This window comes from Cyanobium sp. Cruz CV13-4-11 (genome assembly GCF_024346055.1).
GTDB lineage: Bacteria > Cyanobacteriota > Cyanobacteriia > PCC-6307 > Cyanobiaceae > Cyanobium.
Window position 1 is genome coordinate 165115 of the sequence record NZ_JAGQCH010000002.1, and the last position, 48266, is coordinate 213380.

Sequence of the window (48266 nt, forward strand, 5' to 3'; positions counted from 1 at the left end):
GCTGCGCTACGCCGACTTCGAGCCTTGGTACCAGAAGGCCGAGGAGATGTATCACGTGCACGGCCAGCGGGGAGAGGATCCCACCGAGCCGCCCTGCAGCGGCCCCTATCCCCATCCGCCGGTGGCCCATGAACCGCGCATGCAGAAGCTGGTGGACGACCTGCGCTCCGCCGGGCTGCACCCGTTTCATGCCCCCAGCGGCGTCCAGCTCGATGAGGCCCACATGGCCTTCAGCCGTTGCCGCAAATGCAACTGCTGCGATGGTTTCCCCTGCCTGGTGCACGCCAAGTCGGACGCCGAGGTGCTGGGCATGCGGCCGGCCCTGGCGGCGCCGAATGTGTCGCTGCTGACGCGGGCCCAGGTGAAGCGGTTGGTCACCGATGAATCCGGGCGCACGGTGAAGGCGGTGGACCTGGAACGGGACGGCGAACCGCTGACGGTGAGTGGTGATGTGGTGGTGGTGAGCTGTGGCGCCGCCAACAGCGCCCGGCTGCTGCTGATCTCGGCCAACGACAAGCATCCCCGCGGCCTGGCCAACGGCTCGGACCAGGTGGGCCGCCACTACATGTTCCACAACAGCAAGGCGATGGTGGCCCTGGCCCATGAGCCCAACCACACCGTCTTCCAGAAAACGGTCTGCGTCAACGACTGGTACCTCGGGGATGCCGACTTCGACTACCCGATGGGCAACATCCAGATGACGGGCAAGACCCGCGGAACGATCATGAAGGGCTATGCCCCGCTGGAAACCTTCCTGATGCCGGGCTGGAGCATGGACAAGATCGCCGAGCACGCGCTCGACTTCTGGATCTCCAGCGAAGATCTCCCCGATCCGAACAACCGCGTGACCGTGACCGGCTCCGGCCAGATCCAGCTCAGCTACACCCCCAACAACCTCACCGCCTCGGCGCGCCTGGTCAGCCGCCTGGAGGGCCTGCTGGATCGCCTCTATCTGCGCAACCACCTGGTGGAGCGCCAGATCTACATCGCCAACAGCATGGGCATCGCCGCCGTGGGCCACCAGGCCGGCACCTGCCGCTTCGGCAGCGATCCGGCCAGCTCGGTGCTGGATCTCAACTGCAAGGCCCACGAACTCGACAACCTGTACGTCGTCGATACCAGCTTCATGCCCACGATCGGCGCCGTGAACCCCTCCCTCACCGCCATCGCCAATGCCCTGCGGGTGGGCACCCACCTGGTGGAGCGGCTGCAGGGCTGAGGGTGGCCATGGGCACGCCGGAGGAAACGTCGGAGCGGCGGGTGCTGGTGGCCCTTGGCACCGCCTGGGCCCTGGCGGCCGGCTGGTTCCTGTTCTGGCCGGTGCCCACCGAGGTGATCGGCCGGGGGGTGGTGATCGTGCCCGGCGGTGCCACGGTGATCGATGCCCGGGCCGAGGGCCAGATCCTCAGCCTGCCGGTGCGGGTGGGCCAACAGGTGAGCCGGGGCCAGACCCTGCTGCGCCTTTACCTGCCCACCCTGGAGCAGCAGCTGCGCCGTCAGGAGAAGGATCTGGCGGAGCTGATCCGCATCAACGCCGATCTCGATCGGCGCGACCGGGCACGACTGGCCTCGGCCCGGCGGCTGCGGGACACGGCCCTGGCCCAGCTGCAGGGCAACCGCGAACGCCTCGATGCCCTGCGTCGCGTCTACGACCAGAAGGTGGCCGATTTCCGCCATCTCGCCCGCCGCGAGGTGGTGGCCCCCCTGGCCGGCGAGGTGGTGGCCAGTGAAGACCGGGCCATCCAGCTCGACAACAGCGTCGCCGACCTCGGCATCCGGCAGCGGGAGGCGATCGATGCCTGGGAGACGGTGAAGCTGGGCATCGACACCGAATCCCAGCGGCGGCGCTTTGCCATCAATGACGCCCGCCGCGCCGTGCGGGTCACCCAGACCCGCCTGGGCTTCGACGGCAGCCTCAGCGCCACCCGGGACGGGCGGCTGCTGGATCTGCAGGTGGTGCGCGGTCAGACGGTGAAAGCGGGCCAGCGCCTCGGCACCCTGGGAGGGCCCGAGGCGGGCCAGACCCTGCAGGCCGTGGCCTACTTCGCCCCAGCCGATGCGCGTCGCCTGCGCCCCGGCCTGGCCATGGAGGTGGTGCCGGACTGGAACGAGCGGGGCCGCTTCGGTGGCATCCGCGGTCGTGTCGTCAACGTCACCCTGCTGCCTGCCACCCGCGAAGACGTGAACACCACCATGGGCAACCCCCAGCTGGCGGAGGCCCTGGTGCGCCACGGACCGGTGCTGCGCACCGAGATCGCCCTGCAGCCCACGGGCAACGCCCCCGGCTTCGATGGCTACCGCTGGACCCTCAGCCGCGGCAGCAGCGTCTTTCCGATCCGCGAGGGGCTGACCCTCAAGGCCCACGGTTATGTGGAGTGGCGCCCACCGGTCAGCTATCTGCTGCCGATGCTGCGCGACCTCACCGGCAGCTACCGCACCCTGCGCCAGCAGGAGCGCCAGGACCAGCCGCCCCTGCGCCAGCGAGACGCCTTGCCATGACACGCGAGCTCCCCTGGCTGGTGCTGGAGGCGGCCCTGCTGGTGGTGCTGCTGCACGCCAACGCTCCGGAGGTGTGGTTCTGGTTCGCGGCCCTGCTGGTGCTGCTGCTGTGGCGCTCCTTCGCCTGGCGCCAGCGCCGCTGGCAGCGGCTGCAGGAGCGACAGGGCGACGCTCAGGAGCCGCCCAGCACCAGCGGCAGCGCCACCGGCTGATCGGGCCGGTCCGGCACCGGCAGCAGTTCACGCAGCAGCTGGGCATAGCTGACATTGGCCAGGGTGGTGGATTCGGCCACCCCCTCCATGGCGCCGGTGAGGGTGGCCACGGTGGTGGCCACGTCGCTGTAGTCGGCCAGTCCGAGCTGGTAACGGGCCCGCACATCCCGGAAGGCCTCCCGGGAGGCGCTGTACGAAGCGCGGGCCGCCACGATCTGGCGCAGGGCGGCCCGATGGTCGTAAAAGGCGGCCTCAAGGCGCTGGCGGATGGCGTTGCGCTCGCGGGCCAGGCTCTGGTCGGTGCGGGCGGCGGCGGTGCGGCTGGCGGCCACGGCGCCGGCGGTGACGCCACCATCGAAGAAGCGCCAATGCAGCTGCAGGCCCGCGGCCCAGTCGGAGCGCTGGTTGAGCAGCTGGGGGATGAGGGCCGAGCTGCAGCAGCCCTCCAGCTCGATCACCGGCTGTGTGATCAGCCCCTGGCCGTAGCCACCGGTGGCCACCAGCCGCAGGCTGGGCAGCAGTTCGGCGGCGCGGCGATCGGCCTGGCGCAGCAGGGCGTCGCGGGCGGCCTGCAGGGCCCGCAGCTGGGGGTTGTCGCGCCAGCCGCGCACGATCGTCTGCTCCAGATCGAGGGGCCAGGGGGGCTGCAGCCGCACCGTCTCGCTGGCCCGCAGGCTGATGTCGAAGGGCACGTTGATCAGGTTGCTGAGCTGGCGCTGACGGCTGAGCTGCAGGGCCTCGGCCTGCTCAAGGCGATAGAGGCTCTGCTGCAGGGCGGCCTCGGCCCGGAGCCGATCCAGCCGCGGCACCAGACCCGCCTGCTGGAGCGCCGCCACCTGGTCGCGCACCACCGTGTCGCTGTCGGCAACGGCCCGGCGGATGCGCTGCAGCTGGTCGGCGAGCTGCAGCCCGTAGTAGGCGACGCTCACATCCAGCTGCAGCTGGCGCAACCGGTCGGCGTAGCGCTGGCGGGAGGCCTTGAGGCCGTCGTCGGCCTCGGCGATGCTGGCGGTGCGGTTAGGGCTGATCAGCTCCCAGCCCAGTTCCATCCGGGCGGCGGCCGCACCGACGTTGGTCTGCACCACATTCCAGCCCTGGGGCCTGACCAGAAACGGGGAGTCCGCCGGATAGATGCCGTCATTGGCGGCCCAGACCTGGCTGTAGGAGCGCTGCTGGCGGAAGCCACCGGCCAGGTTGAGGCCCAGCTCCGGCCACCAGCGTCCCCGGGCCGACCCGGCCAGGTCCTGCTGCTCCCGCACACCGAGAACGGCGGCGGCCAGATCCGGATCGTTGCGCACGGCCACCGCCAGGGCCTCGGCCAGGCTGAGCCGCTGGCGCCGCTCGATGCGCACCGCCTCGGGCGCCTGGGGCAGGGCCGTCGCGGCAGGGGCCGGCAGGTCGGGCGCCTCTGTCGGGCCGGAGTTGTCTGCCTCCGCCGCACCCGGCAGCAGGCTGCGGTCGAGCCGTTCGAGATCCTGCTGGAACCCCTGGAGGCTGCGCAGCAGCGCCGGGGAGGGGGGCGGCAGTCGGCGCGGCTGGGGCGCCGGAACGGGGGTCTGGGCCCGGACCTGGGCCATCGCTGCCAGCACGGCCAGCGCCAGGGCCGGGGCCAGCCAGCGGTGGGCGTGGCGCCGGATCATGGCTGCCGGGGGCCCGGGGCTGGCGCCGCGTCCTTGGTGGAGGAGGCCTGCATCAGGTCGTGGAGGCCCAGGCTGGTGCGGGCCAGGCAACCGATCGAGAAGCAGATGGCGGCGCTGCCGAACAGGCCCAGCTGCGCTTCCCGGGTTTCGCCCTCGAGGCGGGTCATGGCCAGCAGCACCACCCCGGCGGCCAACCAGGGCAGGGTGACAACCATCCCAAGCTGGGAACGGGTCATCGCCATCAACGCAGACCCAGCTCCTGGCGCAGCTGCAACTCCAGCTGGCGCACGGCGTTGAAACGCGCCATGGCCCACGAGAGCTTGCAGACACAGCCGATCGAGAAGCAGATCGCCGCGTTGCCGAACAGGCCCCAGGCGTGGCTGTGCAGGTTGAAATCCTCGGCCAGCAAGAGCCGCAGCGCCAGGATCACCAGCAGGCTGGCCACCACCCAGGGGCCGTACACCCAGCCGACGAAGAACTGATCAACGAACAGCCGTCGCGGCGGCGGAGCCATGACACCGGTAGCCAGGATGCCAAGTCTGCCTGCGGCCCCCGGCGATACAAGCTGCCACAGCCGCAGGTCTAGCTGGCCCCTCAGGAGCTGCGCCGCCTGATGGCCAGCAGCAGCTTCTCAAACACCTCCGGCAAGGGGGCCTCGCACACCAGCCGCTCGCCACTGATCGGGTGGTCGAGGGCCAGCCGCACCGCGTGCAGGGCCTGGCCGCCCAGGGCCACCGGAAGCTTGCGGCAGCGGCCGTAGGTGGCATCCCCCACGATCGGATGGCCGGTGTGGGCGCAGTGCACCCGGATCTGGTGGGTGCGGCCCGTGTCGAGCTTGAAGCGCAGCAGGGCGTAATCGCCCAGGGGTTCGACCAGGCGCCAGTGGGTGCAGGCATGGCGGCCGGTGCTGTCGGAGACCACGGCGTACTTCTTGCGATCGACCGGATGGCGGCCGATGGCCGCCACGATCGTGCCGCTGTCGGCCGCTGGCTGGCCATGCACCACCGCCAGGTACTCCCGCGAGGCGATGCGCTTCTGGATCTGCACCTGCAGCTTCACCAGCGCCTCCTGGCTCTTGGCCACCACGATGCAACCGGTGGTGTCCTTGTCGAGGCGGTGCACGATGCCGGGCCGCATCTCACCGCCGATGCCGGGCAGGTCGGGGCAATGGTGCAGCAGGGCGTTCACCAGGGTGCCGTCCTTGTTGCCGGGGGCCGGGTGCACCGTGAGCCCGGCGGGCTTGTTGAGCACGATCAGGTGCTCGTCTTCGTAGAGCACATCCAACGGGATGTCCTGGGGCACCAAGTAGGGCAGGGGCTCCGGCGGCGGCATCCACAGTTCGACGGTGTCGTCGGTGCGCAGGGGCGTCTTGGCCCGGCCCGTGACGCCGTTCACCCGCACGTAGCCCGCCTCAATGAACTTCTGGATGCGGGCCCGGCTCTGCTCGGGCCGCTGGGACACCAGCCAGCGGTCGAGCCGCATCGGCAGCGGCTTCAGGTAGTGGAGCTTCAGCAGCTCCCCTTCACCTTCGCCGAAGCGGGCCATCAGCTGGGGGGCGCCGCCTGGGGAGGCAACTCCAGGGAGATCGGCCCCAGCAGCGAGCGGCGGAAATCATCCAGCAGGCGCTGGGCCATGCGGGCCGTGTCGCCGCTGGTGTGGCGGGCCGCACTCGCTGTCAGCCAGGCGGCGGGGTCCGAAACCCCGGGGGAGATCGCCACCCCATAACGCCGCTCCAGCAGCCCGGGGGCCACCCCGGCGGCTGCCACCGACTCCAGCTGGGGCAGTAGCCGCAGAAAGGCCAGGGCCACGGCCTCGCCGTCGTAGGAGGCCTGGCCGATGTCGTCACAGAGGGCCAAGCGCAACCCGGCCAGCTGGTCATCGAGACGCGGGGGCAAGACGCCGGGGGCATCGAGCAGATCCAGGTCCTGGCCCAGCCGCACCCAGCGCAGGCTGCGGGTAACGCCGGCCCGGCGGGCGCTCTCCACCACCTTCTGGCGCACCAGCCGGTTGATCAGCGCCGACTTGCCGACGTTGGGGAAGCCCAGCATCAGGGCCCGCACGGGGCGCGGCTTCATGCCGCGGCCGGCCCGGCGGGCGTTGAGCGACTCCCCGGCCCGGATCGCCGCCTGCTGCAATTGCTTGACGCCGGTGCCCACCTTGGCGTCGCACCACCACGGCACCTCCCCCCGCTCGCGGAACCAGCCGTCCCAGGCCAGGCGGGCCGCGGCGCTGACCATGTCGCGGCGGTTGATCACCAGCAGATGCTGCTTGCCCCGGATCCAGCGCTGCAGGCGCGGGTGCCCGGTGGCCAGGGGGATACGGGCATCACGCACCTCGATCACCAGATCCACCTTCTCCAGGTTGGCGCTGAGGGCCTTCTCCGCCTTGGCGATGTGGCCGGGATACCACTGGATCGGTGGGGCGGCCGTGCTGAGGCGGACTGTGTCGCCGACGTCCGGCATCAGGGCACCACCAGCACCGGACAGGGCGCCAGCTGCAGCACCCGGGCGGCGGTGCTCTGGTGGTCGCCCTCCAGGGTGATGCCCCGGGTGCCCATGACGATCACGTCGGCATTGATTTCATCGGCCACGTCACCGATCACGAAGGCCGGCTTTCCCTCCCGCTCCAGCACCTCGCAGGCCACACCGGCCTGGGTGAAGCTGGCCCGGGCCTGCTCCAGCAGCCGGGCCACATCGGCTGGATCGTGCATCACCCCTTCTTCGGCCTCCACCACCGAGAGGAGCACGATGCGACTGCCATGGCGCTGGGCGAGCTGCAGCGCCACGGCCGCCGTTTCCATCGTCTGGCGGCTCTGGTCGATGGGGAACAGGACGGTGTCGAACATGGCAGAAGGCCCAGCTTCCTTGTCCTAGCGCCGACCGTTGCGGCCGCCCGGGATGGGAGGTGGGAAGAACCGAATCGTGCCGGTGGCAAGGCGGGAGGGGCCGGGGGCTAATCTCCGTGCGCCTTCCCTTACACGTAACCATGGCGAAGCGATCCCTCTCCAGTCTCAACGCCGATGATCTCCGCGGCAAGCGGGTTCTGGTCAGGGTCGACTTCAACGTGCCCCTCGACGACGCCGGCGCCATCACGGACGACACCCGCATCCGGGCCGCCCTGCCCACCGTGCGCCACCTCATCGACCACGGCGCCCGGGTGCTGCTGGCCGCCCACTTCGGCCGGCCCAAGGGCCAGGTGAATGAGGCCATGCGCCTCACACCGGTGGCGGCCCGCCTCAGCGAGCTGCTGGGCAAACCCGTGACCAAGACCGACAGCTGCATCGGCCCCGACGCCGAGGCCAAGGTGGCCGCCATGGCCGATGGCGATGTGGTGCTGCTCGAGAACGTGCGCTTCTTCGCTGAGGAAGAGAAGAACGACGCCGGCTTCGCCGAAAAGCTGGCCGACCTGGCCGATGTTTATGTGAACGACGCCTTCGGCGCCGCTCACCGGGCCCACGCCTCCACAGAGGGCGTCACCAAGTATCTGAGCCCCAGCGTGGCCGGTTTCCTGATGGAGAAGGAGCTGCAGTACCTGCAGGGGGCGATTGATGAGCCCAAGCGTCCCCTGGCCGCCATCGTCGGTGGCTCCAAGGTGAGCAGCAAGATCGGCGTGCTCGAGTCGCTGATCGACAAGTGCGACAAGGTGCTGATCGGCGGCGGCATGATCTTCACCTTCTATAAAGCGCGCGGCCTGGCGGTGGGCAAGTCCCTGGTGGAGGAGGACAAGCTGGAACTGGCCAAGGAACTCGAAGCCAAGGCGGCCGCCAAGGGCGTCCAGCTGCTGCTGCCCACCGATGTGGTGCTGGCCGACAACTTCGCCCCCGACGCCAACAGCCAGACCACGGCGATCGACGCCATCCCCGACGGCTGGATGGGCCTGGACATCGGCCCCGATTCGGTCAAGGCCTTCCAGGCTGCCCTGGCCGACTGTCAGACCGTGATCTGGAACGGCCCCATGGGCGTGTTCGAGTTCGACGCCTTCGCCGCCGGCACCAACGCCATCGCCCACACCCTGGCCGAGCTCAGCGCCAAGGGCTGCTGCACGATCATCGGCGGCGGTGACTCCGTGGCCGCCGTGGAGAAGGTGGGTGTGGCCGACAGGATGAGCCACATCTCCACCGGCGGCGGCGCCAGCCTGGAGCTCCTGGAAGGCAAGGTGCTGCCGGGCGTGGCCGCCCTCGACGAGGCCTGAGGCGGGCGCCCCCCTGGGGTTGGCGACGGGCCTAGATCGTCGCCTTCGCTGCCCTGGCGGAGGAGCCCGTCCTGTCCTGACGTGGGGGCAGGCCGAAGCGGGCCCTGAGGGCCTGGGCCTCGGATCGGATCTCGGCCTGGAACCGCTCTCGGGCCTGCTTCTCCTGCCGCTCACAGGTCTGGAAGGCCTCCCAGGTGCTGGCAGCCGCAATGCAGCGATCGGCCTCCTGAAGGATGGCGATACGGGCCGCGTGGCTGCGGCGCTCCAGGTCGCGACGCGCCTGGAACATCTCCTGGCGCTGCTCTAGACGGAAGCGTCGCAGGCCCTCCCCGGGAGCCTGGCTCTGGGCCAGGACCGAAGCAGGCAGGGCGACCAGGACCAGCGGCAGCAACACCTCGGACAGGCCGCGATGGCGTGGCTTCATGACGGCGGCGGAATGGTTTGGGACAAGCTTGGGATGAAAACCTGTCCCAACGGCAACCGGCCAAGCCGAAGCCATGACCGGATGTGACCGGCCTCAGAGAGTCCCGGGGTTGCCGGGGCGGCCCTCACCCCATTTCCCTTTGCGGTCACCCTTGCTCCATTGGGGCAGGGGAATGCCGTTGCGCTCCAGCAGTGCTTTCATGGCGGCCCGATGCTGCTCACGCTGGCGCTGGGTGGCGTCACGCTGGGCTTTCATGCAGGCCCACAGGGCATCGCTGCTGCCCGCGGCGGACAGGCAGCGCTCGCCGCTCTGCAGGATGGCGATGCGGGCCTGGTGATCACTGATCGCCAGGCGCTTCTGCTCGGGAAAGATCTTCTGCATCTGGGCAGGCGTGGGCCGTCCAGCCTCGGAGGGGCCGCTCTGGGCCAGGGCGACACCGGTGGAGCCGATGACCGCGGCCAGGACGGCAATCCGCAGGGGTTGAAGCAGGTGGGAGGGCATGGGAGGAATTGTCTTGAACATTTCCATCGTGACCGGCAGGTGTGACGGCAATCGGACTGGCTGAGGTCCAGCTGTGACCGGATGCGACTGATGGCATCTCACTCGCCCGGCAGGGGCCAGGCCCTCAGGGCCACGGCGAAACGTCCCAGCGGCGGCTCGGCGCTGGCTGGCGCCTCCAGGCGGCGCAGATCACCGCCATGGTCGCGGGCCACCTTGGCGGCGATGGCCAGGCCCAGGCCGCAGTGCCCCTCACCGCCGCGGGCCTGGTCGAGCCGCTGGAAGGGGGTCATGGCCTTCTGCCACTGCGCCGGGGCGATGCCCTCGCCAGAGTCCCAGACCTGGATCTCGAAGCCGCTCTCCACGGGTCCGTCCTCGCCGTTGGCAGACGCCGCCCCGTCCGCCGGGCCCAGGGGCCGCAGCACCAGCCGCAGGGGCGGCCGGCCATAGGTGAGGGCGTTATCGAGCAGGTTGCCCACCGCCCGCGCCAGCGCGATCGGCCGCACCCGCCGCACCAGGGGCTCCAGATCCAGCTCCAGGGGCACCTCGCCCACCGATGCCGCCGACTCCGCCACCAGGGCATCGAGCGGCACCAGCACGGGACTTTCCCCGGCTTCGGCCCCGGCGAAGATCATGAACTGGCGGATGATCCGCTCGATCGAGCGGATGTCGGCCTGGGCCCGCTCCAGCGCCTGGGGCGCCATCGGCCCCTCAGCGGCGAGGGCCAGGCGCAGGCGCAGCCGGGTCAGGGGGCTGCGCAGGTCGTGGGCGATGCCCGCCAGCATCGTGGTGCGCTCCCGGCCGGAGTCCTCCAGCCGCAGCAGCATGGCGTTGAAGCGGGCCATCAGCTGCCGCACCGCCGGGGCGCCCTGGTCCGGCAGGGCCTCGGGCAGGGCTTCGAGGCCCACGTCGGCCAGGGCCACCTGCAGGCGGGTCAGGGGGCGCTGGATCTCCAGCGTCAGGAACAGCAGCAGGGCCCCGAGCGCCCCCAGGCCGATGGACAGGGAGAGCAGCAACGGATCGGGCGGCCAACCGCGCGGTGAGGGCAGGGAGACGAACAGCCACACCGGCTCGAGCGGTGAGGCCATTTCCACCCATACCCCCCGCCGGGGGGAGAAGGCGGGCTGCACCGCCGGACAACGGCCCAGCCGGCGGCACAGCTCCGCCTGCAACCGCTGGGTCTGCCAGCGCAACCGCCGATCCCCCCGGCCCACCCTGGCCGGTGTCGCCGCCGATTCCGGCCGGCGACCCACCACCAGTTGCATGCCGCTGATCTGGCCGAGCACCTCCGGGCTGAAGCGCTCCAGGGCCACCTCCCCCAGCACCAGGTTCGACGCCACCTCCGAGCCCGTCTGGATCAGCTGCTGCTGGGCCAGGCGGCGGCCCAGCAGCAGCTGCAGCAGCAGCAGGCTGAGGGCGGCCGCACCGGTGCCCGCCAGCAGGTACGCCAGCGTGCGCCCCAGGGACGGCCGCCAGGGGCGCTCAGGACTGGCGGGGCTTGCCATCGGGGACGAACACGTAGCCGTAGCCCCAGACCGTCTGCACATAGCGAGGCCGGGCTGGCTCCGGTTCGATCAGCCGCCGCAGCCGCGACACCTGCACGTCCATGCTGCGGCTGTCGGTGTCGCTGCCGGGGCCCCGGGCCAGTTCGATCAACCGCTCCCGGGACAGGGGCCGGTGGGGGTGCTGCACGAAAGCCGCCAGCAGGGCGAACTCACCGCCGGTGATCGTCAGGGCTTCCCCCTGGCGCTCCAGGGTGCGGGCCGCCAGATCCACCTCCAGGTCGCCGAAGCCGATCCGGGCCCCGTCGGGCTGGGGCAATCCACCGGGGAGGCTGCCGCGACGCCGCAGCACCGCTTCGATCCGGGCGGTCAGCTCCCGGGGCAGGAAGGGTTTGGCCAGGTAGTCATCGGCCCCCTGCTCCAGGCCGATGATCCGGTCCACCGCATCGGCCCGGGCCGTGAGCATCAGCACCGGCAGGTCGTCGTCCCCGTCCCGCAGACGCCGCAGCAGGCTGAGGCCGTCATCGCCGGGCAGCATCAGGTCGAGCACCAGCAGATCAGGGCGCTGGCCCTCGAGCCGGGCCATCAGCTGGGCGCCATCGCCCATGCAGCGGACCTCGTAGCCCTGGTCCCCCAAGTAGGTGGACAGGAGATGGCGCAGATCCGGGTCGTCATCCACCACCCAGATCCGATGCGGTCGGCCCATGGTTCAGGGCTCGAGCGATTGGCGATCGGCAACGACGCGCACCCGCTTGGTGGCGCTGACGATGCCGTCGGGGTGCACCAACAGCACCGCCCAGGTCTGGGAACCGGGGGACAGGGGGGCCTGCACGGTCTTGAACAGTCCGCCGCCGCCGAGGGCACCGAGCTCCATGCTCGGGCTGGTCATCGTGGCCTGCTGCTGGGGGGTGATCGCCGCAATGCCCCCCGCCGCGAGGGCGCCGTCGAGGGGATCGTCGAAAATCACGTCGACGTCGTAGCGCTGGCCGGTCAGCACGGCGTCGGGGATCAGCAGGCTCACCGGCAGCGGCTTGTCGCCGCTGCGCAGCAGCGACCGCTCCCGCAGCACCGTCTGGCCATTGATGCGGGTGCCATCGCTCTGCAGGGACAGCTGTTGCTCCGCCTCCAGCCGGTAGGTGGTGCCGCCCTGGCGCCGGGTGCCGTCCACCCGGAGGGTCACCGTGGGCTGGCCGTTGCGCATCTGGGTGCCGCTGCGCAGCTGCCAGCGGGCATCGGGAAACTGCTGGCGCAGCAGACGGCGTCGGGTCTCCAGCTGGGCGGGATCCAGCCCGGGGCCGGCCTGAAGCAACGCGGCCAGGGCGGTGTCGGAGCTGCTGTTGAGGGCGCTTTCGAGGGCCTGGAGCTGGGCAGGGGAAGGGGGAGCCGCCAGGGCGGGGGCCACGCCAACGCCGACCAGCGCCATGGTGGCCAGGAGGGTACCGAGCAGCTGCGGCGACCGAACCGGGGACAGGGGGGCGTTCAGCGGGCGGTACGGGGCCATGGAGAGGGAGGGAACCGGGGCGGCGGTGAGCGGACCGGAATCGGCTTTTAAGTTAGGCGCGCTTGTCCCACCCGCCCATGCCGACCCTGTTGATCGCCGCCAGCGGCACGGGTGGCCACCTGTTCCCCGCCCTGGCGGTGGCCGAAGCCCTGCCCGCCGACTGGCAGGTGCACTGGGTGGGGGTACCGAATCGGCTCGAGACCGAGCTGGTCCCCAGCCGTTACCCGCTGCACATGGTGCGGGCCGGCGGCCTGCAGGGCCGGGGGCTGCGCAAGCTCTGGAACCTGCTGCAGCTGCTGCTGGCCGTGCTGCCGATGCGGCGCCTGATCCGGCGGGAGGGGGTGAGCGTGGTGTTCAGCACCGGGGGGTACATCGCCGCGCCGGCGATCCTGGCCGCCCGCTGGTGCGGGGTGCCGGTGGTGCTGCATGAGAGCAACGCCATCCCCGGGCGGGTGACCCGGCTGCTGGGCCCCCTGTGCACGCGGGTGGCGGTGGGGCTTCCCCAGGCGGCCGAGCGGCTGCCCCGCTGCCGGCCCCTGGTCTGCGGCACCCCGGTGCGGCGGGACTTTCTCACCCCCACCCCCCTGCCGGAGTGGGTGCCCGGAGGCGACGGTCCCCTGCTGCTGGTGATGGGGGGCAGCCAGGGGGCCCTGCGCCTCAACCGCATGGTGCGGCCCCTGCTGCCGCCGCTGGCGGCCAGCGGCTGCCGCGTCGTGCACCTCACCGGCAGCCAGGATCCCGAGGCCGGAGCGCTGCGCCTCGACGGGGTGGTGGAGCGGGCCTTCAGCGATGAGCTGCCGGGCCTGCTGCAGCACTGCGATCTGGCCATCAGCCGGGCCGGCGCCGGCAGCCTCAGCGAACTGGCGGTGTGCGGCACTCCGGCGATCCTGGTGCCCTTCCCGGCGGCCGCCGACCGGCATCAGGACGCCAATGCCGCCGCCGCCGCCAGCCTGGGGGCCGCGGTGATCGTCTGGCAGCACGAGCCCGGCGAGCCCGCCCTGGAGCGGACCGTGTGGCGGTTGCTGGGGCCGCGCCTGCGGGGCACCGCCGCTGGGGCCGATCCCCTGGAGCCGATGCGGGACGGCATGGCCTCCCTGGCGGTGCGGGATGCCGACCGGCGGCTGGTGCAGGTGCTGGAGCAGCTCATCAGCCGCGCCTGATCTGCTCCAGGGCGACCAGCAGCCGCCGGTTGCCGGCCCTGTCCTGCAGGGCGATCCGCAGCCAGTTCTCCCCCAGGCCCTCGAAGGAGCGGCAGTCGCGCACCAGGATCCGGTGCCGGCGTTCCAGCGCCAGCCGCAGCGACTGGAGCGAGTCGGCCCCAGGGGTGCTCCGCACCAGCAGGTAGTTGGCGGCCGAGGGCAGGGGCTCCAGTCCGGGCACCGCCGCCAGGCGGGCCGTCAGCCAGGGGCCCTCCCCGGCCACCCAGTGCTGCACCCGCCGCTGCCAGCGCCGCAGGCCGGCCTGGTCGGCCATCAGGCCCTGCCCCACCGCCGCCGCCAGGCCGTTGACGGGCCAGGGGTCGCGCCAGGCGGCCCAGCGGGCCAGCCGCTCGGCACTGCCCAGGGCGTAACCGAGCCGCAGGCCGGCGATCGAGAACAGCTTGGTGAGGCTGCGGATCACCACCAGGTTGGGATGGGCCGCCAGCAGCGGCACCAGCGACTGCTCCTCGCCGGCCGGCACCAGCGGCAGGAACGCCTCATCCATGATCACCAGGGCGAACCGCTCCAGCAGGGGCTCCAGCGAGGCCCGGCTCCAGAGCTGGCCGGTGGGGTTGTGGGGATTGGTGAGCCAGAGCACGGCGGCGCCGGACCCGGCGGCGGCGACGGCGGCGACGGCCAGGGGCCAGGGGCCCGGTCCGGCCCCCGACCAGTCGAGCGGCAGCGGCAGGAGGCGCCAGGCGCCGCCCCAGCAGTCCAGGGCCCGGCGGTAGTCGGCGAAGCCCGGCGCCGGCAGCAAGCTCAGGCCAGCGGCAGCGGCGTCCCGGGCCGCCCAGGTGAACAGCTCGGCGGCCCCGTTGCCGGGCAGGACCCGGGCCGGATCCAGCCCGTGCCAGGCGGCGATGGAGTCGCACAGCGCGGTGTAGTCCCGGTCGGGATAGTCGCGCAGATCGCTGCCGAGCGCCCGCCGCAGCAGCTGCCGCAGCCGCGGTGGCGGGCCGAAGGGCACCAGGGAGGCGCTGGCATCCAGCAGCTGGTCCGGACGGCAGCCGAGGCGTCGGGCGGCCGCCTGGAGGTTGCCCCCATGGAGATCCGGCGGTTCAGGAGGCCCCGTCACCGGGTGGGGAGCTGGCACCGGCTCCTGGGAACATTCAGGCGGTTGTAACACGGATGGGCGGCGGGGCTGCTGCAATGGGGGGACCATTCGGTGCGCCGCACTCCCCCGTGCCCCCTTCCCCCCTCCAGCCGGTGATCGGCGCGATCGGTGCGGTGCTGCTGGGCAAGGAGCACGAGGTGCGGCTGGCCCTGGCCTGCCTGCTGGCCCGCGGCCACCTGCTGATCGAGGATCTGCCCGGCATGGGCAAGACCACCCTGGCGGAGGCCCTGGCCCGCAGCTTCGGGCTCGGCTTCAAGCGGGTGAGCTTCACCAGCGACCTGCTGCCGGCGGATCTCACGGGTCTGAACGTGTTCGACCCCGCCGCCGCCAGCTTCCGCTTCCAGCCCGGCCCCCTGTTCAGCCAGGTGCTGCTGGCCGATGAGATCAACCGGGCCAGCCCCCGCACCCAGAGCGCCCTGCTGGAGGCGATGGCCGCCGGCAGGGTGAGCGTGGACGGCACCAGCCATCCCCTGCCCCGGCCCTTTCTGGTGATCGCCACGCAGAACGGCCTCGACCAGGGGGGCACCTCGGCCCTGCCCGAATCCCAGCTCGACCGGTTCCTGATGCGCCTCAGCCTGGGCTACCCCCCCGCCAGGCGGAGCGGGCCCTGCTGCAGGGCGAGGGCCTGCGGCCCGACGGCCTCAGCGGCGCCTTCGGCCCCGAGGACCTGCTGGCGCTGCAGGAGCGCTGCGACCGGCAGCACTGCAGCCCCGCCCTGCTCGACTACGTGCTCGACCTGCTGGAGCGCAGCCGCCGCCAGCCGGCCCAGGGCCATCCCCTCTCCCCCCGTGCCGGTCTGGCCCTGGTGGCCGCCGCCCGCGCCTGGTCGCTGCTGGAGGGTCGCGACCATGTGATTCCGGACGACGTCCAGGCGGTGCTGGCCCCCGTCTGCGAACACCGCATGGACGGCGGCCAGCGCGGCGGCGGCGAGGGGGAGCTGAGCCAGCGGCTTCAGGCGGGTGTCGATGGACTTCGGTAGGCCCCAGCAGGGGGAGCAGGTGCGCCTGCGGATGCGCAACCTGTACATCCTGCCGACGCGCTTCGGCTGGCTCTGGCTGGCGGGCACCGTGCTGCTGCAGGTGATCGGCGTCCAGATGCAAAGCAACGGCACGTTGTTGCTGAGTTTCCTGATGCTCAGCCTGTTCCTGCTCACCCTGCACCTCACCCACTTCAACCTGCAGGGCGTGGAACTGGGCTGCGGCACGCCGGCAGCGGGTTTCGCCGGGGCCCCGGTCCCCTATCCGATCCGACTCCGCTGCCCGGGCCGCAGCGAGGGGGTGCGCCTGCGGCTGGGGGGGGAGGCCTCGGGTCCGCCGCTGTCGCTGGCGGCGGGGGAGCATGAGCTGGCCGTGGCCTGGACGCCGCCGGGCCGGGGCTGGCACAAACCCGGCCTGCTGCGGATCCAGACCACGGCACCCCTGGGGCTGTTCTGCTGCTGGTCGCGCTGGTCCCCGGCAACGGCCCAGTTGATCTACCCGGCCCGGCGGGCCGGACCGGTGCGGCTGCTGGCCGCCGGGTCGGCACCGCTGGTCGGCGAGCCGGCCCTGGCCAGCCGCCAGGACGGCAGCGACGACTGGCGCGACCTGGCCCCCCATCGCCCCCAGGACAGCCCCAGCCGACTGGCCTGGAAGCTGCTGGCCCAGGGGCGGGGCGAGTACGCCAAGCGCTTCCTGGATCGCCCGGAAGCGGCCCCCCTGCTGGCCCCGGAACCTGGGGTGCCCCTGGAGGCGGCGCTCGAACACCTCAGTGAGCGCATCTGGAGCTGGCACGGCCGGGGCCTCAGCTATGGCCTGGAGCTGAACGGCCAGTCCATCGCGCCCGGCCGGGGGGTGCTCCACCGGGACCGGTGCCTGGCGGCCCTGGCCTGCTGCCGATGAGCCGCGCCGCCGCCCCCCTGCAGTGGCTCACCATGGGGTTGCTGGCGCTGGGGCTGCTGGGCCTGTCGCCGGCCCTGTCCCTGAGCCTGCTGGCCTTCGGCCTGGCGGTGCTGACGGCCCTGAAGCTGCGCGAGGCCCGCACCCTGGAGGAACGGCGGATGGTGGCCCTGCTGCAGCTGGTCTGCGCCGGTCTGCTGGCGGCCCTGCGCCCCGAACTGGCCCCGAGCCTGCTGCAGGGCCTGGCCATCCTGATGGCCCTGGCCGGGCTGCTGGCCCTGGAACTGGGGGCGGGGCCCGACTGGCAAGCCCTGATGCGCCGCAGCCTGCAGGTGCTGCTGGCGGCGCTGCCGATCGCCCTGGTGCTGTTCCTGCTGCTGCCCCGGCTGATGCCGTTCAGCAACTTCGGTGCGGGCCAGGGCATGGGGGCGATGACCGGCCTCAGCGACAGCATGGAGCCGGGCTCCATCGCCAGGCTCGCCGTCAGCCGCCAGGCTGCGGCCCGCGTCGCCTTCCCCCTCGGCGGCGAGCCCCCGCCCCTGGAGCAGCGCTACTGGCGGGTGCTGGTGCATGAACGCTTCGATGGCCGCCGCTGGCGCAGCACGGCCCCCCAGTTCGCCAGGCCTCCCGCCGGCCAGCCCGCCCCGCCGGCGCCGCCGCCCGCCGCCCCGGGGGAAGGGATTCAGCTCTGGCTGATTGAGCCCAGCGGCCTGGCGGCGGTGCCCTGGAGCGGAGCCGGCCGGCCCCTGTCCGCCGACCTGACCCTGCAGCGCAGCGGCGAACTGCTGAACCGGGCCCCGGGCAGCCAGCGGCGGGTCTACGCCCTCACCCTGACGGGGGATCCGGGTGACTGGCGCACCCAATCGCCCGGCCCCCTCGATCTGGTGCTGCCCCGGGGCGAGAACCCACGGCTGGAAGCCCTGGCCGCCCCATGGGGGCGCCTCAGCAGCGACCGGGAGCGACTGAACGCCGCCGCCGGCTGGTTCCGCGCCCAGCCCTTCCGCTACACGCTCGAGCCCGGGGCCCTGCCCCGCCAGGCCCCCCTCGACCACTTCCTGTTCGAGAGCCGGCTGGGCTTCTGCGGCCACTACGCCAGCGCCTTCACCACCCTGATGCGGGCGGCGGGGGTGCCGGCGCGGGTGGTGAGCGGCTACCGCGGCGGCCAGTGGGTGCAGCCGGTGGGCGGCACCGGCTACGTGGACCTGCGCCAGGCCGACGCCCACGCCTGGAGCGAGGTGTGGCTGGACGGGGAGGGCTGGCGGCGCGTCGATCCCACCGCCTGGGCGCAGGGGGACCCCCTGGCGCGCTCAGGGGCAACGGGCGCCGGCAGCCGTGCCGGCGGCGGCCCGCTGGACTGGATCCAGCAACAGTGGTGGGGCCTCGACATCGCCTGGGCCCGCTGGTGGCTCGGCTACGACAGCGAGCAGCAGCAGGCCCTGGTGGCCCGGCTGCTGGGCGAGCAGCGCCACCTGCTGGGGGTGGTGGTGCTGCTGGCGGTGGCCGTCAGCCTGGCCGCCAGCCTGGGGGGCCTGGGCTGGCTGGGCCGGCGCCGCGGGGGGGATCCCCTGCGACTGGAGCTGGAGCGCACCCTGCGGGCCATCGCCCGGCAGGGCATGGTGCCCGCGGCGGGGGAAACCCTGGGCGGCTTCGCCCGGCGGCTGGGCCAGCGCTGGCCGGCCCTGAGCGCTCCCCTGGAGGCGTTCGTGGCGGCTTACCAGCAGCAACGCTTCGCCGGCGCCCCCAGCCGGACGGGACGCCGAGCGGCCCACCGGCTGGGACGGGTGCTGCGCCGTTCCCTCCGAACCGGCATCCCGTCGCAGGAAGCGGTACAACGGGAGCACCCCTGAACAGGCCACCATGACCAGCGTGCATGGGTCTGCCCAAAGCCTTTCCTGGGCCGGCCTGGGCCACCTCAGGGGTCTGCTGGTCACCGGATCGGCGCTGATGACCCTGCTGCTGGCTCAGGCTCCTGCTCAGGCCAGCAGCGACGGCGACCTGATCCGGCTGCTGAATCAGCGCAACTGCCCCCGCTGCAAACTCCAGGACGCCGACCTGGTCCATGCCGACCTGCGGGATGCGGATCTGCGCGGTGCCAAGCTCCAGCGCGCCAACCTGGGCCAGGCCCGACTGGATGGGGCGAGCCTCCAAGGGGCTGACCTGCGCTTCACCAGCCTCCAGGGCGCCTCCCTGCGGGGCGCCGATCTGCGCGGGGCCAACCTAGAGGGCACCGACCTGCGCCAGAGCGATCTCAGCGGCGCCCAGCTCGATCCCGGTGGGCTGGCCCGCAGCCACTGGCAGGACGCCCGGGGCGTGGCACCCACGGTGCTGAGCTATCCCGAACTGCACAACGCCGGGGTCACCGCCGCCCTGGAGGGCCGCCATCCCCAGGCGGAACAGCTGTTTTCCGAGGCGATCCGCCTGCAGCCGGAGGCGGCGATCAGCTGGGTGGCCCGGGGCCTCAGCCGCACCGAACAGGGCAAGACCGAACTGGCCGCCGCCGACCTGAACTACGCCGCCGTCCTCTATGGCCAGGCCGGCGAGGAGGCCCAGGCGAAGCAACTCACCGAGGTGGCCACCGCCCTGCTGAAACCCGGCAAGAAAACCAACCAGGGCAGCGGCATGGGCGGCCAGATGCTCTCCGGAGCCGCCTCGTTCGCCTCGGCCGTGGCCCCTCTGGCCATGAAGTTCCTGCTGCCGCTGGCCTTCTGAACCGGAGCGTGGCCCTGGGTCAGGGGGTCATCGACGGCTGGGGAGAACCACCGAGGAAGGCACGGGAAGCCGGGGTGGAGGGCTGATAGCCATAGCCGAAGGTGCCGCCCTCGGTGTCATTGATGATGCGTGGCGTCACCATGATCACCAGCTCCCGCTTCTCGCGGTTGTTGGAGGAGGCGCGGAAGAACTGCCCGATGATCGGAATGTCTCCCAGGATCGGCCATTTGGAGACCACGGCCCGGTCGAAATCGGAGATCACGCCTGTGAGAATCAGGGTCTGGCCATCACGGACGCGCAGCACACCCGTATCCAGGCGGCGGATCCGCAGGATGCTGATCGGGGGGCACTGGGCACCGGCGCCGACCTCCCTTTCCACCGCCGAGATGCTGGGGGAGAGCGAGAAGGTGACGAAGCCGTTGTCATCGATCTTCTGGACGCGGGCCCCCAGCACCAGACCCGCCGTCGACAGTTCGCTGATGGTGCAGCTCACCGTGGCCGATGTGCCGGTCACGTTGGAGGTGACGTTGGTAGGCACATTGATCCCCACCCGCACGACACCTTCGTTGCCGCGCTTGCGGCCGATGGGGGCATCGATGTTGTCGAAGGAGGAGGAGAAGAGGCTGGAACCAGAGGCGCCGCCACTGCCGCCACTGCCGCCGCTGGAATCGTCACGCAGGATTGAGGGGTCCTCCTGAAGGATCAGGGTGGGACTGGCGAGCACCTTGGAATTGTCGGCGAGGATGCGAGCCTGGAAGAAATCGAAGAAGTTGTTATTGGGATAGAGGGGTTGACCCGTCGTCGGGTTGACGGCGGCGCCTGGATTGGTCTGGCCGCTGAAGCCATTAGCACCTCCAAAAGGCTGCCCGGGTAACAGCGGAGAGTCCAGAGTCCTTTGAACAGAGGCGCCACCGAGAACGCCACCGAAGTTGGCCGCCAGGGTGCCGTTGTCGTTGACGATGAAGTTATTGCCCCAGCGGAAGGCGAAGCTGTTGTAGAGCTCTGTGTCATTGGACAGATTCACATCCAGGATCTTCACCGACAGAGCCACCTGCCGCTGGCGCAGATCCAGTTGCTTGAGGTACTGCTCGGCGATGGACACCAACCGCGGTGCGCCCACCAGGGTGATGGTGCCCAGCCGGGTGTCGGTGGTGGCCCGCAGGCCGATCAGGGGGCCGTTGCTGGCCCCGAAAGACTCCACCGTGGTGGTAGTGCTGGAAGAGGTGGTGGAGGCGGTAGGGCTACCAGCAGGCGCAGCCGTGGCGGCGACCCCCTCGGACACCGCCGTGGTGATCGTGTTGGTCTTGGTGACCTGGGCCCCCAGGTTGGCCAGGTAGTCGGCGGCGGAGTTGGCCGGCACCTGGTTCAGCCGGTACACCTTCGAGAGCTGGGCGCCGAAGCTCTTCCCAAGCACGTTGGGGCCGGCGAAGATCGTGTTGCCATCGCGCTTGCCCTGCAGTCCGGCGGCCAGGAGGGCCGAGTTGATCGCCCGGCCATAGCTTTCGCGGCGGAAGGAGATCGAGATGGGCCGCATCCCCGCCGCAGGCGTTGTCGCTGCGCCGGCGGCACCGGCAGTTGTTGATTCATCGACATAGACGAACCCATAACCACCCAGCTGGCTGAGGGCCATCAACACATCCTTGGCAGGGGCGTTGCGCAGGGTCATGGTGACCGGTGGCCCGCTGACGCTCACATAGCTGGGGTTGCTGATCGTCATGGTGCCCACGGCCATGTCACCCAGCGGCGGGGCCACGGCGCGGGGCTGCAGGGGTGGGATGAAACCGGGCTGGGGCACCCGGCCCGGGGTGTTGACGTTGGGGGTGAGGGTCTGAAGGGTGCTCAGCGCCGGGGCGTTGAAGGTGAGGATCAGGCTGCGGCCGTCGGCGCTCACCACGGGCCGGCCGACCGGGAAGCCGGGGGTGGGAGAAATCTTCAGTTCGAAGAGATTGCCCGAACCCTCGAAGCTGATGCTCTGCAGGCCCGCCTCGGGGAGGGAGAGCTGCACCGGGCCGCGACGCAGGGTCATCGGCACGGCCGTCTGCAACCGTCCCATCCAGGTGGCTCCCTGGGTGGTCTGCTGGAGGACGGGCGAAGGGCCGGTGCCTTCGATCATCACCTCCACGGAATCAGGCAATCGCCGCAGCTTGATGTCGAGGGCGCCGCTCACCTGGGCGATGTCGGAGTGCCGTGCGCTGGCACCCCTCTGCGCTGGGGAGGGAACGGCGGCCGCCAGGGCAGCGAGGCCCGTCAGCTCCTGCAGGGCCAAGAGGCCAACGGATGCGGAAAGAACGTGCCGCCACTGACGTTTTGCCACGTTCCTTCTATCACCGAATCGGACGAATGGTATCCGCGATTGTGGCAAACAGCCAGTTGCCGGATCCGGTTGCATCGGCATGGTCAGTTGGGAGTTGGGGGGGGGCTGGAGCCGGGGCTGGGGCCGCCGCCGCTGCCGCCGCAGGGGGCTTGGCCGGGGCTGGGGAGCGGCTGTACAGACCAAGGGTGAGCTTCATCACCACGTCATTGCTGACCTTGGGCTGGCCCGGCTGGGCCGGTCCCGCATCGGGGAGGGTGAGGTTGAGGTCGCTTTGCACCACCAGCACGTTGAGGGCTTCGAGGCGCCGCAGAAAGGCCAGCAGAGAAGGGAACGAACCCCGGGCCGACACCAGCAGCTTGCGCTGGGTGAGACCCTGCAGGGCGAGCGGATCGGCCGGCGGGGCACCGGCTGCGGGGGGGGTGCCCGCTGGTGGGGCTGCCGCGGGTGGCGCCGCAGGCGTGGCCCCTGGGGCGGGGGCCGCCTGGGTGGGCTCGAACAGGGTCAGCTGAACGGCCGAAGCCCCGGCCTCACGGTCGAGCATGGCCACAAAAGTGGAGAGGTCGCCGTTGCCCGTGATCAGCCGTTCGATCTTGGCCTTGCTGGCCATGGCGGCCTCGGTGTTTTCCTGGGTGACCACTAGCTGCCCGCGCATCAGGGCCACCTGGTCACGCAGCTGCTCCAGCTCCTGGAGTCGCTGGCTGTCACGCTGCAAGGCGGCCCATAGGGGCAACAGACCGGCCAGGACGACGAGAAGACCGAGCCCGCCGAGAACCACTGCCGGCAGGGTCAGCCAGATCAGGCGCAGGGTGGAAACGGGGAGCCTGGAGGACCCCTGCTGGAGATTCGTCATGGGATGAGGCCCTCCGCCTGCAGAAGTTGAAGCCGGCGCGCCATGCCTTCCGATCCAAGCTGCCGCATGACGGCCAGCTGACGGGCGGGAGGCAGGGTGGCGAAGGGTCCGGCCAACTCGAAGCTGACGGCGTCGGAGGCCACCGGTCCGGTCTGCCCGGGGACCGGGGGGGCCGCGGGGACACGCTCCAGCTTGATGAGGGTCACCCCTTTGGACTGCATCAGGGGAGAGCGGCCCAGCTCCAGCTGCAGGGCGTTGATGCGGGCAAAGGCCTCGGGATCCAGAGCCTGCCCCTTGAGAACCAGGTTCTGGCCCTGGACTGCCGCGCTCTGGAGCTGAATCCGTTCAGGGGTGCGCAACTGCAGCTCGGCGAGGAGCGCCGAGGAGGTGCGCAGGGTGGTGAGGCCTTCCGTCAGGCTGCGGTTGGTGGCGGTGAGCTGGTCAAGTTTTGCCCTGCTGGCCGCCATGTCGGTCTGCAGCTGGGTCGACTCGGCTTCAAAGCGGGTCAGCTGGGCGGTCTGATTCTTGACGTATTCGTAGCGGAGGAACACCAGGGCCGTGCAGGCCACGGACACCCCCAGGACGACCGCCCCGATCAGGGCGCCCCGCAAGAACAGGGGCCGCCGATCCAGCAGGGCGGAGACCATGCTCTCCTGGCCGAGTTCCTTGCGCCTCTCCCGCAGCAGATCGAGGGGTGCCTTCATCAGCCCCGCTCCGCCATGGCCAGGCCCTGCAGAACGAGGGATCCGTAGGGCTCAGGGGTGAGGATCTCGGCCCGCACCCCCAAAGCGTCCTGAAGATTGTCCTGGCTGGGCAGCGGGGCGCTGAGCAGCAGCCGCAGGCGGCGGACGGCCGGATCCCGGCGACGGTAAAAGGCCACGCAGCGATTCACTTCCCGCACAAGGTCGCCATCCTCCTCCGGCAGGGGCCAGTCGAAGACCGGCTCCGCACCACGCAATAGGAGCAGGCGCCCCCCTGCCGGCAGCGGATGGATCAGCAGGGTGAGCTCATCGGCTGGTGCCTGCTCCAGCAGGGCGTTCACGGCGGCCAGCCGGCAGGACTGGGGGGAGGCCAGCCGTTCAAGCTGGGCACCGGCCAGGTTGAAGACCTCGATCCAGTCGTCCACCAACGCCCTGGAGGCTACGGCCAGCAGCATGCGGGGGGTGGCGCCCGCCAGGGGCTGCAGGTCGATGGTCGCCTCGGCCAGGGGCACCCCGAAACTGAGGGTCGGGTCGATCGTGCGCAGCGCTTCAATCGGGTCGTCGGGGATGGCCTCAAGGGGCCAGTCGATGACGCGCCACTCCACGGCCCTCTCAGGGAGAGAGGCCAGGACAACGGCATCAACCAGGCCTTCCCGCACGAGCAGATCGCCGATCAGGTCACCCAGGGGCTCCTTCTCCAGCGGCTGACCATCCAGGCAGGTGAGCGGCGGCAACGGCACATCGATGCTCACTGGCTCAGGGCCGCCGCCCCTGAGCACCTGGCCCATCATGGCGTCGTCTTGAAGCTCCAGCAGCAATTGACGCGGAAAGAGCTGCGCGCGGATCGGTAGCAGACGATCATCCAGATCATCCTTCAAGCCGATCAGGCCAGAAAAAACCAAGGCTCTGATCCGATGCTTGTAAAAGCTAACGAGTTATGGAAACCAAGGCACTCCCGAACCTACAACTTCAGAAAGCGTCCGGCAGCCGTGGCGATCGAGCTGGCGTGTCAATCCTTCCAGAATCGATGGCACAAGTGCAGGGCCTTCGTAAATCCAACCCGTGTAGATCTGGATCAGCGAGGCTCCTGCACTGATCCGCTCCCAGGCGGACTCGGCCGAGTCGATGCCACCGACACCGATCAGCGGCAGAGCCGGACCTGCGGTGGCCCGCAACCGGCGCAGCACCTCCACGGCCCGCCGGCGCAGGGGCCGTCCGCTCAACCCTCCGGTTTCCTCGGCAAGGGTCACACCCGTGGCCTCCAAGCGGCGTCCTTCAAGGCCAAGTCGGTGAACCGACGTGTTCACGGCGATCACGCCGGCCAGACCCTCCTCATAGGCGAGTCTGGCAATGGTATCGATGGCATCATCTTCGAGATCGGGGGCGATCTTCACCAACAGGGGCGGACAGGCCGGCAGGCGCCGCAGACGCTCCACCAGCCGCCTGAGCTGGGCCTCCTCCTGAAGGTCGCGCAGCCCCGGAGTGTTGGGCGAGCTGACGTTGACCACCGCGTAATCGGCCAGGGGGGCCAGAAACTCCAGGGAGGCGGCGTAATCGTCGGGGGCCATCTCCAGCGACACGGCCTTTGATTTGCCGAGGTTGATGCCGAGCACCGCTGGCCGCTGCCCCGGCGGGGGCAGTTCCTGGCGTTCCAGGGTCCGGCGCACCCCCCTGGCCCCGTCGTTGTTGAAGCCCATGCGGTTGAGGGCGGCCCGCTCCTCGGCCAGCCGGAACAGCCTCGGCCGGGGATTTCCCTGCTGGGGCTGCCAGGTGATGGTGCCCAGTTCGGCAAAGCCGAAACCGAACAGATGCCAGATCGCGGCCGCCACCCCGTTCTTGTCAAAGCCAGCAGCCAGCCCCACCGGGTTGGCAAAGCGACAGCCGAACAGCGTCTGCTCCAGGCGGGGATCCCGCCGCTGCAGCTCCGCCCCCAGCCCCGCCAGGCTGCCGCTGACCAGGGGCCAGCGGCGCCGCAGGGAGGCCTGGCCCAGGGCCAGAAGGGTCAGTCGACTCAGTTGTTCGGCGTCGGCACCGTCATCGCGGCGCAACAACGGCTCGACGAACCGGGCATAGAGAGCGCCGGTTCCCACCTGGCCGCCGCCGGCCGATTGCTCCTGCGGCATCCCTGTCTCCTCACTGCGGCCTGGCCAATCCTCCCGCGCCGCGCTCCAGGCGCCAGCTCCCATTGCCCAGCGGTCTGACGAGCCAGTCGCGCCAGAGCCAGGGATCCTGTTTCCCCTCGAGGGTGGCGGTGGGCACCTCCAGCAGCCGAGCGAGCTCCACGGCCCGCAGGCTGTACGCACCCGCCGCGAGCCGATCGGCCAGCTCCAGGCGGGAAAGCAGCTGCTGCAGCGACCTGGGGGCCCGATCCCCGGCATCGGGAACGGCCACCGTCTCTGCCGTCACCACCTCGGCCGCCCCCACCGCCTCAGGGGCGACGCCGGACCGGCCTTCCACCGCCAGGGTCGGGGCCTGGCCGCGGGCATAGGCGACGGCGATGGCATCGCAACGGTCGTTGTCGGGATCACCGCTGTGGCCGCGCACATGGCGCAGGGCCAGCCCCGGCAGCCTGGCGGCATCCAGCAGCTCCCAGAGGTCGCGGTTGAGCACGGCCCCACCGGAGGCGGTGCGCCAGCCCTTGCGCTTCCAGCCGGCCATCCACTTCTCGAAACCGTCGATGAGGTAGCGGCTGTCGGTGCGCAGCACCAGATCCGGATGGCGCGGCAGGTCCCGCAGAGCCTCCAGCACCGCCAGGGCTGCGGTGAGTTCCATCCGGTTGTTGGTGGTGGCCGGGGCCGCCCCCCCCAGCTCGCGCCGGGAGCCGTTCTCAAAGCGCAGCAGGGCACCCCAGCCACCCGGACCGGGGTTGCCGCTGCAGGCCCCGTCGCAGGCCGCGGCCACTACCCGCACCGGACGATCACCCATGGAGTCCCCTTGACAGCATCGCTTGAATTGAATCCTCTATCCCGGAGAACGCCCGGGTCCTGGAGGTTTTCCATGCAGCGAACCTACCTGGCCCTGGCGGGCCTGGCCCTGGCCGGAGCCGGCCTGTCGATGGTGCAGCCCAGGCTGGCCATGGCCGCCGGTCTCTTCCAGACCACGGAAGTTGACGCCGATCGCTTCGCCGTGCTGGCCAGGCCTGTGGGCAACAGTGAATGGACCCTCCTGGTGCTGGAGCAGCTGGCCACCCAGCCCTCTTGCTGGCAGGCCCGCCCGGACGGGCTGGTGGATCCGACCCTGAACCGGTTCGACTACACCGGCATCTGCAATCGCTACCTCGACAGCAACGGCTATTCCCTGCGGGTCGCCGACCAGGACCTGGGCACCACCTACCGCCTGCAGGTGCAGCAGGTGGGATCCCGCCTGGAGCTGCAGGCCGTCTCCCCCAGCAATGCCGCCGTCCTGGTGGTGGGCAGGGCTGAGGTGCCCCGGCGCGATCGCGACGGCTTCGTGTCCCTCACGCTCGAACCAGGCTGGGATCTCAAACGTCGCACCTACGAGCAGAGGTCCCTGTCCCACCTCTACTTCGCCAGTCCGGCCCCCCTGGAGCAACTGATCGCCCGGGCCGGCGGCGCTCAGACGTTCCGGCGTCCCCCGGGCCGGGCCGAACTCCCCGGCATCGCGGCCAGCCTGCCGCTGCTCGACCAGCGCGACGACAGCTCGGGTTCCGAGCGCTCCGGCCGGGCGATCGCCCTCCAGGTCATTCCCTACACCGAAGCCAATGGAGGAGGGCTCTGACCCCACTGCTTGATCCCGTCTCGGGCCCCGGTCCGGGACCAGTTGAATCACCGGACTCCTCACCCCGCAACCTCCTTCCTCCTCACTTAATCTGATTTCGTGAGGAGTGAAGGACGCTCTTCCAGGGTCGAAACGAGGACAGACTCCTGGAATCGTTCCATCTCCAGAGCCCTGCCTTCGGCGGGGCTCTTTTTTATGGGTTGCGCTCCACGCAGCGGGGGGCACAGCCCGTCGACGGTTTCGACCATAAAAAACCGGCCCCGAAGGACCGGCCCGGAAAACGAAGGAGGTCGCCGGGCCTGGAGGCCCGGCGTTGGCCGGTCACTTGATGGAGACCTTGCCACCCACTTCTTCGATGCTCTTTTTGAGAGCTTCGGCATCGTTCTTGGAGATGCCTTCCTTGACGGCCTTGGGAGCGGCTTCCACAAGGGCCTTGGCTTCGCCCAGACCGAGGCCGGTGGCCTCGCGGACGGCCTTGAGCACCTTGATCTTGGCGGCCGGATCGAAGCCATCGAGGATGACGTCGAATTCGGTCTGCTCCTCAACCGCCTCAGCGGCGGCGCCGGGGGCGGCGGCGGCCATGACGACGCCAGCCGAAGCGGCGGCGGACACGCCGAAGGCCTCTTCGATCTGCTTGACGAGCTCGGAAGCCTCAAGCAGCGAGAGGGTTTTCAGTTGTTCGAGAATCTGGTCGGTGGTAGCGGACATGGGGGGGGAATCAGCAACAGAACGGGAGGATCGGTGGAGCCCAGGGGTTCGCGAGAGGCGAACTCAACCTTCGCCGGATTCGGCGTGCTGCTTGAGCGCCCTGGCGAGACCGGACGGAACCTCGTTGATGCCCACAGCCAGCTTGGTGGCCAGGCCATTGATCGCACCGGCGATCTGGGCCATGAGCACCTCCTTGGAGGGCAGATCCCCGATGGCCTGGATGTCGGAGGGGGAAAGGAGCTTGCCTTCGAAAAGACCTCCCTTCACATCCGACTTCTTGGTGTCCTTCTGGAAGGACTGCAGGGCCTTCACCGCACCGCCGATATCGCCTTTGACCAGGACGAAGGCATTGGTGCCGGTGAGCAGGGAATCGAGATCCGACCAGACGCTGTCACCATCAATGGCACGGCGCATCAAGGTGTTTTTGGTCACCTTGCACACACCGTTGCTGGCCTGCAGACGGGTCCGCAGATCAGTCATCTCCTTGATGGTCAGGCCCTTGAAATCGAGGACCAGCGCCATTTCGGCTTCACCGAGGAGCCCTTTGAGCTCTTCGACGATCTGTTGCTTGTTCTCCAGCGTGCGGCCCATAGGAAGTGGATCGGATCGGGGGAACAAGCAGGGAACGCAGCCCGGACAGCCCCCCGGAAAGGGAAGCTTCGAGGCCGCTCATCGCTCCGCTCCGATCTGGGAGACTCCAACGGAATCACCAGCACAGGCAAAAACCAATCGCGTGAACCTCGGCAGGGCTTACGAGAGGGAACGAGCGACCGGAATCGACGACCCTGACGACCTGCTGTCTTGGGTTGGGCGCGTGCCCTTCTGGACGAATCCAGCTCTTGACCCTACATCACGGCAGGCCCAGTTCCCGCAACCGTGCCTGCCAGCGGGCGTAACCGGCGGCGTTGAGATGCACGCCGTCCACCGTGTAGGCGCGCTTGAGACCATCGGCGTCCGCCATCACCGGTGTGAGATCGACGTAGTCCCGGGAAGGCGTCTGCTGGGCGAGGCGTTGATTGAGTTCCGCCACCCGGCGAACCCCTTCGGGACCACAGCGAAACCGGGCGCAGGGAATGGTGGACTGGACGATCACCCGCGCGCCGCTGCCGAGCTGCAGGCCGGTGCGCAGCCACTGGATCCGGCCGGCGATGCGGCCAGGGTCATAGCCCCAGACAATGTCGTTGATCCCCACCATCACCAGGTAGGTGCGGGCACCGGTCCGGCGGATCGCCGGCAGACGGGCCATCAGCTGGAAACTGGTGTCGCCACTGACGCCTTGGTTATGGACGACTCGGCCGGGAAACGCCGCCTGCCAGTCGCCCTGGGCCGTGAGTGAATCACCGACGAAGGTCACCGGACCGCCGCGGCTGGGCGACGATCCTGACGGCTCCGGCGCCGGGGAAGCGATGGACTTGGCGCTGGGCCTGGAGAGCAGGCCCCACCCCAGGGTCAGCAGGGTGAGCGGAACCGCCACCCAGCCACCGATCCGCAGCCATGACGACCCAGACACGGCAGGGGATCAGCTGTCCTGCTTGATGTCCTGGAGCGCGGCGAAGTCGACCTGCACCGAGGGGCCCATCGTGGAGGCGACGTAGAGGCTCCTCCAATAGCGGCCCTTGGCGCCGCTGGGCTTGTTGCGGTCGATCGTTTCCTGCAGGGCCTTGAGGTTCTCCAGCAGCTTGGCGGTGGGGAAGCTGGCCTTGCCGAAACGCACGTGCACGATGCCGGCCCGATCGGCCCGGAACTCCAGCTTGCCCGCCTTGAACTCGCTGATGGCGCCGCCAAGATCGGTGGTGACGGTGCCGGCCTTGGGGTTCGGCATCAGGCCGCGGGGACCGAGCACCCGGCCGAGCTTGGCCACCTTGGGCATCATGTCCGGGGTGGCGATCAGCAGATCGAACTCGATGGCACCGCCGGCGATCTGATCCACCAGCTCATCGTCGCCGGCCAGGTCGGCACCGGCCGCCTTGGCTTCGGCCACCTTCTCGCCCCGGGCGATCACCGCGATGCGAATCGTCTGACCGGTGCCGTGGGGCAGGGCCACGGTGGTGCGCAGCTGCTGGTCGGTGTACTTGGGATCAATGCCGAGGCGCACGTGGGCTTCGATGGTTTCGTCGAACTTGGCGGTGGCGGTGTCCTTGACCAGCTCGAGAGCCTCGAGCGGTTCGTAGGAGCGGTCCTCCACCTTGGCGGCGAGGGCCGTGAAGCGTTTGGAGATTTTTGTCATGGCAGGAAGGGGTGCGGACGACCGTGGGCGGTCTCCCCCAGGTAGGTGAATGGAAAGGAACGACGCCCGGGGAGGGTCAGTCGCTGACGGCAACGCCCATGTTGCGGGCGGTGCCTTCGATGATGCGCATGGCCGACTCAACGCTGGCGCAATTGAGGTCGGGCAGTTTGGTCTTGGCGATCTCCTCGAGCTGGGCGCGGCTGATGGCACCCACAGCGCCCTTGGCGGACGTGGCGGCACCTTTGTCGATGCCGGCGGCCTTGGAGATGAGCACCGAGGCGGGCGGGGTCTTGGTGATGAAGGTGAAGCTGCGGTCTTCGAAGACCGAGATCTCCACCGGGATCACGTACCCCGCTTTCTCTTGAGTGCGGGCGTTGTATTCCTTGCAGAACGCCATGATGTTGACCCCGTGCTGACCGAGGGCAGGGCCCACCGGTGGTGCGGGGTTCGCTTTGCCGGCCTGGAGGGCCAGCTTGATCACAGCTACGACTTTCTTGGCCATCGGCTGGGCTGGGGGACGGAACTCTCTTGCGGGAGAGCGGGACGGAACTCCCTCGCGGGAGCACTGCGGATGGCCGGGGCGATGGTCGGCCCGGCAGCGTGGCGGTCCGGGGATGGACCACCCTGGGCCGCCCTCCGCAGGGAGGCGGCCGCCGCTGATCAGCTCTGTTTGCTGATCTGGGAGAACTCGAGCTCGACCGGGGTCTCCCTGCCGAAGATCGACAGGAGGGCCTTCAGCTTGCTGCGTTCCCCGGAGACTTCGATCACTTCGCCCTGGAAGTCCTTGAAGGGACCGGCCGTGACGAGGATCTGGTCGCCTTCGGTGAGGTCGACCTTGAGGACGGGCTTCTTCTCGGCGGCACGCTTGAAGATGCGATCCACCTCCTGGCGGCTGAGGGGCCGGGGGCGGATATGCCCCCGGGCCTTGCCGGTGGCGCGGCGTTCCTCCTGGCCGACGAAGTTGATGACGTTGGGGGTGCTGCGCACCGCCATCATCGTGTCTTCATCGAGGACCATGCGCACCAGCACGTAGCCGGGAAACACCTTCTCCTCGATGGACTGGCGGCTGCCGTCCTTCTTCAGCTTGACACCAGGGGTCTGGGGGATCTCGATCTCGAGGATCCGGTTGCTGACCCCCAGGGTGACGGCCCGCTGCTCGAGGGTGGCCTTCACCTTCTTCTCGCAGCTGGAGGCCACCTGAACAGCGAACCAGCGGGCCACCTGGGGCTTGGTGGCTTCACCCGCCTCGGCGGCGCCATCTGCGGCGGCAAGGCCAGGGCCTTCGCCAGGAAGCTCCAGCACATCGGGGGCGTCCGGTTCGATCTCGGGCACGGTCTCGGGCACGGCAGACAGGGGAAGGGTCATCAACGGAAGATCTGAGCCGATCCCCAGTGATAGAAGCGATCGATCGCGGCGATGGCCGCGGCCGAAAGGCTCACCATCAGGATCACCGCCACCGATTCGCTGAACAGCTGCTGGCGGCTCGGCCAGACAACCTTGCGCAGTTCCGCGAGGGTGACCGCAAGGAAACCGGTGGGGGCCTCCTCTTCAGTCGCAGCAGTATCCGGCCCCTCGTCGGGTTCGGACAGGCCATTCCGCTGGGCCAAGGGCCCTTCGGGACTGCTCGTGGTGGTGGTGACGGGGGGGATGGGTTCCACGGTGTGGATTCCGATGGCTGCCGTTACGTCGGCAAGCATCGACAAACGATCACCCTACCGGACGTCCTTCCCCGCCGTCCCCAGGGGAAGGAAGCGAAAGCCCGCTTCCCCGGGACCGGCGAGCTCCAGCCGCACGCCCCTGGCGCCACTGAAGTGATCCTCCAGCAATTCGGTGGCCAGGGGATTCTCGATGCGACGCCGCAGCACCCTCCGCAGCGGGCGGGCGCCGTATTCGGGCTCGTAGCCCTGCTGGGCCAGGGACACCACGACGGCTTCATCCAGCTCCAGCTCCAGGTGCTGCTCCCGCAGCAGGGCGGCCAGCTCCGCCAGTTGCAGCCGCACGATGCGCTCGAGATCGGTGCGGGCGAGAGGCCGGAAACGGATCACCTCATCGATGCGGTTGAGAAATTCCGGGCGGAACTGGCGCGACAGGGCCTCCTCCACCGCCAGATCCAGGGCACGCTCCTGGGCCAGCTCGCCGTCCTGCGGGTGATGCGGATCCCCACTGCCATCGGTGCTGGAGCCGGAGCGGGCCCGTTCCAGGATCGCCCGGCTGGCCAGGTTGCTGGTCATGATCACCACCGTGTGGCGGAAGTCCACCGTGCGGCCCTGGGAATCGGTGAGCCGGCCGTCGTCGAGCACCTGCAGCAGCAGGTTGAACACATCCGGATGGGCCTTTTCCACCTCATCCAGAAGCAGCACGGCGTAGGGGCGGCGGCGCACGGCCTCGGTGAGCTGCCCCCCCTCCTCGTAGCCCACGTAGCCAGGGGGCGCCCCCACCAGGCGGGCGACGGCGTTGCGCTCCATGAACTCGCTCATGTCCAGACGCACCAGGGCCTCCTCCTCATCGAAGAGGGCCGCCGCCAGGGCCTTGGCCAGTTCCGTCTTGCCCACACCCGTCGGCCCCAGGAACAGGAACGACCCCACCGGCCGGGTGGGGGCCTGCATGCCGGCCCGGGAGCGGCGGATCGAGGCCGCCACCGCCGCCACCGCCTCCGGCTGGCCGATCACCCGCCCCGACAGGCGCTGCTCCAGCTCCAGCAGCTTCTGCCGTTCCCCGGCCAGCAGCTGCTGCACGGGGATGCCGGTGGAGCGGGCCACCACATCGGCGATGTCCCCCTCCTCCACCTGTTCACGCAGCATCGGATCGCTCTGCAGCTCCGCCTCGACGGCGGCGCGGCGTTGCTGCACGCTGTGCAGGGGGTCGTACTGGAGCCGGGCGGCCTCCTCCAGGTCCCCATCCCGCTCCGCCTCGGCGATGGCATGGCGCAGCTCCTCGTCCTGGTGCATGAGCTCGCGCAGCTCCTCGAGGCGCTCCCGCTCCCCCGCCCAGCGGCGCTGCAGCCGGTCGAGCTTCTCGTGGGCGAGGCGCCGCTGCTCCTGCAGCAGCAGGCGCTCCTCCAGGGGCGCCACCTCAGCCGCCAGCAGCTCCAGCTCCACCCGCCGCAGGTCGGCCTCGGCCGCTTCCACCACCTGGGGCTTGGAGGTGGCCTCCATGCGCAGGTTGGCGGCGGCCTCATCGATCAGATCGATGGCCGAATCGGGCAGGCAGCGGTCGCTGATGTAGCGGGCCGCAAGCCTTGAGGCCGCCACCAGGGCCCCATCGGTGATGGTGACGCCATGGTGGAGCTCGTAGCGCTCCTTCAGCCCCCGCAGGATTTCGAGGCAGGTGGGGCCGTCGGGCTCGCGGATCACCACCTGCTGGAAACGGCGCTCCAGGGCCGGGTCCTTTTCGATGCTGCGCCGGTAGTCCTCGGCGGTGGTGGCGCCGATGCAGCGCAGGTCGCCCCGGGCCAGCACCGGCTTGAGGATGCTGGCCGCATCGGTGCCGGAGCGATCGCTGCCCACCACCGTGTGCAGTTCATCGATGAACAGCACCACCCCGCCGGCGCCTCTGGCACCGTCGCTGTCGCGGACCTCGGCCAGCACGCTGCGCAGGCGCTCCTCGAACTGGCCGCGGAACTTGGCCCCGGCGATCAGCGCCCCCAGATCGAGGGCCACCAGCCGCAGGCCCCGCAGCGCATCGGGCACCTCGCCGGCCACGATCCGCTGGGCCAGGGATTCGACCACCGCGGTCTTGCCGACGCCGGGCTCACCGATCAGCACCGGGTTGTTCTTGCTGCGGCGCGAGAGCACCTGGATCAGCCGGCGGATCTCCGGGTCCCGTCCCACCACCGGATCGAGTTCTCCGGCCCGGGCGGCGGCGGTGAGGTCGCGGCCGTAGCGGTCCAGGGCACCGGGTTCGGGATCCCCCTCCCGCTGCAGGGTCAGGCTGGTGTCCGGCAGTGACGCCGGCGCCGATGCAGGCACAGGGGCCGGTGCCGGCGGGGCTGCAGGGAAAGGAATGGCGGCGGGAGGCATGGAGGCGGGGGGATCGGCAACGGCCGGCAGCGGCCGCCACTGGCGCAGCAGCAGGTCCTCGCTCAGCCCCTCCTCGACCAGCAGGGACGCGCCGACGCGGGGCTCCCCCAGCAGGGCCAGCAGAACGTGGGGCACATCCAGCAGCCGGGATCCCCAGGCCGCCCGGCGGCGATCGGCCTCCTCCAGCAGATCCTCGAGGGCATCGCCGATGTAGAGGGTGCCGCCGTCGCCGCCGGGCTGCTCGGCGCAGAAGCTTTCCAGTCGGTCGAGCAGCCGGTCCTCGTCGAGGGGCAGCGGCGCCACCCAGGAGGCGAAGCGACGGTTCAGAAGCAGGGTGAGCAGCAGGTGCTCGACGTCCATGGCGCCGTGGCGCCAGCGCCTCGCCTGCTCCTGGGAGGCGATCAACAGATCCCAGGCGGCGTCACTGAAGCGGTCGGGATCGCTGGTGAGGCTGGCGGCCGTGCCCGCCGGCCCCCGGTCGTCGCGCAGGCGGGAATCAGGGCGCATCGGAGCGGGGCGGTGTCTGGATCAGTTCCACCTTGTAGCCATCGGGATCCTCCACAAAGGCGATCACGCTGGTGCCGTGCTGCTTCTGCCCCGGTTGCCGCACGACCCGGCCGCCCTTGGCGGCGATGGCCGCGCAGGTGGCGTAGATGTCATCGACGCCGATGGCCAGATGGCCGAAGCCGGTCCCGAGGTCGTAGGCGCCGGTGCCCCAGTTGTGGGTGAGTTCCAGCACCGTGGTGTCCTGCTCCTCCCCGTAGCCCACGAAGGCCAGGGTGTAGGAGCCGCCGGGATAGTCCTTGCGGCGCAGCAGTTTCATGCCGAGCACCTCGATGTAGAAGCGCAGGGAACGCTCCAGGTCGCCCACCCTGAGCATGGTGTGAAGCAGTCGCATCGGCGCTGGACCAGCTCCAGCCATTCTGACGACGGGGCCGGGGGCCCGGGCCATCGCCAGACGGTGGCGCAGGGAACACAGGCAAGGGTGGAGGGCCACCCATAGGATTCGCCCACCAGCACACTCCCTGTGTACGACTCCCTCGACCTCGTCATCGATTCCATCGTGGCCCGTGAGGTGCTCGACTCCCGGGGCACCCCCACGGTGGAAGCGGAGGTCTACCTGGAGGGGGGCGCCAGTGGCCGCGCCATCGTCCCCAGCGGCGCCAGCACCGGCGCCCATGAGGCCCACGAGCTGCGCGATGGCGAGAAGGCCTACTTCGGCAAGGGCGTCAGCAAGGCGGTGGAGAACATCGAGGAGCGCATCGCTCCGGCCCTCTGCGGCCTGAGTGCCCTCGACCAGGGCGCCGTGGACGAGGCGATGAACGAACTCGACGGCAGCGACAACAAATCCGCCCTGGGCGCCAACGCCATCCTGGCGGTGAGCCTGGCCACCGCCCATGCGGCCGCCAAGGCCCTGGGTCTGCCCCTCTACCGCTACCTGGGCGGCCCGATGGCCACCCTGCTGCCGGTGCCGCTGATGAACGTCATCAACGGCGGCGCCCACGCCTCCAACAACCTGGATTTCCAGGAATTCATGCTGGTGCCCCACGGGGCCGGCAGCTTCCGTGAGGCCCTGCGCATGGGCGCTGAGGTGTTCCACACCCTCAAGGGTCTGCTCAAGGATCAAGGCCTCTCCACGGCCGTGGGCGACGAGGGCGGCTTCGCCCCCGACCTGGCCGGCAACGACGCGGCCGGTGAGCTGCTGATGCAGGCGATCGAGAAGGCCGGCTACCGCCCCGGCGACCAGATCTCCCTGGCCCTCGACGTGGCCAGCACGGAGTTCTATGCCGATGGTCGCTACGCCTTCGGCGGCGGCAGCTACACCAGCGCCGAGATGGTCGACCAACTGGCGGCCCTGGCGGGCCGCTTCCCGATCGTCTCGATCGAGGACGGCCTGGCCGAGGACGACTGGGAGGGCTGGCGCCTGCTGACCGAGCGCCTGGGGGGCACGGTGCAGCTGGTGGGCGACGACCTGTTCGTGACCAACACCACCCGGCTGCAGCAGGGAATCGAGCAGGGCATCGCCAACTCGATCCTGATCAAGGTGAACCAGATCGGCTCGCTGACTGAAACCCTCCAGGCCATCGACATGGCCACCCGGGCCGGCTACACCAGCGTGATCAGCCACCGCAGCGGCGAGACAGAAGATGTCACCATCGCCGACCTGGCCGTGGCGACCCGCGCCGGGCAGATCAAGACCGGCTCCCTCAGCCGCAGCGACCGGGTCGCCAAGTACAACCAGCTGCTGCGCATTGAGGACGAGCTGGGCAGTCAGGCGATCTACGCCGGGGTCGAGGACCGGGGGCCGCGGGGCAAGGCCTAGGTCAGCTGCGCCAACATTTCCGCCGGCATGGCCAGGCTGTCGGCGAACCGGCCTCCGTACAGCAGCCGGTAGTGGTGGCCCGCCAAACGTCGCTCGAGGGCATCGAGGTCGCCTCGGGCCATGTGGCCATGCTCGAACTGGATCAGCCGCGGCCGGTGGCGGCTGAGGTCGATCGCCTGCAGCACTTCCCCGTCGTAGCGCTCGATCAGCTCATCCAGCCGCAGCGCCGGCACCAGCACCCGCTCCAGCTGGTGTGCAGCCACACCGCCCTGGCGGGCCACCACCTGGGGATGGGCGGAGGTGACGAAAAGGGAATCCAGCATCGTCTGGCCGGCGACCGCCGTGAGGCCGGGCACGCGATAGAGGACAACCTGACGATCCCGGGGGGCAATCGCCACATTCTCAAAGATCAGCCGATCGGCCTGGTCGCGTTAGTTCTCCACCAGGCGAGCGAACACATCCGGCTGGGGTTCCAGCAGGATCCCTCTCCATCCGAAGCGTTGCACATAGCTGCGCAGGGGATCCACATAAACACCATCATTGGCCCCCACCTGAATGAAGGAAAGTGAGGACTGCCTCTGGGCCATCAGCAAATTCACCGCCAGCTGGAAAACGGGCAGCTGGCTGGCCTGGTGCGCCGGCACCTTCCGGAATTCCACACCCTGCGCCAGCAGCGAAGCCTGCAACGACCGCAGAAGAGCACTGATCATGATGGCCAGGGCTTGGGAATTTTCACTGCCAAGTATTGCACTGCCCGGCAGTGCATCCCAGGACCATCCATGCAGCCCCTGGGAACGACGGGCAGGCCACCCGTGGGGCCACTCACCTCACGAACTCGGGCAAACACACATCCAACCAAGCATCACAGGCCATCACATGCGGGAGCCCCGAAGCAAAACGGTGGTCAGCAGCAACCATGCATACGTCATGGGTGATTCCTGCGTCCATGCAACCCAGAATTCGGGACAACCACCGATCCCGTCCTGCCGCAGATCCGGGGCTGCTAGTTTCCAGCAATGCCCGCATGTCTGAACGCCAGTCGGTGACACCCACCTTGCCATCACGCTTCGGCTTCGGCACCTCGGGCATCATGGGTGCGGCCCTCACCCGCTCTGGCCGGCTGCGGCTCCTGGAAGCGGCGCTGGAGCATGGCATCCACCATTTCGACACGGCCCCCCTCTACGGCCAGGGCGAGGCCGAAACCCTGGTCGGCCACTTCGCCCGCTCCCGCCGCGACCGCCTCACCATCACCACCAAGTTCGGGCTGCTGCCCCCTCAGCACCCGGCACTGCTGAAGCCCCTGATTCCACTCGCCAGGGTGGTCAACCGCCGGCTGCTGATCCCACTCCAGCGGCGCTCCACCGTCGCTGCCGCCCGGCCAGCCGCTACCCCGCTGGTGTCGGGGATCTCCAACCCCGCTGGAGAAGGCGCCGCCCCGACGAGGCCGGCCATCCCCGCTATCGCCTACACGCCGGCGATGCTCCGCAGCCAACTGGAGCGGAGCCTGCGCCATCTGGGAAGTGATTACATCGATTACTACTTACTCCACGAATGCCATGCAGACTATCTCAATCAGGGCTTCATCGATTGCCTGGAAACCCTTGTACAGGAAGGCAAAATTCGTCACTATGGCACCGGCAGTGGCCGCTGGCAGAGTCGTTGCATTCTTGAGAGCCATTCCGCCCTGCCATGGGTCGTACAGATTCCCGATGGATGGTCCGATCTGGATACGGAGTGGTTTCGCCAACGGGGCACGGCTCCGCTGTTCACCCACAGTTCATTGCGAGTGAGTCAGGAATCCGGGGACAGTTCACTCCACGGCATCGCTGAACGCTGGGCAGCCCTCACCGATCAGGACCCCAAGCGTCCAGGCCTGGTCAGCGATTTTCTTCTGACTGTGGCCTTGATCAAGAACCCCACAGGTTGCGTGATCTTTTCAAGCAGCAAGCCAGGCCATATTCGCAACAATGTGCAGCTTCTCCTGAGGGCTGCAGGCTTTCAAGAGGCTGCTGGTCAGATGCTCCAGGAGGCGACGACGAAACACCCAAGCATCCACGGATGACTTCATCGATATGTTCATCGATTTCGCTGATGCCAACCATTCAGTCCCCGAAGAGATCGATGTCTGCATTGTTGGCGCCGGCGTCATGGCCCTGGCGATGGCAAGCCATCTGAGTGCCCACAGCCGCCGGCGGATCCTGCTGGTGGAGGAAGGGGACCTGGTGGATACGGAAGCCGCTTCATCGGTTCCCGCCGAAGCCAACAGCGGCGATGTGCACTCCGCTGTGGCCTCCTCCAGGGCCCGGGGCTTCGGGGGATCCAGTCGGCGCTGGGGAGGCCAGGCCCTGCCCTTCACCCCCCTGGATCTGTCCCATCGGCCCTTCCTGCCGGAACTGGACGGGTGGCCGGTCGACTGGGAGGAACTGAATCGTTTCTATCCAGCCGCCGACCGGTTCCTTGGCTTGAGCCCATTGCCGTTTGATGCGGATCTGTGGCGATCGGAAAAGGTGACGGCCCCCTTCCAGCACGGCCGGGATCTGGAACTCATGATCTCGAAGTACAGCCCCCATCCCTACCTGGCCTCCGTCCATCGCCGACCCATCGAGAGCTCCAGACAGGTGGATTGCCTGTTGCATGCAAAGGTGGCTTCCCTGGGGCTCGATCAAGATGGTCGCCATGTCCGCAAGGTACGGATACGCAGCCCCCAAGGCAGGGAAACCGTCCTGGCCGCCAGGGTGGTGGTGCTCTGTGCCGGCGGCATTGAGAATGCCCGCATTCTGCTGGCCTCTCCGCAGCCTGGCGGTTGTGCGATCGGCAACCAGGCTGATCTGGTGGGACGCTACTACCAGGACCATGTCGGTTTCTATGCTGCCCGCTTGATCCCCCAGGATTGGGGGGCTTTTCGCCACCTGTTTGCCAGCTTTGTGCCGGGAAACCAGAAGTATCTCCCGAAACTCCAGCTGTCCCAAGCCTTGCAGCGGCGGGATGGCCTGCTCAATGTGACGGGCAATCTTGATGTGCAGGAAGCCGATGACTCGCCGCGACATTCGGCAAGAAAGATTTTTCGCACCCTCCTCCGCCGCAACCGCCATGGGCAGGATCAGCGGGCGAGCTTCAAGGATCTCTGGCGGTTGCTTCGCGCAACACCGCAGACCCTTGACCTGCTGACCGCCCATTTCATCGACCATCGAATCGCCCTTCCCCGTAAAGGGCGTTTCTTCCTGATGGCCAATGCGGAGTGCGAGCCTCTCCATGGCAGCCGCATCACGCTGGGTGAACAGCGCGATGCCTATGGACTTCTCCGCCCTGTGGTGAAGTGGCTGATCAGTGACCTCACGTTCCAGGCCCTGCAGACCTACGGACATGCCTTGAAACGCAGTCTGGAACCGGCCGGAATCGCGATGGTTGAGCTCAGTCCCTACCTGGTGGATCCCTCGGCCAACTGGAAGGAGAGGGCCTACAGCCTTTACCACCATATGGGGGCGACCCGAATGGCCGCCAGCCCAAGCGAGGGCGTGGTGGATGGGCAGGGCCGTGTGCATGGGATCGACAACCTGTACATCGCCGGCACCTCGATCCTGCCAACCGGCAGTGCGTCCAATCCCAGCTACACCGCCCTGGCCCTGGCCTTGCGGACCGCTGATCATGTCCTCAACCATTCCTGAGGCCCAAAGCACCTGTTCCCTTATCACGAGGATCGTGGCGAGCGGATCGCAGCCGTGACGAGAACCCCAGCCATGGGATCGGCGCCGCCCCTATCTTCAGGACGGGTGGAGTCGCCTGGGATGCTTTCGTCGGCGGATCGGTGACTCAGGAGCCCGGCTGGCGGCCGGGCAGCTGATCCAAGCGACCATCGCGGCTGAGCCTGCCCTGCAGCTTCAGCCAGGAGAAACCCACCGGCAGTCCCAGCACCAGGGGGACCGCCACCAGGGCAGGCCGGCTGCTGGCGGCCAGCAGCGCCGCCGCCACCGCCAAGGCACCGAGCAGGAAGGACTGGCCGGCGCTCTGCTGAGCCAGGGCGAGGCGGCGCAGCAGGCGATCGGTCTCGCCGGCACGGATCTGCACCTGCAGGTCGCCCTGCTCGATGCGGGCCAGGCTCTCGTCCAGCCGCCGCGGGATCCCGAAGGCGCGGCTGCCCACCTCGGCCGCCTGGCGGGAGAGCTCGCTGAACAGTTCGTTGGGGCCGTTGCCGCTGGCGGTCATGAGGGGCAACAGGTAGGGACGGGCGATGGCGATCAGGCTAAAGCCCGGATCCAGGCTGCGGCCCACCCCCTCGAAGGTGGAGAGGGCCCGCATCACGAAGATGAGCTCCGGCGGCAGCCGGAACGGCTGGCCGTAGACAAGTTCGTAGAGGTCACCGGAGAGCTTGTCGATGACGTTGGCGCTGAAGGGTGGCGTGAGGGCCTCGGTGAGCATCACCCGCACCAGCCGCCGCACCGGCCCCTGGTCGATGCCGGCGGCGATCAGCCCGGCCTGCTGCAGCTCGTCCACCAGGGAGGAGGCGTCCCTGGCCGCCGCGGCCCGCACCATCCGCCCGAGCCGGCTGCGCAGCCGCTCGGAAATCTGGCCCATCATGCCGAAGTCGTAATAGATCAACGCCCCGTCGGCGGCCACCGCCAGGTTGCCGGGATGGGGATCGGCGTGGAAGAAGCCGAAGCGGACCAGCTGCTGCAGGTAGCTGGCTGCCCCCTTCTCGGCGACGGCCGCCGGATCGATGCCGGCGTGGACGAGGGCCTCGCGGTCGTTGATCTTGATGCCGGGCACGTAATCGAGGCAGAGCACCCGGCGGGAGCTCAGTTCCCAGATCACCGCCGGAATACGGATGCCGGGGTCATCGAGAAACTGCTGGCGGAAACGGGCGGCGTGCTCCGCCTCGAGGCGGAAATCCAGCTCCCTCAGCAGTACGCGCCGGCACTCCTTGGCGATGCCCACCCAGTCGCGGCCGGCACCCCAGCGGGGATGGCGCTGGACCACTGCCGCCACCTGCTGCAGCACCTCCAGATCCAGCCGGAACAGCCGCTCCAGCCCCGGCCGCTGCACCTTGAACACCACCTGACGGCCGCTGCGCAGGCTGGCCCGGTGCACCTGGGCCAGGCTGGCCGACCCCAGCGGATCGACCTCCAGATCGATGATCTCCGCCCGCCGCTCCTCCAGTTCCTGCTCCAGCAGGGACTCCACCACCGGGAAGGGGAACGCCGGCACCCGATCCTGCAGATGGGCAAGCTCCTCCACCACATCGGCGGGGAGCACATCGGGGCGGGCCGACAGCAGCTGGCCGAGCTTGATGAAGGCGGAGCCGAGCTCAAGGAACTGGGCCGTGAGCCAGCGGGCCCGGCGGCGCTGGCGAGCGGCCTGGCGTTCAGGGGTGCGTCCGCCCGGGTAGGTCCAGGGCCGGGCGTCCCACCAGAGGCCGAACAGCAGCTGGATCACGAGGCGCCAGATGCGCAGCGATCGCCAGAGGCGGGACAGCAGGATCCCGGGGGTGGAGAGGGCCGCCATCAGGCCTGCCCCGGAGACCGCGGCGGACCATCGGGGGTGGCGGCTGGGACCTGATCAAGGCGTCTGGTGAGTTCGGCCACCTTGGCCCGCAGGGCATCGATCCGCTCCTGGGGGTCGTCGGCGGTGCCGCCCCTTCCTGGGGCCGCCGCTGCGCTGCGGTCGTTCTCGATGCGTTCGGCTTCCATGGCCACCTCTTCCCAGAACAGGCTGAGTTCCTGCTGCACCCGGGCGGGAGCGTCCTGGGCGAGCACCGCCAGGGAGGCCGCCGCATCGGCCAGGCCGCTGCCCAGGCGGGCGGCCAGGCGGTTCATGGCCGCCATGGCAAGGGACTGCGGCGCGCTCATGACAAGGCCGGAGGAGTCACCGAACTGTGGCAGATCAGGGCTGGTTTCCGGGAGCCGGTGGGGCACTCAGCGGAGGCGGAGCCACAGGTGCGGGACCGGCAGCCTCGCGCTCGCGGGCCGGCGGTGTCCGTGGCGCCGGCAGGGAGGGGGTCAGTGGGGGGGCGGCTTCGATGGCCCCAGGAGCGGCCGGCTGGTCGCCCTGAAGGGGATCCTCGCTCGGCTCGAGCAACCGCTGCCGCTCCTGCGCTTCGCGCTCCTCCATGGCCCGCCGCCGCTCCTCGAGGTCGGCCTGCTCCTGTTTCTGCTGCTGCTCCAGGTCGATCAGGTCGAGGTCACCGCGAATCTCCCGGGCCTCACCGCCGTAACGCTGGCGCAGGGATTCCAGCGTTGTGCCGGGGGCGGCCTGCACATCGAAGCGCTGGCGATTGCCCCGCTCCTCCTCACCGCCCAGAGTCAGCAGCCGGAGACTGGCGGCGTAGCCGAGGCCAAAGCAGAGCCCCACGATCAACCAGACCCGCCAGTCCCAGCCAGGGCGGGTTCCGGCGCGGGCACGGGGCCCGCTGGGGGGGGCCCCGCTGGGCGGGGAGGAGGGCCTGGCCGTGACCATCGACGTCAGCGCAGTCACTGCCATCTTGCCCAGGCGTGGCCCCGGCACCCGTGAGGGCCAGCCAGTGGGCTCAGGTGGTGTAATCGGCGTTGATGCGCACGTACTGATCGGAGAGGTCGCAGCCCCAGGCGCTGCCGCTGCCGGGGCCGTCCCCGACCCGCAGGCGGATCGCCACCGTGTCGTCGACCAGGTAAGCGCCCGCGGCCCGGGCCTTCAGGTAGGCGGAGGCGGCCGGGCGGTCGAAGGCCAGGGGCTGGCCTGCCGCCATCAGCTGGTGCTCCCCCAGCCACAGGGCCACGGCCTGCGGATCGAAGGCCACCCCGGCCCGGCCGGCGGCGGCCACGATGCGGCCCCAGTTGGGATCGCGGCCATGCACGGCGCACTTCACCAGCGAAGAGCCGGCCACGGTGCGGGCGATGGCGCGGGCGCCGGACTCATCGGCGGCGCCCTCCACCCGCACCGCGATCAGGCAGGTGGCGCCCTCGCCGTCGCGGGCGATCGCCCGTGCCAGATGCTGCGACACCGCCGTCAGGCCGGCCTCCAGCGCCTCCCAGTGCTCCGGGCCTAGGGGCTCGCCGGCGGCAAACGCCAGGAACGTGTCGTTGGTGCTGGTGTCGCCGTCCACCGTGATCGCGTTGAAGGAGCGGTCGACCGCCCGCCGCACCATCGCCTGCCACTCCCGAGGCGGCACGCCGGCATCACAGCTGAGATAGCCCAGCATCGTGGCCATGGCGGGGTGGATCATCCCCGAGCCCTTGGCCATGCCGCCGATCCGCACCCGGCGGCCGCCCAGGTGGGCCTCCAGGGCGATCTCCTTGGCCACCAGGTCGGTGGTGAGGATCGCCTGGGCGGCCGCGGCCCCGCCCTCGCTCGAGAGGGCCGCCACCAGGGGATCCAGCCCCGCCTCGAGGATGTCGATCGGGATCGGCACGCCGATCACGCCGGTGGAGCAGATCAGCACCTCCTGCTCGCCCAGCTCCAGCCGCCGGGCCAGGGCGGCGGTGGCGGCGAGGCTGTCGCTGAGGCCGCGCTCACCGGTGCAGGCGTTGGCCTGGCCGGAGTTGGTGAGCACCGCCCGAGCATGGCCGCCGGTAGCCGCCAGCCGCTCGGCGCAGAGATCCACGCAGGCCGCCCGCACCCGGCTGAGGGTGAAGGTGCCGGCGCACACCGCCCCCTCGGGGGCCAGCAGCAGCGAGAGGTCGGGATTGCCCGAGGGTTTCAGGCCGGCGGTGATGCCGGCGGCCAGGAATCCGGCCGGGGCGGTGAGGCCCCCGGCAATGGGCTGCCAGGCGGAGGCGGACGACAACGCAGCGGTCACGGGGCAGCGGGACGGATCGGCCCATCCTCTCGCCCCGTGCCTTCGTGCCGCCCGCAGGCCGGCGGCCGCCCCGTTTCCTAGCCTGAATCGTTCAATCGCCGTCCCGGAGCGACCGCCCATGGACCGGCTCTGGCAGAGGGTGCGGAGCACCTTCATCGACGTCATCGAATGGACGCACGACGACCCGCCCGCCGGCGGCGCGGGAGCGGACACCCTGGTGTGGCGCTTTGATCGTCAGGGGGGCGCCATCCGCATGGGCGCCCAGCTGATCGTGCGCGAAGGGCAGTGGGCGGTGTTCGTGAACGAGGGGCGGATCGCCGATGGCTTCGGTCCGGGTCGCCACCAGCTCAGCACCCGCAACCTGCCGCTGCTCACCAACCTCCTCTGCCTGCCCTACGGCTTCGAGAGCCCGTTCAAGGCGGAAGTGATCTTCGTGGCCACCCGCCTGTTCACCGATCTGCGCTGGGGCACCCGCCATCCGCTGATCGTGCGCGACCCCGAGCTCGGGCCGGTGCGGCTGCGGGGCTTCGGCACCTACACCCTGCGGGTCAACGACCCCGGCTGGCTGGTGCGGGAGATCAGCGGCAGCCGGAGCCGTTTCGGGCTGGACGACATCAGCGAGCAGCTGCGCAACCTGATCGTCAGCCGCCTGGCCGACCTGCTGGGGAAGGCCGAGCACCCGATCACCAGCCTTGCCGGCCACTACGACGAACTGGCCCGCGAACTGCGGCTGCGGCTGGCGGAGGAGGTGCAGGAGTACGGCCTGGAGCTGCCCACCCTGCTGATCGAGAACCTCACCCTGCCGCCGGAGGTGGAGGCGGCTCTCGACCGGCGCAGCAGCCGCGCCCTCAGCGGTGAGCCGGCCGCGGGGAGCGGGGCAGCGAAACCGCCCCTGCCCCCGCCCCTCTCGGCTTCGGCCCTGACGCCTCCTTCGCAGGAGCCGGCATGAACTGCCCCGGCTGCTCCGCCCCGCTGACGGCTGGCGATCTGCACTGCAGCTACTGCGGCAGCCGGGTGGACGTGGATCTGCAGGGCTGGGCCCGCGCCGGCAGCGACGGTTACCGGCCCGATCTCTGCTGCCCGGAGGGCCACGGCCCCCTGGAGACGATCCGGATCGCTGCGGCGGCCGACCTGCCCCTCGATCGCTGCCCCGTCTGCCTGGGGATGTTCGTGGAGCGAGGAGCGCTCGAACAGTTGCTCAGCCAGGCGGTGGGTCCGGTGTGGGAGATCGACACCCCCCTGCTGAACCGTCTGGCGGAGAACCCCCGCAGCAGGCCGGGCAGCCTGCGCTACCGGCGCTGCCCGGCCTGCTGCGAGATGATGAACCGCAGCCTGTTCGGCCGGCGCAGCGGCGTGATCGTGGATCGCTGCTGCAGCCACGGCACCTGGCTCGATGCGGGCGAACTGCGGCAGCTGCTGGAGTGGACCCGGGCCGGTGGAGGTCTGCGCCATCAGGAACGGGAAACCGAGGCCCGGGAGGCGGAGGAGCGGCAGCGGCGGCGGGATGCCGCGGAGCGGGCGGCCCTGGCGGCCTCCGGTGCCAGCGGGGCGGACGGCCCCTGGCGGACGGGGCTGGAGGACGATCTGCTGGCCGTGCTGGGACGGCTGCTTTGGGGGGAACGGCGATGAGCCGGCCGGCGCAGCGCCGCATCGGCCTCACCGGCGGGATCGCCACCGGCAAGAGCACCGTGGGGGCGCTGCTGGCCGCCCGGGGCTTGCTGGTGCTGGATGCGGATCAGTTCGCCCGCGAGGCCCTGGCGCCGGGCCAGCCGGCCACCGAGGCGGTGCTGGCGCGCTATGGGGGGGCGGTGGCGGGGGAGCCGGAGGGGAGCCTGGATCGGGCCGCCCTGGGCCGGATCGTTTTCGCGAACGAGGAGGAGCGGCGCTGGCTGGAGGCGCTGGTGCACCCGCTGGTGCGGCAGCGGTTCGAGCGGGAGCTGGCGGCGCTGGCGGACGCGCCGACGGTGGTGCTGATGGTTCCCCTCCTTTTCGAGGCGGAGCTGGAGGCGCTCTGCAGCGAGGTGTGGTTGGTGGACTGTGAGGAGGACCAGCAGCTGCAGCGGTTGATGGTCCGGGATGGCCTGGGGGAGGAGGAGGCCCGGGGGCGGCTGGCCGCCCAGTGGCCGCTCGCGCGCAAGCGGGGCCTGGCGGATGTGGTGATCGACAACCGGGGCAGCGCCGCACAACTGTCGGAGCGGCTGTGGGAGCGGGTATCGGGGCGGCTGCGCGCGCAAGGCCCCGGGACGACCTGAACGGAGCCGGAACCAGAAGAAAGAAAGGTTACTGAAAGATTGATCAAGAACCTTCGCGAAAAACGCGGGAAACTTCTGATCGGCCTTCCTGATCGGCCTTACATTACAGACCTGGGATATCGGCATGAAGCGCAAGCCCGATGGCGGCCGCCATTGCCAGGTCTTTCCGGGTTTCCCCTCCCCTTGCCCTTGCCCTTGCCAGCCCGACCATGAGCCCCGTCACCAGCTACTCCCCCTTCCGCGATCACCCCGTCGGCAGCAGCGGCACTGGCCTGGATCAGACCCAGGGCTGGATTGCCCGCGATCCCGGCCTGGCCGGCGCGAACGAAGCCAGTTCGATCCGCACCGGCATCGCCGCCGCCAACGGGCTGAACCAGCTGTTGGCAGAGGGCCTGAGGGACATCGGCGCCCTCGACAAAGCGGTGCTGACCCCCGCAGAAATCGTGGACCTCAACGGCTGGTTCCGCGATCCCGCCCATCCGGAGCGCCTGCAGCGCTTCCAGGAGCTGCACGGCGACGATGAGAACGAAACGGAGACGGGCTTCCACACCATCCAGAACGATGGCGGCAACCGCAAGTTCGATGGCCGCGCCCTGATCGACACGGTGCTCGACGGGATTTATCACATCGGGTTTCCGCTCAGCGCCAACGGCACTCGCCTCACCAACGAGGACGGCGACGACAACGCCACCCTCACCGATGTGGCCCGTTGGCTCACCGCCCTGAAGGTGGATCTGGCCGACACGGGCAGCGACCTCGACCGCATCGTCGAGACGATCGTGGCGGATCCTGGCCTGCAGGCTTCGATCCCCTGGACGCAAATCCAAGGGGGGGCCCAGGCCGCCAATGACCTCAACCACCTGATCCAAGACGGAATCGCCGCCCTCCAGGCCGCAGACAAGGCCGATGGCGATGGCACACGCCTCAGCGCAGCTGAAGTGCGTTGGATCAACGGCTGGATCCAGAGCGACCCGAATCGCTACGCACGATTCGTGGAGCGGCACGGCGATGACGAAAACGGCAGCGAGACCGGTTACCACCTCGTGCAAAACGATGGGGGCAACACCCACCTCTTCGGCCAGAACGCCATCAACACCATCTTCGATGGCATTTTCCATATCGGGTTCACGATCAACGCCGACGGGCGCTTCCAGAACGAGGACGGCGACGCCAACGCCCGCGTCAGCGATGTAGCCGAGTGGATCTCCTACTACTACGGCGATCCCTCCACCACCGGCAGCGGTCTTGATCGGATGGTGGACTGGATTCGGTTGGATCCCGGCCTGTCTCGCCACACCGCCGCTCTGGACATCAACAATGGTCTGGCGGCCGCCAACCAACTCAACCAGATCCTGCTGGAGGCGGTCAGCGCCACCGACGTCAATCTCGACGGCTGGATCAGCCGCAACGACCTGCGGGTGATCAACCGCTGGGTGCGCGAGAACCGGTATGAGGCGTTCGTGCAGGCGCACGGTGACGATGAGAACGGCAGCGAAACCGGCTTCCACCTGATCCAGAACGACGGCGCCACCACCCAGTTCTTCGGCCAGAACCTGGTGAACGCTGTCGCCGACGGCATTTATCACTTCGGCTTCGAGATCCGCGGCGAAAACTTCCTCAATGAGGACGGCGATACCAACCAGTCGCTCAGCGATGTTTCCGGTTGGCTGAACTATTTCCTCTCCGATCGCCGTCTCACCCTGGGCAGCGAAGCGGGCGAGACAATCGTCGGCAATGGGGAGAGCGAGCAGGTGCTCGCCCGCGGGGGCAATGACCTCGTCGATGGCGGCGGCGGCTCCGACCTGCTGGATGGCGGCTGGGGCAACGACATCCTGCGCGGCGGCGGCGGCGCCGACATCCTCGACGGTGGCTTCGGCGAAGACACCCTCGATGGCGGTGGCGGCGGCGACACCTTCCTCGTCAGCGGCGCCAATCCAAACTGGGTGCCCGATCAGCCCTACACCTTCTCCGGCTACGACACCTACAGCGACAGCGGTGCCGCC

General features: G+C 69.7%; 50 protein-coding genes and 1 pseudogene (1 of these 51 running past the window's edge). 18 read left to right on the forward strand and 33 right to left on the reverse strand.

Features of this window, described 5'->3' with window-relative positions; all coding sequences use genetic code 11:
• The 3 genes in view from KBZ12_RS02820 to KBZ12_RS02830 are tightly spaced (at most 8 nt apart) and all read left to right on the forward strand, a layout consistent with a single transcriptional unit that may run on beyond the window.
• Positions 1-1219, forward strand: the 3' portion of a protein-coding gene (locus tag KBZ12_RS02820) for a GMC family oxidoreductase (RefSeq protein WP_254956205.1). It extends 422 nt beyond the left edge of the window; 1219 of the gene's 1641 nt are visible here — the last part of the coding sequence; its start codon lies off the left edge, out of view; its stop codon occupies positions 1217-1219.
• A gap of 8 nt (positions 1220-1227) precedes the next feature.
• Entirely contained in the window at positions 1228-2499 is a 1272-nt protein-coding gene (locus tag KBZ12_RS02825) for an NHLP bacteriocin system secretion protein (protein WP_254956206.1), read from the forward strand.
• Positions 2496-2711, forward strand: coding sequence for a hypothetical protein (locus KBZ12_RS02830; RefSeq protein ID WP_254956207.1), 216 nt, complete (start codon positions 2496-2498; stop codon positions 2709-2711). Before KBZ12_RS02825 ends, KBZ12_RS02830 begins: the two co-directional genes overlap by 4 nt.
• Here the strand turns inward: KBZ12_RS02830 and KBZ12_RS02835 are convergent.
• From KBZ12_RS02835 to KBZ12_RS02860, 6 genes are all read right to left on the reverse strand, one after another.
• Positions 2672-4351 carry a TolC family protein gene (locus tag KBZ12_RS02835; protein ID WP_254956208.1) on the reverse strand — a complete coding sequence of 560 codons (1680 nt, stop codon included), beginning with the start codon at positions 4349-4351 and terminating at the stop codon, positions 2672-2674. The two genes, KBZ12_RS02830 and KBZ12_RS02835, sit on opposite strands and share 40 nt — an antisense overlap.
• Positions 4348-4587: a hypothetical protein gene (locus KBZ12_RS02840; protein ID WP_254956209.1), complete on the reverse strand. Its 240-nt coding sequence runs from the start codon at positions 4585-4587 to the stop codon at positions 4348-4350. The genes KBZ12_RS02835 and KBZ12_RS02840 overlap by 4 nt, the downstream gene beginning before the upstream one ends.
• 5 nt (positions 4588-4592) lie before the next feature.
• Complete coding sequence (locus KBZ12_RS02845; protein ID WP_254956210.1) at positions 4593-4865, reverse strand: hypothetical protein; 273 nt, start codon at positions 4863-4865, stop codon at positions 4593-4595.
• 80 nt (positions 4866-4945) lie between these two features.
• A complete protein-coding gene (locus KBZ12_RS02850) occupies positions 4946-5896 on the reverse strand; it encodes an RluA family pseudouridine synthase (protein ID WP_254956211.1) in 951 nt (316 codons plus the stop codon).
• Positions 5896-6813, reverse strand: coding sequence for a ribosome biogenesis GTPase YlqF (gene ylqF, locus KBZ12_RS02855; RefSeq protein ID WP_254956212.1), 918 nt, complete (start codon positions 6811-6813; stop codon positions 5896-5898). Before ylqF ends, KBZ12_RS02850 begins: the two co-directional genes overlap by 1 nt.
• Positions 6813-7196 (reverse strand): universal stress protein, encoded by a 384-nt coding sequence (locus KBZ12_RS02860; RefSeq protein WP_254944890.1) that lies wholly within the window; start codon positions 7194-7196, stop codon positions 6813-6815. Before KBZ12_RS02860 ends, ylqF begins: the two co-directional genes overlap by 1 nt.
• A 140-nt stretch (positions 7197-7336) precedes the next feature.
• Here KBZ12_RS02860 and KBZ12_RS02865 point away from each other — a divergent pair, with 140 nt between their 5' ends.
• Positions 7337-8542 carry a phosphoglycerate kinase gene (locus KBZ12_RS02865; protein ID WP_254956213.1) on the forward strand — a complete coding sequence of 402 codons (1206 nt, stop codon included), beginning with the start codon at positions 7337-7339 and terminating at the stop codon, positions 8540-8542.
• Positions 8543-8573: 31 nt separating this feature from the next.
• Here KBZ12_RS02865 and KBZ12_RS02870 read toward each other — a convergent pair whose 3' ends face one another.
• The 5 genes from KBZ12_RS02870 to KBZ12_RS02890 all read right to left on the reverse strand — a co-directional run bounded on the left by KBZ12_RS02870 (position 8574) and on the right by KBZ12_RS02890 (position 12467).
• Complete coding sequence (locus KBZ12_RS02870) at positions 8574-8966, reverse strand: hypothetical protein (RefSeq protein WP_254956214.1); 393 nt, start codon at positions 8964-8966, stop codon at positions 8574-8576.
• A 93-nt stretch (positions 8967-9059) separates the two neighbouring features.
• A complete protein-coding gene (locus tag KBZ12_RS02875; RefSeq protein ID WP_254956215.1) occupies positions 9060-9467 on the reverse strand; it encodes a hypothetical protein in 408 nt (135 codons plus the stop codon).
• Between the two features lie 98 nt (positions 9468-9565).
• A complete protein-coding gene (locus KBZ12_RS18360; RefSeq protein ID WP_261359746.1) occupies positions 9566-10969 on the reverse strand; it encodes an ATP-binding protein in 1404 nt (467 codons plus the stop codon).
• Positions 10947-11672 carry a response regulator gene (locus tag KBZ12_RS02885; RefSeq protein WP_254956216.1) on the reverse strand — a complete coding sequence of 242 codons (726 nt, stop codon included), beginning with the start codon at positions 11670-11672 and terminating at the stop codon, positions 10947-10949. The genes KBZ12_RS18360 and KBZ12_RS02885 overlap by 23 nt, the downstream gene beginning before the upstream one ends.
• A gap of 3 nt (positions 11673-11675) precedes the next feature.
• Positions 11676-12467: a hypothetical protein gene (locus KBZ12_RS02890; RefSeq protein ID WP_254956217.1), complete on the reverse strand. Its 792-nt coding sequence runs from the start codon at positions 12465-12467 to the stop codon at positions 11676-11678.
• Positions 12468-12544: 77 nt separating this feature from the next.
• Here KBZ12_RS02890 and KBZ12_RS02895 point away from each other — a divergent pair, with 77 nt between their 5' ends.
• Complete coding sequence (locus KBZ12_RS02895; RefSeq protein WP_254956218.1) at positions 12545-13627, forward strand: glycosyltransferase; 1083 nt, start codon at positions 12545-12547, stop codon at positions 13625-13627.
• Here KBZ12_RS02895 and KBZ12_RS02900 read toward each other — a convergent pair.
• A complete protein-coding gene (locus tag KBZ12_RS02900) occupies positions 13614-14759 on the reverse strand; it encodes a histidinol-phosphate transaminase (protein ID WP_254956219.1) in 1146 nt (381 codons plus the stop codon). The two genes, KBZ12_RS02895 and KBZ12_RS02900, sit on opposite strands and share 14 nt — an antisense overlap.
• An 89-nt stretch (positions 14760-14848) precedes the next feature.
• Between KBZ12_RS02900 and KBZ12_RS02905 the strand changes: the two genes are divergently transcribed.
• Genes KBZ12_RS02905 through KBZ12_RS02925 form a run of 5 tightly spaced genes read left to right on the forward strand, consistent with a single transcriptional unit; the run spans position 14849 to position 19363 of the window.
• The gene (locus KBZ12_RS02905; protein WP_254956220.1) at positions 14849-15634 is read left to right on the forward strand and encodes a MoxR family ATPase; all 786 of its coding nucleotides are present in this window, start codon (positions 14849-14851) and stop codon (positions 15632-15634) included.
• Positions 15586-15759: a hypothetical protein gene (locus KBZ12_RS02910; protein WP_254956221.1), complete on the forward strand. Its 174-nt coding sequence runs from the start codon at positions 15586-15588 to the stop codon at positions 15757-15759. Before KBZ12_RS02905 ends, KBZ12_RS02910 begins: the two co-directional genes overlap by 49 nt.
• The gene (locus KBZ12_RS02915; RefSeq protein WP_254956222.1) at positions 15746-16657 is read left to right on the forward strand and encodes a hypothetical protein; all 912 of its coding nucleotides are present in this window, start codon (positions 15746-15748) and stop codon (positions 16655-16657) included. Before KBZ12_RS02910 ends, KBZ12_RS02915 begins: the two co-directional genes overlap by 14 nt.
• The gene (locus tag KBZ12_RS02920) at positions 16654-18501 is read left to right on the forward strand and encodes a DUF3488 and transglutaminase-like domain-containing protein (protein WP_254956223.1); all 1848 of its coding nucleotides are present in this window, start codon (positions 16654-16656) and stop codon (positions 18499-18501) included. Before KBZ12_RS02915 ends, KBZ12_RS02920 begins: the two co-directional genes overlap by 4 nt.
• 10 nt (positions 18502-18511) lie before the next feature.
• On the forward strand, positions 18512-19363 hold the full coding sequence (locus KBZ12_RS02925; protein ID WP_254956224.1) for a pentapeptide repeat-containing protein: 852 nt from the start codon (positions 18512-18514) through the stop codon (positions 19361-19363).
• Positions 19364-19382: 19 nt separating this feature from the next.
• Here the strand turns inward: KBZ12_RS02925 and KBZ12_RS02930 are convergent, their stop codons facing one another.
• From KBZ12_RS02930 to KBZ12_RS02955, 6 genes are read right to left on the reverse strand one after another with little or no spacing between them, the layout of a single operon-like run.
• On the reverse strand, positions 19383-21629 hold the full coding sequence (locus tag KBZ12_RS02930) for a type II secretion system protein GspD (protein ID WP_254956225.1): 2247 nt from the start codon (positions 21627-21629) through the stop codon (positions 19383-19385).
• Between the two features lie 58 nt (positions 21630-21687).
• On the reverse strand, positions 21688-22527 hold the full coding sequence (locus tag KBZ12_RS02935) for a hypothetical protein (protein WP_254956226.1): 840 nt from the start codon (positions 22525-22527) through the stop codon (positions 21688-21690).
• Entirely contained in the window at positions 22524-23231 is a 708-nt protein-coding gene (locus KBZ12_RS02940) for a PilN domain-containing protein (RefSeq protein ID WP_254956227.1), read from the reverse strand. The genes KBZ12_RS02935 and KBZ12_RS02940 overlap by 4 nt, the downstream gene beginning before the upstream one ends.
• Positions 23231-24106, reverse strand: a complete 876-nt coding sequence (locus KBZ12_RS02945; RefSeq protein WP_254956228.1) for a hypothetical protein — start codon at positions 24104-24106, stop codon at positions 23231-23233. Before KBZ12_RS02945 ends, KBZ12_RS02940 begins: the two co-directional genes overlap by 1 nt.
• A gap of 57 nt (positions 24107-24163) precedes the next feature.
• Positions 24164-25351, reverse strand: a complete 1188-nt coding sequence (locus KBZ12_RS02950; RefSeq protein ID WP_254956229.1) for a quinone-dependent dihydroorotate dehydrogenase — start codon at positions 25349-25351, stop codon at positions 24164-24166.
• Positions 25352-25361: 10 nt separating this feature from the next.
• On the reverse strand, positions 25362-26153 hold the full coding sequence (locus KBZ12_RS02955; protein ID WP_254956230.1) for a ribonuclease H: 792 nt from the start codon (positions 26151-26153) through the stop codon (positions 25362-25364).
• 72 nt (positions 26154-26225) lie between these two features.
• Between KBZ12_RS02955 and KBZ12_RS02960 the strand changes: the two genes are divergently transcribed.
• Entirely contained in the window at positions 26226-26966 is a 741-nt protein-coding gene (locus KBZ12_RS02960; protein ID WP_254956231.1) for a DUF3747 domain-containing protein, read from the forward strand.
• A gap of 321 nt (positions 26967-27287) precedes the next feature.
• Here KBZ12_RS02960 and rplL read toward each other — a convergent pair whose 3' ends face one another.
• From rplL to gloA, 9 genes are all read right to left on the reverse strand, one after another.
• Entirely contained in the window at positions 27288-27674 is a 387-nt protein-coding gene (rplL, locus tag KBZ12_RS02965; protein WP_216906680.1) for a 50S ribosomal protein L7/L12, read from the reverse strand.
• 63 nt (positions 27675-27737) lie between these two features.
• Complete coding sequence (rplJ, locus tag KBZ12_RS02970; protein ID WP_216906678.1) at positions 27738-28265, reverse strand: 50S ribosomal protein L10; 528 nt, start codon at positions 28263-28265, stop codon at positions 27738-27740.
• Positions 28266-28524: 259 nt separating this feature from the next.
• Positions 28525-29184: a GDSL-type esterase/lipase family protein gene (locus KBZ12_RS02975; RefSeq protein WP_254956232.1), complete on the reverse strand. Its 660-nt coding sequence runs from the start codon at positions 29182-29184 to the stop codon at positions 28525-28527.
• A gap of 9 nt (positions 29185-29193) precedes the next feature.
• Entirely contained in the window at positions 29194-29901 is a 708-nt protein-coding gene (rplA, locus tag KBZ12_RS02980) for a 50S ribosomal protein L1 (protein WP_254956233.1), read from the reverse strand.
• Positions 29902-29977: 76 nt separating this feature from the next.
• Positions 29978-30403, reverse strand: coding sequence for a 50S ribosomal protein L11 (gene rplK / locus KBZ12_RS02985; protein WP_216906672.1), 426 nt, complete (start codon positions 30401-30403; stop codon positions 29978-29980).
• 158 nt (positions 30404-30561) lie between these two features.
• Entirely contained in the window at positions 30562-31266 is a 705-nt protein-coding gene (gene nusG / locus KBZ12_RS02990; protein ID WP_254956234.1) for a transcription termination/antitermination protein NusG, read from the reverse strand.
• Positions 31266-31490, reverse strand: a complete 225-nt coding sequence (gene secE, locus KBZ12_RS02995) for a preprotein translocase subunit SecE (RefSeq protein ID WP_254956267.1) — start codon at positions 31488-31490, stop codon at positions 31266-31268. Before secE ends, nusG begins: the two co-directional genes overlap by 1 nt.
• Before the next feature lie 123 nt (positions 31491-31613).
• A complete protein-coding gene (locus KBZ12_RS03000; RefSeq protein WP_254956235.1) occupies positions 31614-34427 on the reverse strand; it encodes an ATP-dependent Clp protease ATP-binding subunit in 2814 nt (937 codons plus the stop codon).
• Complete coding sequence (gloA, locus tag KBZ12_RS03005; protein WP_254956236.1) at positions 34417-34818, reverse strand: lactoylglutathione lyase; 402 nt, start codon at positions 34816-34818, stop codon at positions 34417-34419. The genes KBZ12_RS03000 and gloA overlap by 11 nt, the downstream gene beginning before the upstream one ends.
• Before the next feature lie 129 nt (positions 34819-34947).
• Between gloA and eno the strand changes: the two genes are divergently transcribed.
• Entirely contained in the window at positions 34948-36243 is a 1296-nt protein-coding gene (gene eno, locus KBZ12_RS03010; protein ID WP_254956237.1) for a phosphopyruvate hydratase, read from the forward strand.
• Here eno and KBZ12_RS03015 read toward each other — a convergent pair.
• Complete coding sequence (locus tag KBZ12_RS03015) at positions 36240-36641, reverse strand: hypothetical protein (RefSeq protein ID WP_254956239.1); 402 nt, start codon at positions 36639-36641, stop codon at positions 36240-36242. The genes eno and KBZ12_RS03015 overlap by 4 nt on opposite strands.
• A gap of 33 nt (positions 36642-36674) precedes the next feature.
• Positions 36675-36953, reverse strand: coding sequence for a hypothetical protein (locus tag KBZ12_RS03020; RefSeq protein ID WP_254956240.1), 279 nt, complete (start codon positions 36951-36953; stop codon positions 36675-36677).
• Between the two features lie 50 nt (positions 36954-37003).
• Between KBZ12_RS03020 and KBZ12_RS03025 the strand changes: the two genes are divergently transcribed.
• Both KBZ12_RS03025 and KBZ12_RS18610 read left to right on the forward strand, forming a co-directional pair.
• Positions 37004-38305, forward strand: a complete 1302-nt coding sequence (locus KBZ12_RS03025) for an aldo/keto reductase (RefSeq protein ID WP_254956241.1) — start codon at positions 37004-37006, stop codon at positions 38303-38305.
• Positions 38306-38885: 580 nt separating this feature from the next.
• Entirely contained in the window at positions 38886-39908 is a 1023-nt protein-coding gene (locus KBZ12_RS18610; protein ID WP_396100507.1) for a GMC oxidoreductase, read from the forward strand.
• 145 nt (positions 39909-40053) lie between these two features.
• Here the strand turns inward: KBZ12_RS18610 and KBZ12_RS03035 are convergent, their stop codons facing one another.
• From KBZ12_RS03035 to argJ, 4 genes are all read right to left on the reverse strand, one after another.
• Positions 40054-41742: an AarF/ABC1/UbiB kinase family protein gene (locus KBZ12_RS03035; protein WP_254956243.1), complete on the reverse strand. Its 1689-nt coding sequence runs from the start codon at positions 41740-41742 to the stop codon at positions 40054-40056.
• On the reverse strand, positions 41742-42086 hold the full coding sequence (locus KBZ12_RS03040) for a hypothetical protein (RefSeq protein ID WP_254956244.1): 345 nt from the start codon (positions 42084-42086) through the stop codon (positions 41742-41744). The genes KBZ12_RS03035 and KBZ12_RS03040 overlap by 1 nt, the downstream gene beginning before the upstream one ends.
• A 34-nt stretch (positions 42087-42120) precedes the next feature.
• On the reverse strand, positions 42121-42693 hold the full coding sequence (locus tag KBZ12_RS03045; RefSeq protein ID WP_254956246.1) for a hypothetical protein: 573 nt from the start codon (positions 42691-42693) through the stop codon (positions 42121-42123).
• A 70-nt stretch (positions 42694-42763) separates the two neighbouring features.
• Positions 42764-43999, reverse strand: a complete 1236-nt coding sequence (argJ, locus tag KBZ12_RS03050; protein ID WP_261359747.1) for a bifunctional glutamate N-acetyltransferase/amino-acid acetyltransferase ArgJ — start codon at positions 43997-43999, stop codon at positions 42764-42766.
• Positions 44000-44129: 130 nt separating this feature from the next.
• Here argJ and KBZ12_RS03055 point away from each other — a divergent pair, with 130 nt between their 5' ends.
• From KBZ12_RS03055 to KBZ12_RS03070, 4 genes and pseudogenes are all read left to right on the forward strand, one after another.
• The gene (locus KBZ12_RS03055) at positions 44130-44960 is read left to right on the forward strand and encodes an SPFH domain-containing protein (RefSeq protein ID WP_254956248.1); all 831 of its coding nucleotides are present in this window, start codon (positions 44130-44132) and stop codon (positions 44958-44960) included.
• Entirely contained in the window at positions 44957-45640 is a 684-nt protein-coding gene (locus KBZ12_RS03060) for a zf-TFIIB domain-containing protein (RefSeq protein WP_254956249.1), read from the forward strand. Before KBZ12_RS03055 ends, KBZ12_RS03060 begins: the two co-directional genes overlap by 4 nt.
• Positions 45637-46263, forward strand: coding sequence for a dephospho-CoA kinase (gene coaE, locus KBZ12_RS03065; RefSeq protein ID WP_254956250.1), 627 nt, complete (start codon positions 45637-45639; stop codon positions 46261-46263). Before KBZ12_RS03060 ends, coaE begins: the two co-directional genes overlap by 4 nt.
• 209 nt (positions 46264-46472) lie before the next feature.
• Positions 46473-48266: pseudogene (locus KBZ12_RS03070) on the forward strand (hypothetical protein); the annotation flags it as partial.

Coding starts and splice junctions, on each gene's coding strand:
- KBZ12_RS02875 (WP_254956215.1), bottom strand. CDS start 9,467: ATGCCCTCCCACCTGCTTCAACCCCTGCGGATTGCCGTCCTGGCCGCG.
- gloA (WP_254956236.1), bottom strand. CDS start 34,818: ATGCGACTGCTTCACACCATGCTCAGGGTGGGCGACCTGGAGCGTTCC.
- coaE (WP_254956250.1), top strand. CDS start 45,637: ATGAGCCGGCCGGCGCAGCGCCGCATCGGCCTCACCGGCGGGATCGCC.
- KBZ12_RS02835 (WP_254956208.1), bottom strand. CDS start 4,351: ATGATCCGGCGCCACGCCCACCGCTGGCTGGCCCCGGCCCTGGCGCTG.
- KBZ12_RS02940 (WP_254956227.1), bottom strand. CDS start 23,231: ATGAAGGCACCCCTCGATCTGCTGCGGGAGAGGCGCAAGGAACTCGGC.
- KBZ12_RS02950 (WP_254956229.1), bottom strand. CDS start 25,351: ATGCCGCAGGAGCAATCGGCCGGCGGCGGCCAGGTGGGAACCGGCGCT.
- KBZ12_RS03045 (WP_254956246.1), bottom strand. CDS start 42,693: ATGGTCACGGCCAGGCCCTCCTCCCCGCCCAGCGGGGCCCCCCCCAGC.
- KBZ12_RS02860 (WP_254944890.1), bottom strand. CDS start 7,196: ATGTTCGACACCGTCCTGTTCCCCATCGACCAGAGCCGCCAGACGATG.
- rplA (WP_254956233.1), bottom strand. CDS start 29,901: ATGACAAAAATCTCCAAACGCTTCACGGCCCTCGCCGCCAAGGTGGAG.
- KBZ12_RS03055 (WP_254956248.1), top strand. CDS start 44,130: ATGGACCGGCTCTGGCAGAGGGTGCGGAGCACCTTCATCGACGTCATC.
- KBZ12_RS02830 (WP_254956207.1), top strand. CDS start 2,496: ATGACACGCGAGCTCCCCTGGCTGGTGCTGGAGGCGGCCCTGCTGGTG.
- KBZ12_RS18360 (WP_261359746.1), bottom strand. CDS start 10,969: ATGGCAAGCCCCGCCAGTCCTGAGCGCCCCTGGCGGCCGTCCCTGGGG.
- KBZ12_RS02955 (WP_254956230.1), bottom strand. CDS start 26,153: ATGGGTGATCGTCCGGTGCGGGTAGTGGCCGCGGCCTGCGACGGGGCC.
- KBZ12_RS02960 (WP_254956231.1), top strand. CDS start 26,226: ATGCAGCGAACCTACCTGGCCCTGGCGGGCCTGGCCCTGGCCGGAGCC.
- KBZ12_RS02925 (WP_254956224.1), top strand. CDS start 18,512: ATGACCAGCGTGCATGGGTCTGCCCAAAGCCTTTCCTGGGCCGGCCTG.
- KBZ12_RS02840 (WP_254956209.1), bottom strand. CDS start 4,587: ATGACCCGTTCCCAGCTTGGGATGGTTGTCACCCTGCCCTGGTTGGCC.
- KBZ12_RS02845 (WP_254956210.1), bottom strand. CDS start 4,865: ATGGCTCCGCCGCCGCGACGGCTGTTCGTTGATCAGTTCTTCGTCGGC.
- KBZ12_RS02885 (WP_254956216.1), bottom strand. CDS start 11,672: ATGGGCCGACCGCATCGGATCTGGGTGGTGGATGACGACCCGGATCTG.
- KBZ12_RS02935 (WP_254956226.1), bottom strand. CDS start 22,527: ATGACGAATCTCCAGCAGGGGTCCTCCAGGCTCCCCGTTTCCACCCTG.
- KBZ12_RS03020 (WP_254956240.1), bottom strand. CDS start 36,953: ATGATCAGTGCTCTTCTGCGGTCGTTGCAGGCTTCGCTGCTGGCGCAG.
- nusG (WP_254956234.1), bottom strand. CDS start 31,266: ATGACCCTTCCCCTGTCTGCCGTGCCCGAGACCGTGCCCGAGATCGAA.
- KBZ12_RS02895 (WP_254956218.1), top strand. CDS start 12,545: ATGCCGACCCTGTTGATCGCCGCCAGCGGCACGGGTGGCCACCTGTTC.
- KBZ12_RS02890 (WP_254956217.1), bottom strand. CDS start 12,467: ATGGCCCCGTACCGCCCGCTGAACGCCCCCCTGTCCCCGGTTCGGTCG.
- KBZ12_RS02920 (WP_254956223.1), top strand. CDS start 16,654: ATGAGCCGCGCCGCCGCCCCCCTGCAGTGGCTCACCATGGGGTTGCTG.
- KBZ12_RS03040 (WP_254956244.1), bottom strand. CDS start 42,086: ATGAGCGCGCCGCAGTCCCTTGCCATGGCGGCCATGAACCGCCTGGCC.
- KBZ12_RS03000 (WP_254956235.1), bottom strand. CDS start 34,427: ATGCGCCCTGATTCCCGCCTGCGCGACGACCGGGGGCCGGCGGGCACG.
- KBZ12_RS03035 (WP_254956243.1), bottom strand. CDS start 41,742: ATGGCGGCCCTCTCCACCCCCGGGATCCTGCTGTCCCGCCTCTGGCGA.
- rplJ (WP_216906678.1), bottom strand. CDS start 28,265: ATGGGCCGCACGCTGGAGAACAAGCAACAGATCGTCGAAGAGCTCAAA.
- KBZ12_RS03060 (WP_254956249.1), top strand. CDS start 44,957: ATGAACTGCCCCGGCTGCTCCGCCCCGCTGACGGCTGGCGATCTGCAC.
- KBZ12_RS02850 (WP_254956211.1), bottom strand. CDS start 5,896: ATGGCCCGCTTCGGCGAAGGTGAAGGGGAGCTGCTGAAGCTCCACTAC.
- rplL (WP_216906680.1), bottom strand. CDS start 27,674: ATGTCCGCTACCACCGACCAGATTCTCGAACAACTGAAAACCCTCTCG.
- KBZ12_RS02865 (WP_254956213.1), top strand. CDS start 7,337: ATGGCGAAGCGATCCCTCTCCAGTCTCAACGCCGATGATCTCCGCGGC.
- ylqF (WP_254956212.1), bottom strand. CDS start 6,813: ATGCCGGACGTCGGCGACACAGTCCGCCTCAGCACGGCCGCCCCACCG.
- KBZ12_RS02915 (WP_254956222.1), top strand. CDS start 15,746: ATGGACTTCGGTAGGCCCCAGCAGGGGGAGCAGGTGCGCCTGCGGATG.
- KBZ12_RS02870 (WP_254956214.1), bottom strand. CDS start 8,966: ATGAAGCCACGCCATCGCGGCCTGTCCGAGGTGTTGCTGCCGCTGGTC.
- rplK (WP_216906672.1), bottom strand. CDS start 30,403: ATGGCCAAGAAAGTCGTAGCTGTGATCAAGCTGGCCCTCCAGGCCGGC.
- KBZ12_RS02825 (WP_254956206.1), top strand. CDS start 1,228: ATGGGCACGCCGGAGGAAACGTCGGAGCGGCGGGTGCTGGTGGCCCTT.